This window comes from Paenibacillus sp. ALE2 (genome assembly GCF_054113385.1).
This window is the reverse complement of sequence record NZ_CM134213.1, coordinates 2,540,687-2,598,357: the sequence shown is the minus strand read 5'-3', so window position 1 is coordinate 2,598,357 and position 57,671 is coordinate 2,540,687. Positions and strand designations below refer to the sequence as shown.

The window sequence follows — 57,671 nt, the reverse complement described above, 5'->3', positions numbered from 1 at the left end:
CAAGCAGCATAGCTGCCCTAAAAATAACAATTCGCCTGTGGAAAACTGTTATTTTTAGGATAACAGACGAACTTTGTGTGGGTCTAGAGAAACAGTCTTTCCACTCTACATCGCTGTAGGAACAATGAAAAAGTATTGCCAGGCCCCATCCCTGTAGGTTACACAAAACAATTTTTCCTTCATGCAAAAAACAGACATTTCTCCTCTTACCTCACTCCAGCGATGTGTTATCATTGTTGCCCTTGTCCCTTCTTTTAAAAACGTATAAAATGAGGACACAGCCGCGTTTTTCTTCAATCCAGCATGATTGACATGAATCTGGCGGCAACAGGAGGAATTTATTCATGAGCGATGCTAAGGAACCACGTAAAATTAATCTCGCAGATGCCATTCGCGAAAAGCTGGCACAAAAAAAACAGCAGTCCGGCGCTTCACAGCAGGGCGGCTTTCAAGGCGGTTCCACCAAAACACTGAAAAGCCAAAATACGAAGAAGCCGAACAACCAACGCCGTCGTACAGGCGGATCATAAGCCACTCCATAGACTTTATAGGGTACCGAGATCAGGCGGGATCTATCTTGACTCACTCTCGGAACCAAGTAAGCTAAGGGTCATGGCACAAAACGAAAAAAGAGGAGTCTCCCGGCCAAGGCAATGGCCTGATGGAGCTCCTCTTTCGTTTATCTATTTGCTGAAATTAGCGGTTCGGATGTTAGCCGATTTCTACCGGATACATGCGTTCACGCAATTGAGCGATTTCTTCATTTTCCAAGTATTCATCATAGCTCATCGTACGGTCGATTACGCCGTTTGGTGTAATTTCCACGATGCGATTCGCGATGGTTTGAATGAACTGATGGTCATGAGAAGTGAACAAAATAGTCCCGTCAAAATCGATCAGACCATTGTTCAGCGCTGTGATAGATTCCAAGTCCAAGTGGTTGGTCGGTTCTTCCAGAAGCAGTACGTTAGCACCGTTCAGCATCATTTTTGCCAGCATACAGCGAACCTTTTCTCCCCCGGACAGCACACTTGCTTTCTTAAGCGCTTCTTCGCCTGAGAAAAGCATACGTCCCAAGAAGCCGCGCAGGAACGTTTCATCCTGATCCTTGGAATATTGACGCAACCAGTCCACCAGATTCAGATCCACACCTTCAAAATAAGTGGAGTTATCTTTCGGGAAATACGCTTGGCTCGTTGTAATCCCCCAGGAAAATTCACCATTATCCGCTTCCAGTTCGTTCATCAAGATCTGGAAGAGCGTTGTTTTAGGGAGACCGTTCGGACCTACAAACGCAATTTTATCGCCTTTGTTCACGACCAGACTGAACTCGTTCAGCACTTGCTCGCCTTCCACGGTTTTACTGAGGCTATCTACAGTCAGCAATTGTTTGCCCGCTTCACGCTCAGGCTTGAAGTTAATGAACGGATATTTACGGTTCGATGGACGGATGTCGTCCAGCGTAATTTTATCCAGTTGCTTTTTACGCGAAGTTGCTTGTTTGGACTTGGAAGCATTCGCAGAAAAGCGCTGAATAAAGGCTTGCAGTTCTTTGATTTTTTCTTCCTTTTTCTTGTTCGCATCACGAGCCAGTGTAAGTGCAAGCTGGCTGGACTCGTACCAGAAGTCATAGTTGCCGACATACATCTGGATTTTACCAAAATCAATATCCGCAATATGCGTACATACCTTGTTCAAGAAGTGACGGTCATGGGATACAACGATGACGGTGCCTTCATAGTCCATCAGGAAGTTCTCCAGCCACTGAATGGATTCGAGGTCTAAATGGTTGGTAGGCTCATCAAGCAGCAAATTGTTCGGACGACCAAACAACGCTTGTGCCAACAGAACGCGCACTTTGTCATTGCCGCTCATTTCAGCCATTTTTTTGTCATGCAGATCACGCGGAATCCCCAGACCGATCAACAATGCAGCCGCATCCGGCTCGGCATCCCAACCGTTCAGCTCTGCAAATTCGCCTTCCAATTCACCAGCACGTAAACCGTCTGCTTCGGAAAACTCCGCTTTGGCGTACAGTGCATCCTTTTCCTTCATGATTTCATACAGACGCGTATGACCCATAATAACGGTTTCCAGAACCGGAAATTCATCGTATTCATAATGGTTCTGCTTGAGGACAGCCATCCGTTCGCCCGGTGTCATGTGAACCTCACCTGAATTGGCTTCAATTTCACCGGAAAGAATTTTCAAAAAGGTGGATTTACCCGCGCCATTCGCCCCAATCAGGCCATAGCAGTTCCCAGGAGTAAATTTGATATTTACGTCTTCAAAAAGTGGGCGTTTACCATAACGAAGCGTTACGCCGCTTGTACTGATCATATAAGCATACCATCCTTATCATTAGTAAAGTGCTAAACACAAAATTACCGACGGCAATAGTATAACACACAAAAGATCGGATTCGAACCGTAGTCTAAGCAGAACTGCCCCTGAATCTCATCCAATATCTAATAAATAAAATAAAAAAATGCTTCTGTCCTCACGATTGTCACCTGACAAACACCTGGATCAGAACCATTTTTATGTTTTAAATTCAATGAGATAACTCAAGGACAGATACCTTACCCTCTCTCTGTGCGTGTAAATGTTCGGAATCTCCGACGCCTATCGGAATAAGATACATGCCCGCCTCCTCGTCCTGTCTTATGACTACCTTCACACCATAGACTGCCTGAATCAGTTCGGATGTAACGACCTCTATAGGCGAACCATTCGCTATTATGCGTCCTTCTTTCATAGCGATCATCACATCACTATACCGAATAGCCTGATTAATATCATGCAGCACCATCACGATGGTCAGTCCGTGCTCCTGATTGAGCTGCCGAATAAGCTCCAAAATCTCAAGCTGGTAATACATATCCAGATAGGTGGTCGGCTCATCCAAAAATAAAATCGGCGTTCGCTGTGCCAAGGCCATTGCAATCCACACGCGCTGCCGTTCTCCTCCTGAGAGCTGATCCAGTGTATGTGTCCTGCGTTCTTCCAGATTGGTGCAGGCTATAGCCCATTCGACTGCTTCCTCGTCCTCGTCCCGGCTGGATGTGAACATGCTCTTATGAGGCAGTCTTCCGAAGCTGACAAGTTTTTCTACTGTCAGGTCAGAGGGCGCTTCGTTCTGCTGATGAACTACCGCCAATTGACGGGCCAGTTCCTTGGGCTTGTAGTGGGCTATCTCCTTGCCATTCAGAACCACCTGGCCCTTGCGAGGAACGGCATTGTTGGACATCACACTGAGCAGTGTCGATTTGCCGCATCCATTGGGCCCAATAATCGTAGTAATTCGTCCCCGTTCAATAACAGCATTGATCGCATGTAGACGATCTGTTTTCCGATCATAGGAGAAGGTTATATTTTTAATGTCCATAGGTGCGATCCGCCTTTCTGATCAGGAATATCAGGAATGGTCCGCCAATGACTGCCATAATAATAGAGGCCGGAATTTCATTGGGAGCAAGCACCGTTCGCCCCAGCGTATCCGCAAGCAACAGCAGCAAACCGCCGCATAAGGCAGAAAACGGAATCAGCCACTTATGATCCGAGCCAACCAGATAGCGGGCACAATGCGGAACGAGCAGGCCGATAAAAGCAATTACTCCTGCTATAGCTGTAGCCGTTGCTGCAAGCAGCACTGCTATCACAGAAATTAAAAGTCGTGCACGTGTCACGTTAAGGCCCAAATTTTTAGCCGTTTTATCTTGAAGGGACAAGAAATTACACCAAGAGAAGACGAGCATGGCCAAAATTAAACCAATTCCGCCATAAGTCACAATCACCTCGACATCTACCCATTTTTTCATAGACAAGGTTGAGGTGGTGACCTGGTTAATGCTGGTGACCGCATAACTGCCCCGATAGTTAAACGACTGACCTAGGCCGGAAAAGATGGCGTTTACTGCCACCCCAATCAGAATAAGTCGAATGGGATGCAAGCCAGATTTCCATGAAAATCCGTAGACCATTAGGCAGGCCAACGCACCGCCGATAAATGAAAAGAACGGCATCCAGAAATAAAGCGCCGGAAAGAGGGTCACCGCGATCAGCGAGACCAAGGCCGCTCCCGAAGAAATGCCGATCACCCCGGAATCTGCCAGCGGGTTTTTCATGACGGCTTGCAGCAAAACACCCGCCACTGCAAGGGCTGCACCCGCCATCACAGCTACGATAATTCTCGGTAGTCTAAGATCCTTGACCACATTCACCTGATCATCTGTGCCTGTCCACAATCCGGCCACCAACTGACTCAAATTCACCTTGAGGCTGCCTGTCATCGCTGAGTACAGCATGACACCGACGAGTAAGACAATTACAACAATAAGGCTCCATAATTTTTTGGACATGTCATCAGCTTCCTTTAATTCGAAGGATACAGCATTTTCATCAGCTCATCCAGCGCAGAGCTTGCCGCTAAGTTCCCTGTGGTGCCAAACAACGGTTCAGGCAAATCATAAACATGCCCTTTTTTCACAGCGTTGAAATGCTTCCAGATATCGTTAGTTTTGAACTCTTCATCGAACATTTTTACGACCTCATCCGGCATCCCGTGTGCAGCGCGCAAAATGATATCGGGATTGGATTGCTGCAAGGCTTCGGTATTATGGGCTATGAACTCCACCTTTTCACCCTGAACCACATTGGTTCCGCCTGCAATTTTAACCAAATCCCCAATATAGGAATGTTCGGTAGCCACCAGATAGCTTCCCGGAACACCCAGTAGAATTAGTACTTTAGGAGACTTCTTGCCTTTAATTTTTTGCTGAATCTCAGTAACTTTGGCATCCAAGGCCCCATTAATCTCTTTCGCCTTTTCAGCTTTATCAAATCGGTCTCCCAGCTTTTGAATTTCCTTTTGCATATTCGCAAGGCTTTCAAAATTCAAAAACTCAGCATTAATGTTTAGGTCCTTAAACTTAGGCTCCAAATCATATTTGAGTGTGGTCACCGAAAGCACATCTGTAGGTTTCAAGGACATTACTTTTTCCATATCAGGACTCATCGGATTTCCCACATCAGGGACATCCTTGTAACGATCAGGCAATACTTTGGTGCTTGTCGGCTTGCCAGCCAAATCCAAGCCCAGCGCATCCGTAATTTCAGAAATGGCTACTGTAGTCGCCACTATACGTGGAGTTGCTGTTTTATCATCAGACGACTTTCCGCTTGCATCTGATGCCGCCGTTGAAGTCGAACCATCGCTATGGTCCTGTCCAGCCTGTGCTCCCCCGGAGCATCCGGCCAGCAATAAGATCATGATGCCGATTAACATATAGAAACCAAACGCTTTCCTTTGAGCCAAAGCTGCATACTGTTTCATGAAAATCCAATCACCTCAATTCAAAATATAGAGCAACAGCGTGAGTCCCAATTTTTTCGGGTGGATTTTTGCAAATTCCTCGGGTATGTAAATGCTGACAAGTCTTGATGCCGGGGCACCAAGACTTGCTCGCATACAAACTTTGCTGTTATTTAGGCTTCATTGATGTCATAACCTGAGATTATTTCACCTTTAGGCTTGCTTCATCAAATTGGAACTGAACCGTATACCAGTGATCATACGGTACTCCGCCAAGGACCAAACCAGGCACAATAACGTGTGTGTAAGCACTGATTTTCTGAGACAAGTCCCCTACCTCAAATTGAACGATACGTGTATCACCGGATGTCGAGATCACTTCCACATCTTTTAGGGTACCGTTTTGCTCTACTTGTAGAGTCGGCATCCAAGAGCTGTTTTTCAAAGTGATTTGGATATAGCGCTTGTCTCCCTTTTCAATCAATGTGGCTGGCTTATCGAGATAACCATCCATAACGGACGCTTCATTCGTTTTGTCTTTAAATACGTTGTAATTGATCGTGTATTGCTTCTCGGAAGCAGGTTGAACTGGTTGCTCAACTGCTGGTTTTGCTTCAGCTACCGAGGTGGTCGTTTCTGTTGCTTTGTCCGTAGAAGCTGCTGCCGATTCAGTAGCGGTTGCGGTTGCAGTTGTAGCTGCATTAACTCCTTCACCTTTGAGCGATGCACGGTCAAATTGAATCTGTCCGCCGAATTTCTCATTAAAAATGTATTTCTCAGGCAGATATACCTGTGTGTACACACTCAGCTTTTTATCCAGATCGGGTACTTCGAAGGCAATTGTGTGTGTATCACCTTTTGTGTCGGTACCCACAATCGTCGGATTCGCGTAGCGGCCCTCAAAGTCCGTTTGGAATAATTTCAAAGCCTGATTGTCTGTTACGGTTACATGAGCCTGAACCTTACCATTTTTCACAATCAACTTGGCCAGACTCTGTACAAATGGAGCCACCAAAGAATCCTTGTCCGTTCCGTTTGCAAGCACACGGAAGTTCGCAGTGTACTCTCCATCGGCTAAGTTATTTTTCCCCTGTTCTACTTCGTCTGCTTTGGTTTCGTTGTGATAAGATACATTACTGGTATCGAATTTAAATTCAAAATCATATACCTTTTCTACTCGATCCTCCGCCTTGAAAACCATCGGAGCGCTACTTGCCACTTTTGGAGCTTCGTAGACAACCAGTTGACCTTTTACGTTGTTCTTAAAGTCACTTACACTGAAACGAACGTCCTTCGTATTACTTGCTGCATCTTCCCGGGTCACTTCTGCATCCTGATAACCTCCACTTGCGTTATCCCAAATGCGCAGCGCCTTAACTTCATTGCTGTTTTGCAGCTTCAGACCTACAAACCGTTTGTCGCCTTCCACGACCAATTGCGCTGGTTCATTAGTGATGAAGCGTTGAGCCGGAGATTCAGATCCTGTGATGCCATCTGGCAGCACAATGGTGAATTTCAATGCATATTTCCCATTGGCAAGCTTGTCAAAATCCAATTTAACGATAGGATCAGCCGCACCTGAAGAGGTAGGCTCAACAAAGCTACGAATGGTAGCAGGCTCGAATTGGAACTGCACATCATATACGTGGTCATAAGGGATGCCACCCAAATCTAATCCAGGTACGATGACATGCGTGTTCACTGTAACTTTATCTGACAGATTAGGTACTTCAAATTGTACTGTTCTTGTGTCTGCAGAGGTGGATTGTTCAACCACCTGAGCTTCAGAACCATTTACTTTAAACGTTTTAATCCAACTGCTCTTGTCCATTTTAATTTGAATGATATTTTTACCAGACTGTTTTAACAGTGTGGCTGGCTTTTGCATATATCCATCCATCACAGATATTTCATTGCTTCCGTTTTTGAGTACGGAGAAATCAATGCTGTATCTGCCATTTTCCACTGGAGTTGTGGTTCCGTTATCCGGTCCTTTAGCTGTAATGCTGCTGCGATCAAATTGAAGACGAAGCTTATGATCCATCTCATAAACCCCACCTGGATAGGTCGTGCTCACATGCACCTGTGCATTCAGAATAGCGTCCAAATCGGCCACCTTGAATTTCACAACACGTGTATTCGCATTCTTATCCTCACTAACGATATCTGCATCTGTCAACGTCCCGTTTTGTTCTGTTTTGAACTCTGTCACGGTGGTGCTGTCTTTAATCGTAAAGGAGGCTTCATACTTGCCCTTCGATACCGTCAGCGTAGCCGGAGACAATAAATATTGCGCCATGGCCGATTTTTGATCTTTGGTTGCATGCAACGCATCGAAATTGATCGAATACGTTCCATCTGCTAAATTTTTTCCGGGCGTGCCTGGTGTGCCTGGCGTCTCAGGATCAACCGGGGTTGGAGCATTCGTAATGCTGTTTTTGTCAAATTGAAGTCGAAGCTTATGATCCATCTCATAAACCCCACCTGGGTAGGTCGTGCTTACATGGACCTGTGCATTCAAAATCGCGTCCAAATCGGCTACTTTGAATTTCACAACACGTGTATTGGCTGTCTTGTCCTCGCTTACAATATCTGCATCCGTTAATGTCCCGTTTTGTTCTGTCTTGAACTCTGTTACGGTAGTGCTGTCTTTAATGGTAAAGGAAACCTCTTTTTGTCCTTTTGCTACCGTTAAAGTCGCTGGAGATAACAGATATTGCGCCATTGCGGATGGCTGATCTTTGGTTGCATGCAGGGTATTAAAGTTAATAGCATACGTTCCATCTGCCAAGCTAGGTGATGTAGGTGCAGAAGCCAATTGAAGATCTACATTATAGGTATGCACGTAGCCCAGTTCAGGCCAGTTGATACTTACCCATGCGCTTAACTTAGCAGGTATTTCTTTAACCTCGAATTCGATAACTCGTGTATTCGCAGTTTTGTCTTCACTTACTGTAGCAACATTAGTTAATACTCCGTTTTGTTCTACCTTAAAACCATCAATCTGCTCACTCTTTTTCAAGGTAAAACGAACATACTTCTTGCCATTACGTTCAATCAAGGTGCCTGGTTTCCCCGTATACCCATCCATCATAGAAACTTCATTCGTTCCATCCTTCAAAAGAGTGAAGTCCAGATTGGATGTCGTTTCTGGAGAGCTTCCATTTTTTGTGATACTATTTTTATCGAACTGAAGACGAAGTTTATGGTCCATCTCATAAACCCCACCTGGATAAGTCGTGCTCACATGGACCTGTGCATTCAAAATTGCGTCCAAATCAGCAACCTTGAATTTCACAACACGCGTGTTGGCTGTCTTGTCCTCGCTTACAATGTCTGCATCCGTTAATGTCCCGTTTTGTTCTGTCTTGAACTCTGTTACGGTAGTGCTGTCTTTAATGGTGAAGGAAACTTCCTTTTGTCCTTTTGCTACCGTTAAAGTCGCTGGAGACAACAGATATTGCGCCATGGTTGATGGCTGATCTTTGGTTGCATGCAAGGTATTAAAGTTGATAGCATACGTTCCATCTGCCAAGGTCGGTGGTGTACTAGGGTCAGGTGTAATACTTGTGTCAAACTTGATTTGAACATGATACCAATGATCGTAAGGTACTCCTCCCAGTTCCAAACCAGGCACAATCACGTGAGTGTAAGCATTTAAGCTATTGGACAAGTTATTTACTTCAAACTCAACTGTACGCTGATTAGCGTCACTTACCTCCGAAATAGTTGCCGCTTCTACAAATTTACCGTTTTGCTCTGTTTGAAATGAAGGAATCCAGCTACTGTAATTAAACGTTAGTTGGATATACCATTTATCTCCTTTTTGAACGAGCTTTGCAGGTTTTAAAGCGTAACCATCCATCACAGAAACTTCTTCCGATTTGTCCTTCAGTATTGTGAAATTAAGGACACCCGGCTTTAAGGGAACTTCCGGCTCAGGTGAAGGGGTAGGAGGAGTTACAGATCCCTCTTTTACAGCTATAGTTGATGGGTCGAATTCAATCCAATTTTGTCTAAGTCTGTTATTATAAATGTAGTTCACATCAATTTTCTGATCCAAATTATACACATCAAATGTTACTGTTCGTGGTTCATACGTCTTGTCCCCTTTGACTAAATCTGAAATATGGGCAGGGACGTTTTCTCCGTTTTGTTTAAATTCGATATCGGTAAAGGGTGTATTAGGATTGTCGAGAATTAAAGAAACATGATAAGTATCCTGTTCAACTGTAAACGTAGCCGGTTTAAGGAACATATCATTATACGGGGAAATACCTACTCCCGATGCTTTACTTTCGTTTTTCACCACGTAGTTAATAGAATATACATTAGAATCTTGCATAATGCTGGAACTCGGTGTCTCAACAGCTGCTACTGTGTAAGTACTTGCTACATCTTCTGTTGGAATCACTTCTACTGGGCTCGGCTCTACCGAATATACATCTTGAGTCACTGAGGACTCGGAAACACTGGATTCAATTGATGGGTTTGTCTCATCAGACGCAGATGCAGTCGGAGCAAATGGGAAAACAACTGAAAGTAGCATAATAATAGCCACAAACGTCATCAAGTATTTTTTAAATTGCCTTTTCAAGTGTATTAATCCCCCTACTTAAAATATACTCATTTGGAACTCTAGGGAATCCCAAATGAGTATAAGATCAATGTATAATTACTCCATTATTAAATGGAATCTTCGTCAAACAAAAATTGAACAGTGTAGTCGTGGTCATATGGAATGCCGCCAGTGTATTCTTTTGGTACACTTACATGCAACTTAACGTTCAATTTTTGAGCAAAATTACTTACAGGAAACTCTACTATTCTTGTATCACCCGATGTACTTACCACAGTCGCGTTCACATACTGGCCGTTTTGTTGAGTTTTGAATTCAGTGACCCAAGCACTTTTAGTAATAGCTACTCTAACTTTGTATTGACCATTAGTAGCGATTAACGTAGCTGGTTTGGCGACATAACCGTTCGAGTCCATATAGGAGGTTTCATTGGTACCATCCTTGTACACTGTATAGTCAATGTTGTACGTTCCATTAGGCAAAGCCGCGTTCGCTTGATTAGCTGAGAATGGGGCTAGTACCACAAAAACAAGCGCAGCCATCAATACAGTAAGCATTACTTTTTTTAGAGACAATTTCTCCATACGATTCATAATCATGTTCATGTTTTAATCTCCTTTTACGTTTTATTTTGGATTAGATTTCGTCGAATTGCAGTTGTACATCGTACTTGCCTGTGTAGCCAATCACTGGGATGGTAATTTCAGCGTAAGCATTTACTTTGGCATTCAGGTCAGCCACTTCGAATTCCACGACACGAGTGTTGTTCGCCGTATTTGTGCTTACTACAGTCGCATCTTGCAATACGCCATTTTGCTCTACTTTGAACGCCGTAATCAGATTGCTGCTTTTCACAGTCAGACGAACAACATTTTTGCCATTAGCTACCGTAACCTGAGCAGGCTTCGTCAGATAGCTGTCCAATCGAGAAGTTTCATTGGTTTGATCCTTCAGAACGGTATAATCTACGTTATACGTGCCGTCGGCTGCTGCTGCTTTAGCAGAAAGTGGAGCCATCAGTGCAAAAACAAGTGCTGTCATGATCAGTGCTACGAATGCCCTCTTGAAAGAAAATTGCTCAAAGCGATTCATTACCATATTCATATCTACACACACTCCTCAATTTTTTATGCTTGAATTTATGTTGATTTTATGAACGATAAAGATGGCTTCAATTTACTTTTTGGAAGATTTGGCTGATTTCGCTGACTGGACGGCTGCAACTTTTTTGATGCTTTTGGAATCAAAAGCGAAGCGGATCGTATAGTCATGATCGTAATTGTAAGCAGGAACAGTAACATGGATTTTAGAGATCAACGGACTGTTGACACTCGCAATGGGAAATTGCACGGTGCGAGTATCGGCTTTGGCATCCTTTTGGATGACCTTGGTATCGATGATTTTACCTTTGTAATCCACTTTAAACCCGGTTGTCCATTCGCTATGATTCAGCTTAATTTGCATGGTCATTTGACCTTTTTTTACATACAACTTAGCTGGTTTTTCAAAATAATCATTAGCCATGGACACCGAATCATTTTCTGCCTTGAGAATATTGTATTTGAGCGTGTATGTACCATCCGCCAATTTTGGAGAAGCCGCAGCGGCTCCTACAGATGACGAAGTTGGCCAAAAGCTCAGCACACTCACCAGCAGAAACACAGCAATAATTGCAGAATACCCCTTCTTCATTTTGACAGCAGTCCCTCCCCACGAGAATAAACTAATTGATTATCATTCTCAATTGATAATTTAAAAAAAATAGCTCTTTTCGAGCTTGTCTCCCCACCTCTCTATTCCATAATTTCGCAAAATCAAGTAAACCCATCACCAATATATCTTACACTTTTCGAAAATGTCAATATGTATTTGTGTGTACGTAATCCCTTGATATATGCTATTTTTTAATAAAAATTTGTAGTTCTTTCTTCTATAATTCGAATGACTCTCTTTTGTTTTTAGTTCAAAATTTATTTAAAAAATTGCTTTTTTTCAATTGACAATACTCAGTGATATTCATTATCATTCTCTTATACATAAATGAAAATGATTATCATTATTGTTTAACTTGAAAATTGCAGGAGGAATAACATGAAATCTTATGTGTTGTGGTCGTCCGCAGCGCTTTTATTGGCAGTTACCGGATGTAGTAATGGTACCTCCGCAGATCACAAACCAGCCAGCGCTTCCGTATCTACCGCTTCAAGCACGACAAGCGGCGCGACGATTCAAGTTACTGATTTTTCAAAACGGACGTTGGCGTTTCAAAAGGTCCCTCAACATATCGTTGCGCTCAGCAATGGCGATCTGGATATTATTTACGCATTAGGCGGGACAGCCGTGGGCAGACCCAACTCCAATGGACCTTCCGTCGTACCTGCTGCTGAAAACGTTCAGCAAATAGGCTCCACCCATGAAGTGGATCTGGAGAAAATCACGATGCTCAAACCGGATGTCGTGCTAGGCAATTATCCTATGAATGAAAAAGACATTCCAGCTATTGAAGGAGTCGGTTCACAACTACTGCTGACTGGGGCCAATTCAGTTCAGGATATCCAGTCACAAATTACCCTGTTCGGACAATTACTGCAAAAGCAGGCCGGGGCCGTAAAGCTGAACCAACAAATTGACCAACAGGTAGTCAAGCTGCAAAAAGAAACAGCCTCTACCTCCAAACCGAAGGTGTTGCTGGTTTACGGAGCCCCGGCCACGTACATGGCGGCGCTGCCGAATTCTCTAGGCGGAAATATTTTGGAAGTTGCAGGTGGCTCCAATATCGCCGCTGATTTTCCGGGCCTGCAAAATTTCCCGCAATATGCACAGTTGAACACAGAACGCATCGTACAAGCTGACCCCGATTACATTTTCATCATGACCCATGGTAATACGGAAGAGGTTAAAGCCGCATTTATAAAGGAAATGCAGGAAAATGCAGCTTGGAACGGAATCAGGGCAGTCCAAAACAATCAGGTCGAAGTTTTACCTTCAGATTTGTTCGGGACGAATCCGGGGACACGGGTCACTAAAGCGCTGGATTTGATGCACCAAAAGCTGTATCCGGCGAAATAGGCGATGACGATGAACAAACTACAGCGCACCAGAAGACGCACCATCGCCTGGATTACCCTTCCGATCTTACTGCTAGCTGTCTCTGTGTACGGTCTGGCCTACGGTTCGGTGTCGATTCCACTTCAAGAAATCAATCAGGTTTTGCTACATAATGATGAATCCACATATCGCACGATCCTAATGGATCTCCGACTACCCAGAGTGTTGGTGGGTTTACTGGTAGGCGCTTGTCTCGCAGCTTCAGGAGCACTTCTTCAAGGCGTCATGAAAAATCCATTGGCTGACCCAGGCATTATTGGTGTATCGGCTGGAGGTGGGCTTGCAGCCGTCATTACGATGGTGATGCTTCCACAGCTTAGTTACCTTCTTCCGGTAACCGCCTTTTTGGGAGCCTTTCTGAGTGCGATCGTCATTTACCTGCTGGCTTGGGACCGAGGGGCTTCCCCTGTCAAAATTGTACTGGCTGGTGTTGCAATCAACGCGTTGCTGGGCGCGCTCACCAACGGAGTAATGGTCATGTACAGCGACCGCGTACAGGCTGTACTTCCTTGGCTATCCGGCGGGTTAAATGGACGAAGCTGGCATCATCTGGAGTTCATGGCTCCTTACGCTATCATTGGCTTAATCGCCTCTTTGTTTGCCATTAAGCCTGCGAATTTGTTGCTATTGGGTGATGATTCAGCACAGTTGCTGGGCCAGCGGGTAGAGCTTCAACGGATGCTCATTATTTTGCTCTCTGCCCTGCTCGCTGGCACGGCAGTCAGTGTAGCCGGGCTGATCGGGTTCGTAGGACTGGTCGTCCCCCATGTTATAAGGCTGCTCATCGGGGAAGATTATCGTTTTCTCCTCCCCCTTTCCATTGTGGGCGGCGGAACACTGGTTGTCCTGGCGGATACAGTGGCACGCTCTTGGTTTGACCCAATTGAGCTGCCTGTCGGTATTTTGCTGGCCGTCATTGGGGCACCGTTCTTCTTAATCCTGCTCAAGAAACGGGGGAATTTCGGATGACAGCCATTCAGGGTGAGCATCTTTCCTTACAACGCGGATATTTCCAGTTGGACGATGTGAACATTACCTTGCCCGCCGGACAACTCACTGCCATTGTCGGTCCCAATGGCTCAGGCAAGTCTACGCTTTTGCGGATTTTGACCCGGCTGCTCAAGCAGGATCAGGGCAAGGTTTCCGTACTGGGAAGGCCCGTAGAGGAATACAAACGGCGTGATTTTGCCCAGACGATTACCATGCTGCCGCAAATGAAGGACATGCTGCCGTTATTAACAGTCCGTGAGCTGGTCGCTTACGGAAGATCCCCTCATACCAAGGGTTTGAGGACAAGTCCTACCAGACAAGACCAGCATATTATCGACCATGTCATGGGAATCACAGGCATCAAGCCCTATGCAGATCGGATGTTCCATACTCTATCGGGAGGTGAACAACAAAAAGCGCGAATTGCAATGGCCTTGGCCCAACAAACGGGTATTCTTTTACTCGATGAACCAACCACTTTTCTGGATATCGCCCATCAATTTGAAGTTATGGATATGCTGCGGCGTATCAATCACGAGTCCGGCTTGACGATTGTTATGGTACTGCATGATTTGCAGCAAGCTGCGGCCTATTGTCATCATATGATTGCGCTTAAAAAGGGACGAATCGCCGTCGCTGGCGAACCCCGTCAGATTTTGACGTCTGCTTTTCTTCGTGACATTTATGAAATGAACGCTACCATCAAATTTGAGGATGGCTATCCGGTTATTATACCGACCATACCACATCATTCAGGAGGAATTTAATATGGTTATCGTTACAAATACATCTAAAATTACACCGGGCAATGCCCCCCTGCTCATCGAAAGATTTAACAAAGAAGGACAGGTTGAAAAAATGGAAGGCTTCCTCGGTCTGGAAGTGCTGCTGACGGAAAACACGAAGGATTATGAGGAAGTAACGATTAGCACACGCTGGCAGGAAAAAGAGAACTTCCAAGGCTGGACGAAAAGTGAAGCGTTCCGCGAATCCCACAACCACCGTCAAATTCCAGACTATATTATTGAAAACAAAATCACATTTTATGAGGTTAAAATCGTTCGTCATCCCATCTCGAACAATGATTCCTCTTTGGCGAGTGATATCGAAGCCGTTTAATTCTGGACGGTAGCCTAAAACTAAAAAAAGCGGCTCGGCAGGCAAATTCATTGTCCACCGAGTCGCTTATTTTATATACGTTACTGAACCCTTCAGATTCTAGTTGAGCAACGGCGCCCAATTTTCAGCGTCTCTCCGTGCCCCAGTACATGGATGCGTTCCTTTGCAATCCCCAAGCGCTCTCGCTCCACTTCAAGACGATCCAGCGCCTCTCTCGGCGTATCATCTGCCAGCTTAAAGGCTCCATAGTGCATCGGGATCATCTGATCTGCGCCGCAATCCACAAAGCCCTGCAACGCCTCCTCCGGTGTCACATGCTGTGAGGTCATGAACCATTCCGGTTCATACGCACCAATCGGCATAAAGGTCAGATCAATAGCAAAGCGCTCGCCAATCTCCTTAAACCCACGGAAATATCCGGTGTCTCCCACAAAATACAACGTAGGTGCCTCCGCTGAGTCTGATTCTGCGTGAGCATCTGAGCCTGCAACAGACGTGGCAGAACCGATCACCTGCTGCTCACTTTGCAGAACGTATCCACCCCAATGTGAAGTATTGGTATCAAACGGCGTACGCCGTGTCCAGTGCTGTGCCGGAACAAATGTAATCCGCACTCCACCTACCGTAAAATGCTCCCACCATTGCAGCTCATGGCAGTTGCGAAAGCCTTTGCGGATCATTTTCGACTTTAACCCCGAGGGGACGAGCATCAATGTATCTGCACGATATAACTTCCGCAACGATGCCAAATGTAAATGATCATAATGCGAATGTGACAGCAGAATGATATCTAGCGGTGGCACATCCTGAATACGAATACCGGGCGGAGCCAATCTTTTATCAAAAGCCATACGCTCTGCCCACACCGGATCGGTGACCATATTCAGCCCAAGGTACTGAATGAAAAAGGTGGAATGGCCCACCCAGGTCGCCGTCGCCATTTCCCGATTACTATGCAGAAACTCCAGCTCCGGGAGATGGTTGGGCACAACGAACGTGTAATCCTTTATTTTGCTGCGTCGCTCCTGCCGCCATTGTCTGAATTGCTTAATGGTTTTATCGGTATTTACATGATCCATATTGTTAAAACGCACTTTAGGCATGATGCAGCCCCCTCCCTGACAGACCCGTTCTCCAAAAAACACAACGGTTCAATTTAACTATATATTGTCACTCAAATGTGATCATGAAATGATGCAACATCCTGAACTATGTAAAGTATAATTCAATCACATCTGTAAAGGAAATTCTGCGATAATACAGCAAAAACAGACCTCCCGGATCTATCAGAAGGCCTGCTCCACATGTTATTGTCAGTCCTGTGGATTTTTAAAGCGTGCCGAATAAATAAACAAAAACACAATCGCCACCACGATAATGATCGGCGACTCATACATGATCGTAAAATGCTCGAAAGCAACCACTCTAACTCACCCCTTCTTTCCCGCTTGTCCTCGTACATACTTTGCATCGAACAGAAACAATCTCAATATCAGGATCAGCGAAGGAATCAGCACCAGCAGACCCGCAACAAACGCCGTAATCAATGCATACGCCATCGTAGAGTTCGTAAAGCTGTTATATACATTAATGTAGGGATACAGAACATACGGAAGATGTGAGCGGCCATAGCCATACCAGGCAAATGCAAATTGCAGCATCACCAGGATGAAGGAGATACCCAAATGCCGCCGCTGCCAGACCAGATACACTGCTCCCACAAAGCATATGAAGGATGCGACAAACATCCAGGCCATACTAAGCATATTGGCAAAATGGTCCGGATTTTGTTTGTTAATCTGGAAAAATGCGAACAAACTCGCCAAAATCGTAGGAGCACTCCAGAGTAACGCGTACCCTCGTACGATTTCAAAAGCGACCTTGTCCCCTGCCCTTTTGGCATAAAAGGACAAAAACATCGCCGATATATACAATACACTCACCAGCGCCAGAATAATAACTGCCCACGTGTAAGGGTTGCTTAATAGCTGGCCCCATTGCAGATGAACACCTGTGCTGTTCTCTATAATAATGCCGCCTTCTGAAATAGCGAGGACCGTCGACAGTGCTGCGGGAATCAGCAGCCCAGTCGCACCGTACAATGCCATGTAGACGATATTATTTTTACCCGAATGCCCATAGGTATTGTAAGCATAATATACTCCCCGGATCGCGAGCAGCACAATCGCAATACTGCCGGGAACGAGTAACGCCGTACCATAGTAATAAGCCGCATCCGGGAAGAACCCGTTTAATCCCACCACAAAAAAGATGAGAAATACGTTCGTTACCTCCCATACCGGAGACAGATATCGTTGAATGATATTGTGGATTTTATTCTGGTGGCCTGTCAGCACGCTGTAAAAGCTGAAAAAGCCTGCACCAAAATCAATGGACGCCACAAGCAAATATCCAAACAGGAAGGTCCACAATATAGCGATACCTACAATTTCATAGCTCACTTGCCTTCAGCCCCTTCCAGGCCCAGCTGTCTTATCTCTTCCACGGCATCCTTATTACGGAATAGCTTGCTGAGTACCTTGATGGCCGAGAAGCACAACACCAGATACAAAATAACAAACAACACTAGCATCCACCCAACACTTGTAGAAGTGGTTGCTGCTTCGGACACCTTCATATATCCGCGTAAAATCCACGGCTGTCTGCCGACCTCTGCAAACATCCAGCCCAGCTCAATAGCTACCATCGCCATCGGTCCGACCAGAATGAGCGCTAGCAGCAGCCATTTGGGGTAGGGTTTGCGACCTGGCAAACGCTTACGGATCAGATACAGCAGTGGGATGACGAGAATCAGCACTCCTGTGGTGATCTTGAGGTCAAACATATAATGAATAGACAGCGGCGGACGCTCCTCCACCGGATAGTCATTTAACCCCTTAACCTCCGTACTAGGCAAATTACCTGCCAGGATACTAAGTGCATAAGGCACTTTCAGGGCATATTTGATTTCACCGTTTTCGTCCATAAAGCCGCCATATACAAAGGGGGCGTGCGTCATCGTATCAAAATGCCATTCGGCGGCAGCCAGCTTCTCCGGCTGATATTTGGCCAGAAATTTGCCGGATGCGTCTCCAATCAGCACTGTGCTGATGGCAAATACAATGGTACAGGTGGCCGTCAGCTTCAGCGCCTTTTTAAAATAAGGGTGATTACGCCCCCGCAGCATGCTGTAAGCAGCCAGCCCCATCAGCACCCCTGCGCTCAATGTATACGAGGAGGCCAGTACATGGGACACTTTGGTCGGCGTGGCCGGGTTTAGCATAGCCTCGATGGGATGAATATTGGTCATGACTCCATTTTTGAGTGTAAAGCCTTGAGGTTGGTTCATGAACGAGTTCACAGTCGTAATAAAAACCGCTGAGGCAGACGAGGCAATCGCCACCGGGATGAGCAGCATCAAGTGAAAATATTTACTTTTAAACCGATCCCAGGTATACAAATAGATGCCTAGGAATATTGCTTCGATAAAGAAAGCAAACGTCTCTAAAAACAGGGGCAGCGCAATCGCTTGTCCGGCCACCCGCATAAAGGTAGGCCACAGCAAACTGAGCTGTAGACCAATGGAGGTGCCTGTCACGACGCCCACGGCGACAGTAATGACAAACCCCCGAGCCCACCGCCGTGCCAGCAGTGTATAATGCGGATCACCAGTTCGCAGCCCGCGCCATTCTGCAAGTGCAATCATTAAGGGTACGCCAACGCCGATGGATGCAAATACGATATGAACAAACAGGGTAATTCCGGTCAGCATCCGGCTTAGCAATACAGGGTCCAGTGAAGACAAATGGGTTTCACTCCTTCATTTCACATTTTTAATAGGGAAAACTTCGAATTCACTCTTGATTACCAACTAGGGAGTCAAGCGAGCTATGCTTTTAATTACGGCATATAGCATAATGGCCGCAATTACTATACATACAATAATGAGCGTTCTTTCCTGCTTGCGGAACATAGGAACGCCTCCTTCACTTATCTTTTGGCGCATTTTGGTAACCTATTTACAGTTTGGTTCATTCAGCTGATTTTTAACCCTGCTTCTGTATTGAATGTAGCAGTATTTCTTTCTAGATATTGTTTTATTCATGACAATACGTTATATTGATATATAGTTAGATAACCTAATTATATGAAAAGAGGGAACTTATGCCGCCAAAACAAAGTAAGCGGGACTCCATCCAGCAATCTCTTCCTCGTCTGGGACCAGAACCTTATCTAGAGTTAATGGATCAAACTGCCCTTGCAGAAACAGACCGGCGACTTGCTCGTATTGGTCTCTTCTTGCTATGGACAGGTGATAATGTGCTCGACGCGGTAGATTTGGATCTAGCTGCTTACGGCCTGACAGAGAGTAAGCTAGATTTATTGTTGCTATTGAGATTGCACCAATCCCAGTCTCAGATGAGCCCCTCTATGATTGCCGACCGTCTAGGCATCCGACGTGCATCTGTAACATCCCTCCTGGATTGGACAGAGCAACGAGGCTGGATTATCAGAGAACATAGTTCTACAGATCGGCGCAAAATTCATGTACGCATTACAGAAGCGGGTTCTCACCTTGTACAGCAAGTGCTCCCTGTATTTTGGTCTTCCTGTGCTTCCCTAGCGAGTATTTTGGAGCCCGAGGAACAGATCATTTTTTCACGGATTATAGAAAAAATTCATCATCATATGGAAAACAAACTGGGGGTGGGCAGGTAATTTTTTTTGAACATATAATTAGGTTATCTAATATATTCAATTGTTTGTATTTCAAATTACTTATTTGATGATGAAGGAGTGTTCTATTGATGAGTAAACTACGAACAAAAGATACCGTTATCCAGAAGGAAAATGTTGCTCTCCCTTATGCATGGATGACTGTAATCCTATGCTGGTCAGCGGTTGTCGTCATGTCCAGCCTGTATGTGACGATCCCTTTGGTCCCTCTCTTTGCTAAAGTATTTGGAAAAACGCTAGCTGAAGCAGCTCTGCCGGGAAGTATCTTTTCCTTAGGCTTTGCAGCGGGATGTCTTATTTATGGAGGATTGTCTGATCGCTTTGGACGCAAGCAGATTATCGTCGCTGGATTGCTCGCATTGACGATCCTTTCGTTATCCCTCAGCTTAACCAGTCAGTATTCTGTATTAGTTGCACTGCGCATGCTTCAGGGCTTGGCGGCAGCCACCTTTTCCCCCGTTGCTCTCGCATACGCCGTAGACATGTTTCCAACCGAAAAACGGGTAACGGCCATCGGCTTTATCAGCACCGGTTTTCTAGTGGCAGGTATTGCCGGACAGGTATTTAGTATTATCATCAGCGAACAAATCGGATGGAATATGGTATTTCGAATGCTAGGTGTTTTGTACGCAATCACCTTCCTGATCGTTCTTTTTTTCCTGCCTAAAGCTCCCTCCCCGCAACGAGGGGTTCGCATTTGGACAGCCTTCGGTCAGTTGGGGACCGTTCTGCGTTCGTATCCTTTATGGTTAAGCTACACGATTGCTTTTGTTCTTCTGATGTCATTTGTGAGCATGTATACGGTTTTGGGAAGCTACCTTGGCAATCCCGAATTCGGCCTCAATAGTAGACAGATGCTATATGTCAGATCCACTGGCATCATCGGCATGCTTCTCTCACCATTCGCCGGAAAATTGGCCCTGAAATTTGATGTGCACCTTGTATTACGTACAGCTCTTCTTCTTTCCATCCTTAGCTTGGCACTGATGGGAATGACACATTCTCTAATAGCTATCGTGGTATTAAGTGTATGTTTTGTCAGCGGCATTGCCCTGAGTGTCCCTTCACTCATTACAATAGTTGGTCAGCTCGGCGGGGCAGCAAGGGCCATAGCGGTCTCACTATATACCTTCATCCTGTTTGCCGGTACGAGTATAGCTCCTATGCTTTCCATTCGTTTGATGGGGAATGGCGGCAATCAGATGACTACATTTATGCTGCTGGCGGCTGTTCTGTCTGTGGGACTTATCGCCTCCCTGCTCATTCGCCGCCGTCAAAACAATCCACTGAAGCGGGATGCATAATACAACATCAGACTAAAACCGAACTTAAAAGTTACCTATAGCGCCACTGCGCAATCGGATGGTACTTCCCATCGCCACCGCCCCCGGATTTCTAGAATAAAACCTATGAAATACTCCTATTTAACAGGTATACTCATCTAAATCATGTGATATATGTCATTGTGTTTTCTCTATAAACGAAAACTCTCTCTTTGGAGACCTACGCAGAATGAGGTACAATACAGATAAGCTATATATGATATATGGAGAACTTTTGAACAGGAGGCTGTACCGAGCTATGAAGATAACATCTATCGAGCCAACTCCCAGTCCGAACACCATGATGCTGCATCTGGATGAGCGGCTGGAAGCGGGTATCCGCAGAACATATACACGGGACAATGAGCGTTCGGCTCCCCCATTTATCCGGCGTATGCTGGCCATTGAAGGGGTCAAAAGCGTGTTTCACACGACTGATTTTGTAGCCCTTGACCGTAAAGGAAATGCCGATTGGTCTACTATTCTGGGTCAGGTCCGGGATCAGCTAGGCGAGGAAGGTGCTGACGCTAATTGGGATTTACCAGAGGAAACCTCTGGGGAAGCGTTTGGTGAAGCACAGGTTTTTGTACAATTTTTTCGCGGCCTTCCCATGCAAATTCGAGTTAAAGCGGGTCAGCAGGAGGAACGAATTTCCTTGTCCGACCGCTTCGTGCAAGCCGTTACCCGTGTAGCAAGTGCAACGCTGATCAAAGAACGTAAGCTGAGTGATTACGGCGTCCGCTACGGTGAACTGCCGGATATTGCTCGCGAGGTTGAGCAGGAATTGGAGGCAGCCTTTCCGCAGGATCGGCTGGAACAAATTATCCAGCAGGCGATTGCCCACGGCGCGGACAACAGCGAATTCGTGGAGGAACGCCGCGAGTGGAGCGATGCCGAGCTGAAGCAGGCCCTGCAACACGAGGACTGGCGCACACGCTACGCTGCACTGGATCGGCTGGAGCCGACGCCCGAGCATTTGCCGCTGATCCGGCAAGCGCTGCATGACGACAAAATGCAGCTGCGGCGGCTGGGAGTCGTCTATCTGGGCGATATTCGTACACCGGAGGCGATGGAACTGCTGTTCGAGGCGCTGCGCGATCCTTCAGCGGCAGTACGCCGCACTGCCGGCGACACGTTGTCGGACATTGGCGATCCCGTCGCTACCAGTGCTATGATCGGAGCCCTATCGGACAGCAGCAAGCTGGTTCGCTGGCGTGCAGCCCGTTTTCTATACGAGGTTGGAACCGAGGATGCGCGTGATGCGCTGGAGAAGGCCGTCGAAGACCCCGAATTCGAGGTCAGTCTACAAGCTAAAATGGCGCTGGAGCGCATCGAATCAGGCGAGCAAGCCGCAGGTACGGTTTGGCAGCAGATGGCCAAGCGGAACTCCTGATTTAAGAATCGATAAGTGGATTTTCAAAAAATTGTCGATTGTCAGAAGGTGTACAGGTACGATATACTGTAGTTCGCTATACAATATAATATCATGTCATACACCTCATCAACCTGTTTTATGATGAGGTAGAGGTCGCGGATGTAATCAGTACACTGGAGGAGACGCCAAGAGCCGTCTGAGATTCCAGTAGAAAGGTACACCCGCCGAAGTATGCGGAGCTGACTCTTTGTAAATACTCCGTATGCTGGGGCTGCTAACCGAAAGGAGCAGAACTGTCACGCGATGTCCTAACACAGACACGTGTGTTGAGCTATCTTGTTATAGAAGAAGGTATGGTGCGGAATGCATAGACAAGACCGCAGGCGTATTCCCTGCGGTCTTTTGATTTATATACTCCCCCTCCTTCTGGCTCTTGCCCTGACATGAAATACAATTTCATGAAGGAGTGTTTGAACGTGCAACACAAAGCAACACCTGACGCAACCTTGCGTAAAAGTCTTAAAGCCCGTCATATGACGATGATCGCCCTCGGCGGCTCGATCGGAACAGGGCTATTCCTCGCCAGTGGAGGCGCGGTCGCCGAAGCTGGACCTGGCGGTGCCCTGCTGGCTTATGCAGCAGTTGGCCTTATGGTCTACTTCTTAATGACCAGCCTCGGTGAGTTGGCTACGTTTATGCCTGAATCCGGCTCTTTTAATACCTATGCAGGTCGCTTCGTCGATCCGGCTTTTGGTTTTGCCATGGGTTGGAACTTCTGGTACAACTGGGCAGTAACGATTGCTGCCGAATTGGCAGCAGCGACCGTGCTCATCAAATACTGGTTTCCAGAAAGTCACTCTGCCTGGTGGAGTCTGTTATTCTTGGCCATAATCTTCTTGCTGAACGCGTTGACGGTCAAAGGCTACGGTGAGTCCGAATACTGGTTCGCGATGATTAAAATTGTGACTGTAATCATCTTTTTGGCCGTAGGGGTGCTGATGATTTTCGGCATCATGGGTGGTCCTGCGGTAGGATTTGCCAACTTCACAGTAGGAGATGCCCCGTTCCATGGTGGATTCTTCGCTGTATTGGGCGTATTTATGGCTGCGGGCTTTTCCTTTCAGGGAACCGAGCTGATTGGGGTAGCCGCTGGCGAAAGCGAAAATCCGCGTGACAATGTGCCACGTGCCATCCGTCAAATCTTCTGGCGTATCTTGTTCTTTTATATTCTCGCGATTCTGGTTATTGGTTTGATCATTCCGTATACGAATCCGAATCTGTTGCGAGGAGATATCAGTGATATCGGAGTCAGTCCGTTCACGCTCGTATTTGAAAAAGCGGGGCTTGCCATTGCTGCCTCAGTCATGAACGCCGTTATTTTGACTTCCGTATTGTCGGCAGGCAACTCGGGTATGTATGCAGCGACTCGGGTACTGTACGCTTTGGCGCGGGAAGGTAAAGCCCCCCGTTTCCTTGGGCGTATCAATCGACGCGGCATTCCTATGAATGCACTTCTGATTACGACTGCTGTTGGTATGCTGGCTTTTCTCGCCTCCCTGTATGGAGACGGTGTAGTCTATAACTGGCTGCTCAATGCCTCTGGAATGTGCGGATTCATTACGTGGGTTGGGATTGCAGTCAGCCACTATCGTTTCCGCCGTGCCTTTACTGCACAGGGTCACAGTCTGAGTGAACTTCCCTACAAAGCCCGCTGGTTCCCGTTTGGACCGTTGTTCGCCTTTGCTCTATGTATCATTGTCATTATTGGGCAAGGGACGGATGCTTTCACCGGACAGGAGATTGACTGGAAAACGATGATCGCTACGTATATGAGTGTGCCGCTGTTCCTTCTGCTGTGGCTTGGCTACAAATGGATTAAACGTACTAAAATCGTTCCATTAAAAGAATGTGATTTGAGTTCAAATCCGCCTTCGGATAAATAATAGAATACCGTGTGTGATAAAAAGCCCGTCTCCACATATCAGGGAAACACGCTGATACACCTGGTCCCAAGACCGTTATCCGCATGTTCCCCTGTATATGCCCGGAGACGGGCTTTTTCTGTTTATTTGGAAGAAGCAACTACTTCAGCTGATAAAGACATAGATAAGGCACGACGACTAAAAATACCGTATATGACAGCAATCAGCGTCAAGACTGCTGAAAACAAGTACAAATTAACGATACCCAGATGATCTGCAATCCAGCCCATTAAAAGCAGCGAAATACAAAACGTCAGGCTTGTCAGCGTAGCCTGGGCGGACAGCACCTTAGGCAAATCATGTACCGACACACTCATTTGCATCATCGTGCGGCGGGAGACGACCGACATTTCCGCAGGTAGCCCCATCAACAGCACGATAAGCAGCGTTAGTGGCGGTAATGTGTTCAGTGCATACCAAGCTGTCAGCAGTCCATAGCCTGCCATTCCTGCCAGCATGGCGGGCAGCAGTCTGCGCTGCAACAGCTTGACGCAAGCAAGGACTACGATGCCGCCACCAATCGCCCCTGCAAAATACGCGGCATTGATGTATCCCCACCATGCCTCGCTCTTGTGCAAGACCTGCTGAGCGAAGGCAAGCGTGAACGCGCCTACCCAAACCGATCCCCCCAGCAGGTCAATCATATCCATAAAAATAAGAGCCTTCAGTCTGCGACTGGCTCCGATGAGACTCCAACCTTCTCGCAGTATTTCCTTTTTACGTTTAGGAGGCACCGACGGGCTCTCTGATTCCGGACCATACAGCTTATCTTCCAACTGGGCGGGAGGCAAGTCATGGTGCCCTTGTCCCGGCTCGGTTACAGCCTCATAAGCTGAGACATCTCCATTTTGCACCCTTGTTCCAGGCTGAAGCAAATAATGGGCTTTGCCTTCTAGGGGATCTCGAATCAAGCTGGTGAAGATCAGCGCTATCATATACAGACCGCCAGCCACCAGCAATGTTTTTTCCGAGCCCAGCATAGCTACGAGAACACCACTAAGCCCCCACCCCGCTAATTGCACCGTCTGATCGCTGACCGATACCAGACTGTTTGCCCGCATGAGCCCTTCCCCGGAAGCAAGGCGGGGAATCAGCGCGTTGCGCGCAGGTGTAGTCCAGCCGTCCAGAAAGGACATGGCTGTCACCAACGCAAACACAATCACCCATACGGGCTCCGTGCCCGCTGACCACAAGTGGCCCAGCAGTACAGCGAAGAAGGCCAGTTGTCCGAACTGGGAAACGAATAAAATAAATGGAAGCTGGAACCGGGCCAAAATGAGCGGTGCCAAAAAGCCGCTGATCATCTGTGCACCCATTCGCAGCAACGGAACGAGCACCGAAGAGAAGATCGAATCCGTTTCATGAAAAACCAGAGACACAAGTGCCATAATATAAAGAATGTCGGCCGCATTGGACATCGTCTGCGTGCCAAGCAAATAGGTAAAGGAACGCTTGTGCATATAAATTATAATACTCCTTTGTTAATGTAGCTTTTTACAACAAAATCATCAGGTCCATTTTAGGGTTACACGAAGATTTCCGGTACTTCCAAGATCCGTAATCTGATAGGAAATGGACTTCAAGCCAAGTTGATATAAGGATTGCAAATCCTCCTTGAGACTTCGTTCCGTCCCCTGATAGCCGAAGGTAAGTGACGTTCCTCCCTTATTTATCACCTTATGAACCTGCTCCTTGATATCGGCGGATGATTTGACCAGCCCCTTGCCGTCTTGCAATGTATATTCCAGGTTATTGTACAGTTTTTGATACACGGTAGCCTTTGATCCTCCAGTAGCTATCAATGCCGATAAGGTTTCCCGATACGATGTATTCGCCTGAGGGTATTGTTTCACCCATGAGTGATCCCGCCGCATTTCTGAATCCGTCAGCAGATAATATGAAGTGCTTACCTCGTTCGCGCGATCGGGGGTCGGGTCATCCCATGTCGTATCCATGTGATACCATCGGCCATCTAATAAAACAAGATTCCATGCATGCAGCTGTCCCCCTGCTCTACCCTCCACAATCCGATTCGTAATCCCTGCTCGTTCGAGCATTTTATAGGCCAACAGCGAATAACCCTGACACACTGTGCTGCCCGTTTTCAGGCCATCGTAGGCTGTGTACTTTTGCTGTGCTTCATCATACTTCAGGCGAACGACGATCCAATCATGAATGGCCTTCACCTTTTCGTGATCCGTCATTCCCTTCGTAATGATATCCCCCAACACAGCTTGAACTGTGCTATCCACATATGCCGTCTGTTCCTTCGTCTCCCGGTAGCTTAAACGAATCGTAACCTGGGCGGAGGTGGTTGTGCCTGTATAGCTGAATGCGTAGCTTTTGATCGTATAATTCACATACGGATCGCTCTCCATCGCCTGTTGGATGGCTGTCTGTAGCTGCTGCTTGAGACCGTTCACTCGCCCTTGATATGTAAAGGTCAGCGTTTCACTCCGCGTAGCCATTGCCTGTAAAAGCTTGTTCTGAAGCTGCTGCGAGGATACGGAGGAAGTCGGCTTGACCGACGACGCATACACATTGCTGCCCCACTCTACAGCCTGCGGCAGCAACACAGCCAGCGCCGCACCTGCAACCAGACATTTTACAAGCCTAACCCCGATTTTTCTGTTCATACAGAGCGTTCCTGCCCTTCTTAGCATAGTTGTAAACAGCTCTATCTTACCATAAAAACAGTTGCCCCAAACGCTCTAGTTTTGTCGGTTACAGGCGAGTAAGAGTGCATTTAAAGGCAGGTTGTGACACCATGCTCTGCTATATAACAGTTGGGACCTTAGGTAAACATGTCGTTCGCAGAGAATTTTATCACAGCAATCTAGTACTCCTCATGATATGGTACTGGCATCGGAAGTAAATGATATTGATTCTCATTCTAGATAAGAAAGGCTGAGCACCATGCCAGAATGTATTTCACTCCTTCGTACGCCACTAGGTCAGACTGTGCGATTGCAATCTCTTGCCCCTCTTCATCCCTCATTGCGCCGTCGCTTAACAGACATGGGCATCAACGAAGGCTCCATCATACGCTTAAAAAAGATCAGTCTATTGGGCGGTCCTATTGTTATTGAATGCAACGGACAGCTGGTCGGTCTCCGTCAAAATCAAGTGAAACAACTGGAGGTTGTTCCGACATGGACATGATCGCTCTTTTTGGCAATCCCAATACAGGTAAAACCTCATTATTCAACAAGCTGACTCGTACGTATGCAGAAGTAGGCAACTGGTCCGGCGTCACTGTGGAAAAGAAAACAGGAATTCTGCGTGATAAGTCTGCCGTATTGGTGGATTTGCCAGGTGCCTACTCTTTACTCCCTCTGTCGCTGGATGAAGGCGTCGCTACTCGTTATTTGCTGGAGGAGCCGCCTGCGGCGCTGATTAACATCGTGGATGCCTCCCAGCTCCAGCGCAATCTTTATCTGACTGTACAGCTATTGGAATACGGTCGTCCGCTTGTACTCGGCTTAAACATGACTGATGTAGCCGATGCCACCGGTCTTCGGGTAAACAAGGAACTGTTGGCTGATCAATTGAACGTTCCCATTATTCCTATGGTGGCACGTACAGGTAGCGGAAGTAAGCAAATGCTTGCTTCCCTTCGAGAGGTCAGACATACATCCAATGCTTTTCAACTAGATTACGGCCCTACCGTCGAAGCTGCTATTAAGGATATTTGCAACTTGCTGCCGAATACATCTGTGCCTCAGCTCCGGTGGGCCGCATTACAATGCCTGGAAAACAATCCGGTCGTCATGCAATGGATGACGAATGAGACACAGCGTGAACAAGTAATGGCACGCATCCAGCGTTGCGAACAAGAGCTTCTCAGGGAAGGGTATGCCATCCCCCCTGCTCAGCATATTCGTTCTGTACGAACAGCATGGATTGCTGATCTGTGCAGCAAGGCAATTGATACATCCAAACTCAGACCTCACAGTCTGACTGATAAGCTGGATGCACTGCTAACTCATCGGTACTTGGGGATACCGATCTTTTTACTGCTGATGTACGCTACTTTCAAGTTTACCTTCGATTGGGCGGGTACAATTCTTTCAGATATGCTAGATGAATTTTTTTCAGGGACACTCAGCAGCTGGATTTCTGAATTACTCGTTCACCTGAACGCGTCCGCTTTTACGCAAAGTCTAGTCGTGGACGGCATCGTGGCTGGAGTCGGGGGTGTGCTAGTTTTTCTGCCTCAAATTGCTATTTTATTTCTGATTATCTCGGTGATTGAAGACTCTGGGTATATGGCACGGGTCACGATACTCATGGATCGCTTGATGCAGGCTGTTGGCTTGAACGGGAAAAGCTTCATTCCCTTCATTATTGGATTTGGTTGTAATGTTCCGGCCATTATGGCGGCACGCACCATCGAACAACCAAGAGAACGCCTCATTACAACGTTGCTGGTACCCTTTATGTCATGCTCGGCCCGCTTGCCAGTCTATGCGTTGTTTGCAGGTGTGTTTTTCCCGTCACATGCGGCAAGCATTATCATGCTGATGTATGTGTTAGGGATCACCGTATCGCTTGTACTTGCCAAAATTTTTTCCAAAGTATCTATTTTATCAGGTGAGCCTTCCCTCTTCATCGTGGAGCTCCCTCCCTATCGGGTACCGCAGGCTCTTACCTTATTTCGCAGCACATGGGAAAAGGTCAAAGGCTTCGTCCGTAAAGCCGGAACGATTATTCTTGCAGGCTCCGTTGGCATCTGGCTCTTGTCCAATTTCGGTCCGCAGGGCTTCGGGGTAGAAATGGATGACAGCCTGCTCGCTACAATTGGAGGATGGTTTGCACCTCTATTGGCCCCTCTTGGTTTTGGTACCTGGCAAGCAGGCGCGTCCCTGCTCACAGGTTTTATGGCCAAGGAGGTAGTCGTATCGACTATGAATATCATTTACCACGTTCCCGATATGCAGGGATTGGAACTGCAAGTCAGTCATGCTTTTACACCGCTTGCCTCATTTAGCTTTATGGTGTTCATTCTGTTGTATGTGCCGTGTCTGGCCACGGTAGCGGTTATTCGCAAAGAGACACTCTCTTGGCGATGGACTGCATTTTCTGTGATCTATCCTTTGGCCGTTGCATATATCATCGCCGTCTTGATCTATCAGTGTGGCAGATTATTAGGTTGGGGTTAATTCAGGCCCTACAGTATATAGAAGGAAGTGGATTCCATGATCAATGTAATTATTTTATTGGCGATCCTCGGTTATAGTGCGTGGGTGTTGGTACGATTTTTGCGAAAAAGCCGCCAAGGCGCCTGTGCCGGCTGTTCATCAAGCAAGTCATGTCCGGGCTGTGCCGTGAGCTCAGTGAATGAAGATCATGCGAAAATGAAGAAAAGTATTTAATTCATAACATCATTACATGTAAAAAGCGGCTTCGGGGATTTCTACACCCGAAGCCGCTTCTCATTTACGCACAATATCTCATCGTATTACCGGTAAACCGCCAAATGCTCACTTAGCTCCCGTGTGTGTAGATACACTTCACGGTATAGCTCGTATAAGCCTTCATATTGTGCCACACGTTCTGGGTTCGGCGAATATCTTGCTGCTTCACGCAGAAAAGCTTCAGCGCACGCTTGCAGCGATTCAAACCACCCGCTACCATAGGCAGCCAGCATAGCTGCTCCCAAGGCAGGTCCCTGCTCACTTTCCAGCTTGACGATATCCGCGTTAAAAATATCGGCCTGCATTTGCAGCCATGCCTCATTACGCGCTCCGCCGCCGATGGAAATCACTTCATTCACCGTTTTTCCCGTGCCTCTAAGAATATCAATGGATTCCTTGAGCGAAAACGTAATTCCCTCCAGTACCGCTCGTGTAAAATGCGCAAGCTTATGCCCTGTATCCATCCCGATAAAGCTGCCTCGAATAGTTGCATCCGGATGAGGCGTACGTTCGCCTACGATATAAGGCGTGAACAGCAGCCCTCGGCTGCCCGGCTCGACCGAGTTCACATCTTCCAACAATGCGTCAAAGGAATGTTCTGGCGCAAAGGTATCCTTAAACCAGGACAAGCTGTATCCAGCCGCGAGTGTAACTCCCATGATATAATAAGCATCCTGCTCACTATGATTAAAAAAATGGGCTCGCCCCTGAACGTCGATATCCTTGCGTTCCTCATAGGAAAGCACAACTCCTGAGGTGCCGATGCTGCACAAGGTGCGGCCTTCGCTCAAAATGCCAGCGCCAATCGCGCCACATGCGTTGTCTGCTCCACCTGCATAGACCTTGGTCTCAGGCGAAAGCCCGCTCTGCTCCGCAATCTCCGGCAATAGTGTACCCGTCTGGTCAAAGGATTCCACCAGTGGCGGGAACAGCGACAACGGCAGATCAAACGCAGCAGCGATCTCTTCGCTCCATTGCTTGTTCGCGATATCCAGCAGTAATGTGCCCGCCGCATCCGAATACTCCATCGCCAGTTCTCCTGTGAGACAGTAGCGCACATAATCTTTAGGCAGCATAAAATGGGCCGCACGAGCCAGCACGTCTGGCTCATGCTCCTGCACCCACAGCAGCTTGGGCAGCGTGAAGCCTTCCAGCGCGCGGTTGCGCGCGATACTTAGCAGCGCTGGCCCGAGCTGTTCTTCAATACGGCGGCATTGTGCCGTTGTGCGCGTGTCATTCCAAAGAATAGCCGGACGAAGCACTTGGCCTTCCTTGTCAGTCAGCACAAGCCCGTGCATCTGCCCCGAAAAGCTAATGCCGTCCACAGCATCTGTTCCGGCGATTCCGGCCTTCTCCACAAGCTGTTTCAGTGATGCTAACGTGCCACTGACCCAGTCCTCAGGATGCTGTTCGCTATACCCTGCTTTCGGCTGATGGAGAGGATAGGACTGTGAGGTTTCATAAGCCACTTGCCCCTTGCGGTTAACCAGCACCGTTTTAACTGCGCTGGTACCCAAATCCACGCCGATGACATAACGCTCCTGCTCCTGATTTAGCTTCTCCTGCATTGGAGTTCCTCCTTCCCTTTATCGTGAAATCCTTATTTCATATATAAGCTCTGGCATTAATCAGCCAAAATGTATTGATTTAATGTTGCTTTCAGATATTCCTGACGACCGGACACGTTTTTGCGTGGTGCTTCGTTCGCCAGAGCATACTCAGCCAGGGAAGCAAGCGTTGCTTTTCCAGATACGATATCTGCTCCAATGCCTTCCTTAAAGCTGCTGTACCGCTTCTCAATAAAGTCCTCAAACACACGATCCTCGATCAGTTTGGCGGCTACCTTTAGCCCTTTCGCATACGTATCCATACCTGCGATGTGAGCGAGGAACAAGTCTTCTGGCTCAAACGATGCTCTGCGCACCTTGGCATCAAAGTTGATACCGCCACGGCCCAGACCTTCATTTTGCAACACTTCATACATGGTTAGTGTGGCATCATACAGATCAACCGGGAATTCATCCGTATCCCAGCCCAGCAGTAAATCGCCTTGGTTGGCATCTAGGGAACCCAACATGCCGTTAACCCGTGCTACACGTACTTCATGATCAAAAGTATGACCCGCCAAGGTTGCGTGGTTAGCTTCCAGATTCAGCTTGAAATGCTGATCCAGATCATATTTTTGCAGGAAGGCAATCGTCGTCGCCGCATCAAAATCATACTGATGCTTGGTTGGCTCCTTCGGTTTTGGCTCAATCAGGAATTGAGCGTCAAAGCCGATTTCACGCGCGTAGTCCACGGCCATATGGAACATCCGTCCCAGATTGTCCTGTTCCAACTTCAAATCTGTATTCAGCAGTGTTTCATAGCCTTCACGGCCTCCCCAGAATACGTAGTTATCTGCGCCCAGACGTTTGCCCACTTCCAGTCCTTTTTTAATTTGAGCAGCTGCGTGTGCGTATACATCTGCATTGCAAGTCGTCGCAGCTCCATGCAAATAACGTGGATGGCTAAACATGTTCGCCGTGTTCCACAGCAGCTTTTTCCCCGTAGCCTTCATGTGCTCCTCAATCAGATCCACGATGGTATCCAGATTGCTGTAAAATTCCTTCAGTGACGCGCCTTCAGGAGCAATATCCACATCGTGGAAGGCGAAATAAGGTAAATTCAGTTTATCCAGCAGCTCAAAGGCAGCTTCCACACGTGCCTTCGCCAAATCAAGTCCGGTAAACTTGGACCATGGGCGTTCCGCAGTCTCTACTCCAAAAGGATCAGAGCCGCCTGCAACCAGCGTATGCCAATAGGCCATACTAAAACGCAAATGCTCCTCCATCGTTTTTCCCGCTACTATTTCCTGAGGATTATAAAATTTGAACGCAAAAGGATTATCGGATTGCTTGCCCTCAAAGTTAATTTTGGATACTTGTTCGAAATAAGCCATTATAAGTTCCTCCTTTGTAGTAAACGTTTACAAAAACGATTCTAGCACAGCCAAGAAACTTTGTCTATTGCTTAAACTAAGTTTATTTTTATGATATAATAACGGGAATTACATCAACAGGAAGTGAAATAACCATGAATGTTACTGGCGATCAGGCGCTTGTCAAAAAGCTGAATAAATCCATTGTATTGGAGCGCATCCGCTTTCATGCCCCTCTATCCCGGGCACAGTTATCCAGTCAAACCGGATTAAACAAGGCCACCGTGTCCAACCTGGTTGCAGAGCTTATCACCGATGGACTGGTGTATGAGACAGGATTAGGAGAATCCAGCGGTGGGCGCAAACCTTTAATGCTGCTGTTCAACAGCCGTGCAGGCTTTATACTTGGTATTGAGGTTAGTGTACAGTACATCAAGGGCGCTCTGACCGATCTGGCAGGTACCATTGAAACAGAGCTTACCCTTTCTCTAACCCAGCATGATCCTGACTTTGTCATCGAACAAATCCGTAAGCTCGTTCAGAAGCTCATGCAGGTCACCCCTCCCTCCCCTCACGGTATTGTCGGCATTGGGTTGGGGGTGCCAGGGATGGTGGATGAAAACGGAAGCGTTTTATTCGCACCCAATCTGGGCTGGGAAGAGGTTCCGCTGCGGCAGCAGCTGGAGACAGAGCTGGGTCTTCCCATAGTGGTGGATAATGAGGCCAACGTCGGTGCACAAGGCGAATTGTACTTTGGTATGGACGCCGATCATCGGCAACTGGTGCGGGATCTGGTCTACATCAGTGCAGGCTCCGGGATCGGGGCCGGAATTATCATTGATGGCAAGCCGTATCAAGGGGCTTGGGGATACGCGGGCGAGAGCGGACATATGTCCATTGACTGGAATGGGCGCCTCTGCTCCTGCGGCAGCCGAGGCTGCTGGGAGCTGTATGCTTCGGAGAAGGCGTATGTAGCATCCACATTGAAGCTGCCCGCACATAATACAGCGGGATTATTACCGTTTGCCCAGCAAGGTGATGTGAGTACATTAAGCGTCCTTGGTGAAATCGGGCGATATTTGGGTGTGGGTATTACCAACATTGTGAACAGCCTCAACCCTGGCATGCTTATCATTGGCGGTCCACTCGCGGAAGCCAGACCTTGGTTGGAGCAAAGTATGCGTGAAGTGATTGACGAACGTGCCCTGCCCTATCACCGTCGGCAATTACAGATTCGTTTCTCCACGCTTGGCAGCCGTTCGACGATGCTAGGTGCTGCCTATGCGGCAACGGCTCCTTTTCTCGGGCGTGTACGTGTATCTTTGTAAAAGACCAAAAAACAGGCCCCCGTCGCAGTATGCAACTGCGGCGAGGGCCTTGTTTAAACCATATGAAAATCACATGCTGTTAGGCTGGATTAAGCGTTCAACACTTTTTCAAACTTGGTTTTGTTCATACCGGAAATACGTTCTTCCCCAATCAGAGTCAATGGAACGGCACGAATGCCCATATCCCAAACCTCTTGCGCAAAAGCTTCATTGGTTTCAATGTTGCGTTCTTCGTATTCGACGCCTTTTTCAGCCAGGTAGCTTTTTACTTGACGACAATGCGGGCAGTTTGTAGATGTGTAAACTATTGCTTTTTCCATGAATATCACCTCATCATTTATTTTGTTACATCATATTTATACACACTTGCAAGTATTACAGGGCCAGTGCACTGTGCTCCAGACTTTCAATGTATTTCTCGCTGTCCATAGCAGCCATACAACCACTACCTGCTGCGGTAATCGCTTGTCTGTAGCGTGTATCCTGTACGTCGCCACAAGCGAATACGCCAGGCACGTTTGTTTCGGAAGTACCCGGATTAACGACGATATAACCGTTCGCATCCGTTGTAATTTGTCCCGCAAGGAAGCCTGTATTCGGATGATGTCCAATCGCCACGAATACGCCGCTCACTGTAATGATTTCCTCTTCACCTGTTGCATTGTTCAGCACTTTCAAGCCAGTTACTCCGTTTTCGTCTGCAACTACTTCTACAGGAGTACGATTGAGCGCCCATTCAATTTTGCTGTTCGCACGAGCACGATCCTGCATAATTTTAGAAGCTCTCAATTCTTCACGACGATGTACCAACGTTACTTTGGAGGCAAAACGAGTCAGGAAATTAGCTTCTTCCAGTGCAGAGTCCCCACCACCGATAACAACGATTTCTTTGCCACGGAAGAAGAACCCGTCACAGGTAGCGCAAGTGCTCACGCCGCGTCCGATGTTATCCTGTTCACCGGGAATCCCCAGGTATTTGGCAGTCGCCCCTGTGGAAATAATCAGCGTATCGGTAACCAGTTCACCCAAACCTTCTACATCCAGTGTAAATGGACGAGCAGCTGTGTCTACCTTGTTCACCCAGCCTGTGCGGAATTCAGCGCCAAAACGCTCCGCTTGCTTACGCATATTATCCATCAAATCGGGTCCCATGATTCCTTCAGGAAAGCCTGGAAAATTCTCAACTTCTGTAGTCGTGGTTAATTGTCCGCCTGGCTGCCGTCCTTCGATCACCAGCGGGTTCATATTAGCACGTGCCAGGTAAATAGCGGCGGTCAAACCGGCAGGGCCGGTACCTATAATAATGGACTTGTACATATCTTGGTTCCTCCTAAAATATCATAAGTATTATATAGCGAGTTTTCGGTACCGGGCGCTGGGCTGCTGCATATACTCTAAAAGTACTGCTGGCAGAAGCTCATCCCAAAAAGTGGACACCCGGATGTTGTAAAAACGAATCACTTGTTTTATAGCCTTTTATGACTTAGACTGATTCTAAATCCTAATTTCATTATGCGGAAAGAGCTGTAAACAGTCAAATGAAGTTTTCATGAAGCGAAGCTTAAAGATAAATGAGGTATGGAGGGATTATCCCGATTATGAATGACGTTTTCGTAGGTAGCTTAATTTCTGCCTTGTCCACTGGACTTGGCGCCGTGCCTATTCTGTTTATGCGTAATATCACGCACCGGCTTCGTGATGTTCTGCTGGCTTATGCCGCAGGAATTATGACCTCTGCATCGGTGTATAACCTGATTCCAGAAGCGATACAGCATTCCAATTGGTTCGTGCTGACTGCGGGGATTTTGCTCGGTTGCCTCGTATTACTGGTGATGGAAATGTATATCCCCCATGCCGATTTGGAGGACCCGGATTCCAAAACTTTTCAATTGGAGTCCAAATCTTTTCTCATCATCGCAGCTATTACGTTGCACAACTTGCCGGAAGGGCTCTCTGTTGGGGTCAGCTACGCGAGTGAGACTCAGAATCTAGGCAATCTCATTGCCTTCTCTATCGGTCTGCAAAATGCCCCGGAAGGCTTTATTGTAGCGTTATTCCTGGTGAATCAAAACATTGGGCGTTTCAAGGCATTGGGCATTGCTACCCTAACCGGGGCTGTGGAAATCATCACTAGTCTGATCGGCTTTTACTTGAGCAGCTGGGTGAACGGACTGGTGCCGTACGGTCTTGCTTTTGCTGCCGGGGCTATGATGTTTATCGTCTACAAGGAACTGATTCCCGAAAGTCACGGGGATGGTAACCAGCGAATCGCCACATTCTCCTTTATTCTCGGCTTGATTACGATGATCGGGCTAACCGAATGGCTATAGCCGTGCAACACAAAAAGGCTGTCTTCTGCCTGTATTCCAGACAGTAAAGCAGCCTTTTTGTCATGTTCAAATGAAGGGATCTCATTTTTTACGGTTCATGGAACGCAGTGCTTCACGATACTGCTCGTCCTCACTTTTGGAATTCTCCTTCTCTCCATTAGAGAGTCGGGAATGTCCATCCTTTTCTTCGTTCTTTCCAGCAAAACCACGCAAAGCCGCACGATAATCCTGGTCCCCGTAGGCACCTTCTGTATTCTCGCGATCTTTCTCCACCTTTATATCCGTTTGGATATCAGGCAATTTGTGCTGCTCCTCTGCACGATGTTCTTCAACGCCGGAATCCTTAGTCTGGATCTCTCCCGTATGCTCCGTCAATTCATTCGCCTTGGGTTCCACCTGCACAGGATAAGGACGTTTGCTTCTTTGCCGGGATTCCTCTTGGTTGGGGCGATTCTTGGCCGAGGACTTGCGCGTCATCTTCGTATTAAATACCAGCAAAAAGATAAAGGCAACCACAGCTACTACAATAAAAGCAATGGTCATCGGCGGCCTCCTATTCTCTTTCGGCGTTACGGTACCGTCCCGCCATCTCAGCGACCCGTTTGCCCAAAGAGCGACCTAACGCAAGATCATCCCCCGTTGGAAGGTTGGGCGGCCCATCGGGGTCTGTCTCCACCGGACATGTTACCCCTACGCCGTAATAGGAGCCGTAGAGCGCATTCTCTGTGATGCTAGCGGGCAGGCCTACAATAATCATACCTTGATGAAGCATAGGAGTAATCAAATTCAACAGCGTTGATTCTAATCCACCATGAACGGTAGCGGTTGTGCAAAACACAGCCCCGATTTTGTCCACTAGCTTGCCCTGCGCCCACAGATACCCCAGCCTATCAATCCAACTCTTCAGACCGCTACTGATGGTACCAAAATGACCCGGGCACCCCCATATGATCGCATCTACGCTTACAAGCTCATTCACATCGGCCTCATTTACATGTTTCAACAGTACTTCTGTTTGATCCAGGCGTGCCCCTTCTGCGATCGAGCGAGCGAGACGTTCCGTATGTCCATTTTCACTGTCATATACAATCATGATTCTGGTCGTCATTATGCGCATCATCCTTTGTCAGCAAGATCTTCCTTTTGGCATACGCTCTTAACCTTTCCCAAAACCCATCTGAATATTATGAATCTTTTGACGCATACTTTGAACATCCAAAAATACTAGGGAGGCATGCACAATATGAATTCGCGCGCCATATTAGTTAACCTGCTGGTAATCATCATTATTCTGGCAGGAGGTGGAGCCGCCGCCTATTACTACAATCAGTCCGCCAACTACATAAAAACCGATAATGCCCAAGTGAGCGGACAAGCGGTTACCGTTGCCTCTCCAAGCGCGGGCAAGCTCACAGGTTGGAATGCTGAAGTTGGTAAGACGTACACCGCTGGCAGCACGCTGGGCAGTGTTGAAGGAGGCGGAAGCCGAATTAGCGTTACGATTCCAACTGATGGTACCGTTGTGCAGCAAACGGCTGTCAACAACTCGATAGTCGGGGCGGGTACACCTTTAGCGAAAGCCTTTGATCTGAACAATCTTTGGATTACTGCCAATATAGACGAAACGGCCGTGCAGGATCTCCAGGTAGGTCAGACCGTAGACGTGTATATTGATGCTTACCCAGATACGTCCCTGAGCGGTAAGCTCGAAAAGATCGGTTTGGCGACCGCCTCCACCTTTTCACTGCTGCCTACTTCCAATACCACTGCCAACTATACCAAGGTGACGCAGGTCGTGCCTGTTACCATTTCCATTCAAGGTTACAAGGGGCTGGGAATTATCCCGGGAATGAGTGCGACGATCAGAGTTCACAAGTAGGAGGCTGTCATGGATCAAAAAATGTCCGTCGGACGTATTCTGTCCGTGCTGCTGCTAGGCGCCTTCATTTCGATTTTGAATCAAACGTTGCTGAACGTGGCGATTCCGCACTTGATGAATGACTTCAATGTGTCTGCCACAACCGTTCAATGGCTATCCACCGGATATATGCTGACCAACGGGATTTTGATTCCAATCACCGCTTTTCTCATTGAGTCATTCGGGACACGTGCCCTGTTCATATCCGCGATGGGGTTATTTACTGCCGGGTCTGTCGTCTGCGCTGCCAGCACCGGCTTCGCGCCTATGCTGGTTGGACGCGTGATTCAAGCCAGCGGTGCGGGCATCATCATGCCTGTGGTGATGAACGTGTTCCTGACTGTATTTCCTCCCGAAAAACGGGGGGCTGCTATGGGAACCATGGGGATCGCCATGATGTTTGCTCCGGCGGTAGGACCCACTTTATCTGGCTGGATTGTGGAGCACTACAGTTGGCGGCTGCTATTTTTGTTAGTAATTCCGCTGGCGATCATTGATATTCTGTTTGCTGTGCGCTGGCTCAAAAATGTGTCCAAGCTGACAAAACCGCATTTTGACCTGCTGGGAACCATTTTTTCCACCCTTGGTTTTGGCCTTCTGTTGTATGGCTTTAGTTCAGCTGGAGACAAGGGCTGGAGCAGCAATACAGTTATACTCTCGCTCGCTTTCGGGATCGTGTTTATTGTGTTTTTTGTCGTGCGTGAGCTGAACATGTTGGAGCCTATGCTGGAATTCCGTGTATTTAAATATGATATTTTTACGGTATCTACGCTGGTTGGGGCTACGGTCAATATGACCATGTTCGGCGGGATGCTGCTACTGCCGATCTATTTGCAAAATATACGCGCCTTTACACCGCTGCAATCCGGTCTGCTGCTGTTGCCGGGTGCACTGCTGATGGGTGTGATGTCACCGATATCAGGGGCAGTATTCGATCGTATTGGCGCGAGACCGTTGGCGATCATCGGGCTAATCATTACGGCAGTCACGACATGGGAATTCAGTCTGCTGACCGATGCCACCACCTATGGACATATTATGATCATCTATACGATTCGCAGCTTCGGGATGTCACTGCTGATGATGTCCGTCCAGACGGAAGGGCTCAACCAGTTGCCTCCACATCTCGGCAGCCATGGTACTGCCATGTCCAATACAGTACGGCAAATCGCCGGATCTATCGGTACCGCTTGGCTCATTACTGTAATGAGCAGCCGGACTACGGTTCATATGGCAGATTATGCGAATGTAGCTACCACAGCCAATGTCTCTGTAACGGAAGGCGTATCACAACTGGGACAAACTCTCGCACAAACAGCGGGTATTTCTGCGGAAAGCGGCTCTGCACTCGCGATACAACAGGTATACGGAAGGGCTGTTACAGAATCGACGATCCATGGTATTAATGATGCCTTCATCATTGCAACCGGAATTGCACTGGCGGGATTACTGTTTTCCCTGTTCTTGCGGCGGTCTACACCGCGTCGTAGATAGGCGTACAGCAGTCGCGATTAGAAGTATGAGATAAACTTTGCCTTGCATACAAAATAGACTAACACTACCAAAGAAAGAAGGAGCATTCATCCCCCTTGGATGTAAGAGGGTTGAATGCTCCTGACTGTTTGTAATCTTGTGATTTGTGAATTGGTTTATAGTCTTATGACCGCAATAAGCGCAGGCCGTTCAAAATGACAAGCAGTGTACTACCTTCATGCCCAATGACCCCAAATGGCAGGGCTATATTTTGCACAAAATTACTGATCACCAGCAACACAATGACACTTACCGCGAAGATCATATTTTGTTTGACCACTCGCTGCGCCTTACGCGCCAGTGATATCGTCGGAGCAATCTCCTCAATTCCGTCGTTCATTAGCACCACGTCTGCAACCTCTAGCGCTGCTCCACTGCCATGCATCCCCATGCCCAGCCCTACGGTTGCTGCAGTCAAAGCCGGAGCGTCGTTCACACCGTCGCCGACCATAACGACATGCCCATATTGCTCTCGCAGCATGCGAATATGACTCACTTTGTCCTCCGGCATTAAGCCGGCATATACTTCGTCTACTCCAGACTCTGCCGCGATCGCGGCAGCCGTTTCCGGGCGGTCTCCAGTCAGCATGACGACCCGAATCCCCTGCGCTTGCAGGCGTTTCACAGATTCTCGTGCCTGTGGACGCAGCTCGTCACGTAGCGCCAGCATCCCGGCAATCCGATCATTCGCGAGAATGATGGATACGGTTTTGCCCTCGGCTTCCAGTCGTGCTCGACTTTCTACCCACTCTGGCTCTACTAGAAGACCAGGTTCATCCAGCACGTTCGTGCGACCGATTTTCCATTTTACCCCGCCTATGATGCCTTCCATTCCCCATCCGGTAAGGGCCTGCACTTGCTCGGCTGTGAGCAGCTCTCTCTGTCCCAATTCAGCTTCGGCTTTGGCTACAATCGCTCGCGCCAGCGGATGTAAGGAATAGCTCTCGATTGTTGCGACAATGTGCAATAGCTCATCAGCATCGTAATCTGGGGCGATAATCCAATCCGTGACCACAGGTGAGCCCTTCGTTAACGTGCCCGTTTTGTCAAAAGCAACAACCGAAGTTAATGCCATATTTTCCACATGCGCGCCACCTTTGAACAGGATGCCCCGCCGGGCACGATTGGAAATGGCCGATAACATCACCGGCATAATGGATGACACGAGCGCACAAGGTGAGGCCACGACAAGGAACACCATCGCCTTGTAAAAAGCCGCTGCCCACGTCCAGCCTAATGCTAGGGGTGCACCCACAATGACGATCAGCGTGACGGCAACAACAATTCGGGCGTATACCGATTCGAATGTTTTAATAAACCGCTGGGAATCGGGAACCTCGGTCCGTGCCTCTTCTACCATACGAATGATTTTTGAAAATAAAGTATCTTCCGAGGACTGGCTGACCTCTACATATAGCACGCCTTCTCCATTAATGGTGCCTGCATATACTTCGTCACCTGCCTCTTTGTTTACCGGAACAGATTCCCCGGTAATGGATGCCTGATTCACCGCCGACACCCCCTTGGAGATTCGGCCGTCCGCCGGAATTAGTTCGCCGGGCTTAACCAGCAGCAGGTCGCCTGGTAACAGCTGCTCAATGTCAACCGTTTCTGTTCCGTCGTGAGACAAGCGCAAAGCCGTTTCCGGTTTCAACGCCATGAGCTCGGAAATATCCTTACTGCTGCGCTCGGTGGTATAGCTCTCCAGCGCACCGCTGAGTGCAAAAATAAAGATCAGCATGGCTCCTTCATTCCAGTAGCCAATGGCCGCAGCTCCTAAAGACGCAGCGATCATAAGTAAATTAACATCCAGATCATGTTCTCGGATCAGGGTTTCAATCCCTTCTCTGGCTTTGGACCAGCCTCCAAGGGCATAAGACACTACATAGAGAATGATGGATAGCCATTGCCACCAATGTGAGACTCCCCATGCCATCAGCATTAGCATTCCACTGCCTAGAGCAGCCTGCATCTCCTTATTTTTCAGCATGCTTTTGAGCTGAAATTGCGGTTTGCGATTGGGACCGGGTCGTCCGCTGCCACTGTTTTTTGAAAGTGCTCGGTTAGAGGGAGACAATGTATCTTGTAATCGTTGAACTGCTTGCATCTTGTCACGTTCCTTTCCATTTTTTGTTCCTTGTACTTGCATCTCATTGAGAATGATATCCATTGTTAAGTGCCCTAAAATAGCACATGCTGCTTCGGGAAGCCCGAAGCAGCATGTTTGGCAATGAGAATGATAATCATTTTTGCATCTATACAATTATTTTGCTTTAGAGAAACTTTTGTTTTATTATATACCCTTTCTTTTCCGCTTGTAAACTGCTAATAGCCTAAATAAAAAAAGATACCCGCGCAAACAACGCAGGTATCCTCTATATTTCAAAGCGTTCTATTCAGGATTTGCAAAATTCGATTCCAGTCGCTCCAAAGTGCAATATATAGACGAACTAGACCATTTCGATCTATATATTGTTCATTGAAAGTCGCTTACTGAATCTTTGCAAAATCCTCTATCACATGAATTCAGGTTATCTTCAGGCTATAGTGGAAACTTCCACGCATGAGGGTGTGCAGTTTCTGAAGTGTGTTGACGATTGGCTTGCTGTTGCAGTCTCCAACGCGCAGCCGCAAGACGTACAGCAGGAACTGTTGAATCCGAGCAAATGACCCCCGTCAGTTCGTTCTCCCAGATCCAATTCCCATCCAGGGACTGGTGAATTTCATCTATCGCCACCCATATAGGAAGCTCGGGCTTTACACGCCGAACAGCTTCCATTATGCGTTTTATCGTATCATTAGCATTCTCATGACCGTCAACAACGGATGGAATCAGCGAACCCCCAGCTCTGTTGTCATCAGATGGAACTGGTATGACTTCTAAAATGACCGTATCGGCAAAGCGTGCCAAATCTGCGGCTTGAGCCGCCTGCTTGGTCTGTCGTGCGCTCACTTCGAACATGCTATCAGCATTGGCCGACTTTTCCGACTGTACGGATTGCTCACTCCATGTATGGCCTGCATTAGGCACCAAACTTGCATCAACCGTCAAAAGTACACCTACCCGATATGGAACGCATCGCAGACGCCCACACAACGTTTGCTCGGCAACGCCGTCGATCCAGTCCCGGATGGTCTGGAACTGGTTGAGGTCAGTCGGATTGCGCACCATAATCTCCAGCCGTGGTTCTCCCCCCTGGCGCATGCTCCGCAACGCTGCACGCAGTAATGCCTCCAGCTGCATATCCTGCAGACTTCCGATGCCCACTGCATTGTTTTGCTCAGTCAAAGCTATAGTCAGCGGCAATCCGTCCAGCAACTCAAACAAGCCCTCGTACTCTGTTTCCAGCAGGCCAATGATTCGTCGGGACAGATGTTCACACAATCCAGGCAAACCAGATGCTTTATTAAATGATGTGTACGTATCGGATGCACGGGAACCAGGAACAAGGATGGGATCGGGCTCCCCGTCAGGGGCATGAATCTTTTGTCCAGACTCTGCCGCTTCCAAATAGGCATAGCATAATTCCCTCACGCGGCCGGATTCCAGTGACAATGGACCATGCAGCAGACTATAACCGTCAAGACTACCTATTCCTGATGCTTCCTCTGTACTTTTACGACTCATACTTGCAGGAGCATCCGCATAAAGCCGTATGGAGGTGTCGCTGTATTCATCGCTCCATTTTAGTAGTGTGTCCATGGCTTGCACTGTATCATTGCCGTTATTCAGCATCGGCTCTCCAAGTAATTCCGGGTTTGCAGCCAGCAATGCCTCCGCTCGACTGATTGCACCCTGCTCGGCTAAACTAACCAGCCAGCCCAATGGATCTTCCTCCTGTGCAGCAGATACTTGATGGCTTCCTGCTCTTAGCGTCTCCATAGCCAATCTCCGTGTAGTAGACTCCATACCTGACTCTGGAACGTTGCAATCCCGGCTGTTTATGCCACCCAACAGCTCTGCGAATACATGCATCAGTTTAGCCTCCATGCTAGTAATCCATCCTTTCTTTCGTCAGCAAGTTGGCACACACGAATTCGAGTACCCCTCCAAATAAAGAAAACGCTTACTTATTACTGACCAACCGAATGTTACATGGGTCTTACTTATAAAGTCCCTACCTTAAACGTATTAGACCCTCCCCACATTTATACATCTCTGTGCAACTACGATATATGAGAAAAATAGGGCCCTATACTGCTGAAAGCACATGTCTACACAAAAAAGGCTGCTATAAAAACACCCCCTGTTTTCATAGGATGTCTACATCCAATGTTAACGGGGGTGTTCCCTTTTTATTCGTCAGAACCAATCTTCAGCACACGCATCACATTTAATACGGCTAGCAGTGTTACACCTACGTCGGAGAATACAGCCTCCCACATAGTAGCAATACCAAATGCGCCCAATGTGAGAAATACTGCTTTGACACCTAGCGCAAATATAATGTTTTGCCATACGATACGGCGTGTGCGTTGGGCAATATGAATCGCCGTCACCAGCCTTGAAGGCTCGTCGTTCATGATTACGATATCTGCTGCTTCAATCGCAGCGTCCGAACCCAAACCGCCCATCGCTACACCAACATCTGCCAAAGCTAGTACAGGTGTATCATTAATTCCATCGCCTACAAACAAGATTTTATCGCTCGGTTTTTTACTTGCAGACAACTGCTCAATGGCTTCGGCTTTATGCTGAGGCAACAGTTCTGCCCGTACTTCATCCAGACCTAACTGACGTCCTACAGCCTCGGCAACTGTCCGATTGTCACCTGTTAGCATGATGGTTTTGACCACCCCCAGCTTTTTCAGCGAAGCAATCGTTTTGGCCGCATCCTCCCTAACCTCATCCGATATCAGAATGCAGCCAGCATACGTTCCGTCTACAGCCACATGTACGACCGTTCCTTCATCCATTGGCCCTGCTTGCTGCGCCACATTAAAAGCAATACGCTCCCGCTCCATCAGCTTAACGTTTCCGGCCAATACCTTGTGCCCATCGATCTGGGCCTGAATCCCTTGGCCGGATATTTCGCTATATTGCTGCACTCGCTCCGTTAGAAGTTCATTGCCATAAGCTTCACGCAAGGAAGCTGCGATAGGATGCGTGGAGTGCATCTCGGCCAATGCAGCAGTCTCCAGCAGACTTTCCTTCGTAAAAGCTTCGGCAGGATAAATCCCGGTCACGTGGAACACACCTTTGGTGAGCGTACCTGTTTTATCAAAAACAGCGTACTTTACATGATTCAGGGCTTCAAGATAATTACCGCCCTTGATCAGCACACCTGAACGGGAGGCTGCCCCGATTCCGCCAAAGAAGCCCAGTGGAATGGACACCACCAGCGCACACGGACAAGAAATAACGAGGAAGACAAGCGCACGATATAACCAATCTGCAAACTGTGCGCCCGGCACAACAAGCGGAGGAACAACTGCCAACAACAACGCTACAATAACCACTACAGGAGTATAATATCTGGAAAATTTCGTGATAAACTTTTCAGTCGGCGCTTTTTTGGCACTCGCATTTTGCACCAGTTCCAAAATTTTAGAGACAGCAGATTCACTAAATTCCTTGCTGACCTCTACCGTCAGAAGTCCATTCGTGTTCACAAATCCACTCATCACACTGCTTCCCGGCTCAACGGTACGAGGCACAGATTCACCGGTCAACGCCGAGGTATCGACATGCGATTTACCTTCTACAACCTTACCATCCAGCGGGATCTTCTCACCCGGCTTGATTACGATCAAATCTCCAACGCGAATCTCTTCTGGAGACACCCTCCGTACGGACTCAGCGGTCTTCAGGTTGGCATAGTCTGGCCTAATATCCATCAGATCACTGATGGACTTGCGTGAACGGTTAACTGCAATGCCTTGGAATAGCTCTCCGATTTGATAAAAGAACATGACAGCTACGCCTTCGGGGTATTCCCCAATAGCAAATGCACCCACCGTAGCCAGCGTCATCAGGAAATACTCGTCAAAGGCCATTCCACGCACCAAGCTACGTGCAGCCTGCAAGACAACATCACCGCCAACGATGATATATGCCACTAAAAATAGAGCCAGCTTGCCCACACCTTCAACAGGTAACCACCAGGCAACAGCTGCAATAACCGCTCCTATGGACAGACGCGCAATCATACGGCGCATACCGTCCGTACCATGATCATGCGTATGCCCGGCATGGCTATCATCATCATGCGAGTGCGAATGTGAGTGAGCATGGGTAGCTTCACCATGATCGTGCACTGCATGGTGATTGTGATGTACGTGTGTATGATTACCGTGGTCGTGCCCATCGTGCGCGCCATGCGCTTCATGGCTGTGGCCACCATGACTGTGAGCACCATGCTGTCCATCATTGTGATTATGTCCTTCACCATCATGCTCATGACCACATGCGCAATCCTCTGTGCAGCTTGCCTGTGCGGCACCAACGCTGCTTCGGCTGTCTTCGCGCAGGCGTCCACCGGCACTTTTGGCAACCATCCGAACATGAGGCTCAAGTCTATGAACCTTCCGTTCCGTTTGGCGAAAAACCTCTTCTTTTTGATCCGAAGTTGTGGTCATCGTCAACGTTTTTGTTACAAAATTGACCGAGCAATCCAAGACCCCTTCTATTTTACTGACTCCATTTTCAATTTTGAGAGCACAGTTGGCGCAATCCAAACCTTCCAAAATCCATTCATGCCGTTCATTTCTTTTTAGAGCATCCATAATAATTGGCCTCCAATTAGCTATATATGAGCAACTGTTCATATATTATTTGTTAAGGTCATTATATTCAGGTTTAGGGGTAAAAGTCAATGATCATAGCCCTTATTAACAAAAAAAATCAACTTCAATGGACAAGCACCAAAAGAGCGCCAATTGCTTGGCGCCCTGCTGTTGGTTTGTCAAAAATCATTGATGTGATATGTGCTGATGGGTTTGCAAAAAAATCTGCTCCACATGATTATCATCCAGTGAATAAAACACTGTCTTGCCTTCCTTGCGTCGTTTGACAATACGCAGGTTGCGCAAATAACGAAGCTGGTGGGATACCGCAGATTGGCCCATGTTCAACACCTGTGTTAAATCATGAACACACAGTTCCTTTTGGGCCAGGGCATAAATCAGCTTAATCCGTGTCGGGTCACCCAGCGCCTTAAACAGCTCCGACATTTTGTATGCGATGGAATCCTCAACAAGGGAAGATTTTATGCGCTCAATTTCCTGATCTGAACCGTGACAAGCCGGCTCGCAATCCAAAGCTTCCGTTTCAGAATTCATCCTTTTTCACCCCGTGTATTTCGACTTGATGCTCCTATTATAGCAAATTCGTAGAATTTACGAATAGCTTATATTACAGCTTGCCCTGTAACGGAAATTTTCTTATTTCAACGTTTTTAATACTTCATCACGGTAAGGAATTATTTCTTTTATCTGTTGATCACGCAATTTTACTGCAAATGCCGGATCAACCAGCAATGCACGTCCAACTGCAACCAAATCAAATTCCTCTCGTTCTAGTAACTCCACGAGCTGCTCTAGTCTGGCCTCTACATTACTGGATTGCTCAGTCTGACGATTATCATTTTTCTCCAAATCACTTAAAAAGGCCTTCTCCAAACCAACAGATCCCACTGTAATCACTGGCTTGCCTGTTATCTTTTTCGTCCAAGCTGCCAGATTTAGATCTGAGCCTTCAAATTCCGGTTCCCAGAAACGGCGACTTGAACAATGGAATACATCCACTCCGGCCTTCACTAATGGAGCAAGAAACTGTTCAAGTTCCTGTGGTGTCTGTGCCAGCTTTTCTCCATAATGGTACATCTTCCACTGGGAGAATCGCAGTACAATTGGAAAATCCGGACCCACTGCACGGCGACAAGCTTCAATAACCTCGACCGCAAACCGGGTCCGCTGAACCAAATCGCCTCCATATTGATCGGTACGCTTATTGGTTTTATCCCAAAAAAATTGATCTATTAAATAGCCATGCGCTCCATGAAGTTCAATGCCGTCAAACCCCACCTGCTTGGCATCGGTAGCGGCCTGAGCAAAGGCTGCGATGATATCCGCAATTTCCGCCTCCGTCAATGGCTCAACTACCTTTTCTCCGGCGGGAGAAATACCCGAAGGACCGACAGGCAATGCCTCGGGATTCGGTTGGTTATCCGCACCTATTTTCCGGGCCGTACCCACATGCCAAAGCTGCGGTATAATTTTGCCACCTGCCGCATGGACCTCCTCTACTACCTTGGCCCACCCCTTTAACCCTTCACCATAAAAGTTAGGGATGCCTGTGTGCTCCACAGCTGCGGGATGATTGATAGCCGTTCCCTCCGTAATAATCAATCCAACAGCATTTTCCGCACGACGACGATAATACGCAGCAACCTCAGGTCCTGGAACACCTTGGGGAGAAAAATTTCGTGTCATGGGAGCCATAACGATCCGATTGGGAAGCGATAAGTTACCTATCTTAAAAGGTTTAAACAATATTTCGGTGTTCATGACGTTTTCCTCACTCTCCATTAGTATTATCTTTTTCACTCTTCTGTTATACAATTCCATTTTACACACATGCAAACTTGAGTTCAAGAAGCCACAGTTTAATTTCAGCAGGCCCTTTACAAAAAAAGAAGAAGCGGCATAGAGCCGCTTCCTCTTTGTGTTATTTATTAGTGTGCTACCATGTTGTATTCCATAATCCATACAGAACCGCCAACGACGGTCAACAGGATCACTATACCAAAGATTAAAGTCATCACATTCCAACGTGGTCCATTGCTTTCACGAATGTGCATGAAGAAGAATAGCTGAACCAGAAATTGCAGCACTGCCGCGGCTAAAATAACAACCATCGTCGAAGTGCGGCTCAACATATGATTCATAACCACGCCGAGAGGAATGATGGTCAGTACGATGGACAGAATAAATCCGATAACATAGGATTTCACTGAACCGTGAGAATCATCATGACCATGCGAACCTGCTCCTGATTGATGCTGTGCCATCTACATCACCCCCATCAAATAGACAACTGTCAGCAAGAAGATCCAGACAGCGTCCAAAAAGTGCCAGTACAAGCTCAATGCCGAAACTTTGCCCTTCGTCTCTGGAGTAAGTCCGCGTTTTTTCAACTGGAACATAAGTCCAATCATCCAAACCAGACCTAACGAAACGTGAAGTCCGTGTGTTCCGACCAAGGTGAAGAATGCCGACAAGAACGCACTGGTTCCAAAATTAGCACCTTCATGTACGATTTCAACAAACTCGTAAACTTCAAAACCGATAAAACCAAGACCCAGGATTGCCGTCACGATTAACCAGTTGATTAATCCCTTCATGCTTCCTTTGTTCATAGCCAACACAGCCAGACCACTTGTGAAGCTGCTTGTGAGCAAGAGGAACGTTTCAATAATAACGCCCGTCATGTTAAACAGCTCTGCGCCACCTGGTCCTCCGGCTGTGTTGTTCCGAAGGACAACGAAGGTTGCGAACAAGGTACTGAACAGGATTACGTCCGTTACGAGGAAGATCCAAAAACCAAGCATCTTCAATTCTTGCGGATCGTGATGCCCGTGGTCATGATCATGGCTGTGATGTGCTGCTGCTTGTGCCATTATACAGACCCCCTTATTGCCGCTTCCGTGCGTTTTACTTCATCCGCAGGGATATAGTAGTCGCCATCATAAGAGAAGAACGAACGGCAAATCATACAAATTGCTACGCCGATCAGCCCTGGAATATAGAAGAACGACCATCCAAATACGAAACCGAAACCTGCAATGAAAAAGAATACCGACATAATGAATGGAATCGCCGAGTTTTTCGGCATATGAATCGCTTCAATTGGCGGTTGCTTTCTGAAGATACCTTTTGCACGTTTATCTTTTTCTGCCCACCAGTCATCGCGTTCTTCTACTTGCGGAATGGTAGCAAAATTGTATTCCGGTGCAGGTGAAGGAATTGACCATTCCAACGTGTGACCACCCCAAGGGTCGCCAGTTGTATCCTTCAGCTTGCGGTAATTTTTGATACCCAGAAGAATTTGAAGAACCTGGAACAAGAAACCAATCCCCATCAGGAATGCCCCAACGGTTGACACCATGTTAAGCGGCTGCCAGCCAGTATCCCAGCCGTAAGTGCTCAGACGACGTGTCATACCCATCAGACCGAGGGAATATTGCGGAATGAAACATACATAGAACCCGATATTCCAGAACCAGAAAGCCCATTTACCAGGCGTTTCAGGCAATGTGAAACCGAACATTTTTGGCCACCAGTAGTACAGACCTGCCAGGTAACCGAACACTACCCCACCAATCAGAGCAGAGTGAAAGTGAGCGATCAGGAAGTAACTGTTATGGAACTGGAAGTCCGCAGGCGCTACAGATAACATGACGCCCGTCAAACCTGCAATCAGGAAGTTCGGAATAAATGCAATAGACCACATCATCGGAGTTTTAAATTCGAGTTTACCCCGGTACATCGTGAACAGCCAGTTAAATACTTTAACCCCTGTCGGTATTGCGATAACCATCGTCGAAATCGCAAAGAATGCATTAACATCTGCGCCTGATCCCATTGTGAAGAAGTGATGCGCCCACGTGAAGAAGGACAGGATCGCAATAATGAACATGGCGTAAACCATGGATTTGTAACCAAACAATTTCTTTTTAGAGAATACGCTGATAACCTCGGAATAAATACCGAAGGCTGGCAATACTACAATGTATACCTCAGGGTGACCCCACATCCAGATCAAGTTGATATACATCATCGGGTTACCGCCGAAATCAAGGGTAAAGAAGTGTCCTCCTCCAAAGCGGTCAAGGAATAGCAAAGCTAAAGTAACCGTCAGAATCGGGAACGCGAAAATGATAATAACACATGATGAAAATACGGACCACGTAAAGACAGGCATTTTCATCCAAGTCATACCAGGTGCGCGCATTTTAATGATGGTAACAATAAAGTTGATCCCTGTAGCCAATGAACCTATACCGGAAATCTGAATACCCCAGATATAGAAGTTCTGACCGACGCCAGGACTAAATTGCAGTTCTGAGAGCGGTGGATAACTCAACCAGCCTGCATCTGGCGAACCGCCAATAACGAAGGACAAGTTGAACAACATCGCACCCATAAAGAAAAGCCAGAAGCTCAATGCGTTCAGGAAAGGAAACGCAACGTCGCGCGCACCAATTTGAAGGGGTACGGCGATGTTAAACAAACCAAACATCAACGGCATCGCCATAAACAAGATCATGATTGTGCCGTGAGTTGTAAAAATTTGGTTGTAATGCTCAGGATGTAAGAGTGTCACATCAGGTGTAGCAAGTTGAATACGCATCAATAATGCATCCACGCCTCCGCGGAATAACATCAAGATGGCCGCAAGAATATACATAATACCGACTTTTTTATGGTCAACCGTAGTCAACCAGTTTTTCCAAAGCCAGCCCCATTTTTTGAAATAAGTGAGCACAAACACGATCCCGATCGTTGCTAGTGCGATGGAAACGTCCGCTCCATAGATCATCGGGTCTCCAGTAACGAAGAAAGTGGATGCAAACTCTTTTATTTTGTCAAGCATTGGGGGCCTCCTTCCCTATAATCATTTTAATTGTGTCCGCTCATATTCATATGACTCATATCCATTTCGGCATGCTCTTCTGTGCCGGTCTTGGATGAATCTTCTGTGGATGTAGCTTCACCATGTCCAGCATGGGGGTTAGAAGAGCCTTCCACTACATACTTGTTGACAATCTCTTTGAACAAGCCGTCTGGAATCGAAGAATACTCATCAGGCTGGGACAAACCTGGTTTTGCAAGCGCCAAATAGCCGTCTTTCGTCAGCGGCTTAGACTGCTTCTTGATGTCAGCGACCCAGTTTTTATACTCTTCATCCGACTGGACTTCTACATCAAAACGCATTTGTCCAAAATGCTCACCGCTAAAGTTTGCACCCGAGCCAAAGTAAGTTCCTTCGTGATCGGCCTGCAAATGCAGTTTCATGGCCATGCCTGACATGGTGTAGATTTGACCGCCCAATTGCGGAATCCAGAACGAGTTCATCGGAGCGTCAGCAGTCAGTTCAAAACGGACTGGAACACCTTTGGGAATGTGAACTTGGTTAACTGTAGCTATACCTTCCTCTGGGTACATAAAGAGCCATTTCCAGTCCAATGAGGTTACTTGAATCGTTACTGGCTTTTGCGTGCTTGCAATCGGCTTGGAAGGCTCCAGCATGTAGGTATATCTCGCAGTGATGACCGCAATAATACAGATAACGATAATCGGAATAGCCCACCATGTGGTTTCCAGCTTTTTGCTGTCATCCCAATGGGGTTGATACTTCACCTTGTTTGTTGGGGTATCGCGATACCGCCAAACGATGAAGAAGGTCAAAATCATAACCGGTACAATTATAAGCGCAGACAATGCAGTTGTAAGAATGATCAGCTCTTTTTGTGCTTGCCCAATTGGTCCTTTCGGATCGAAAACAACGTATTTTCCGCCAGCATAAAAACACGTCCAGATGAGCAATGCTACCGTGAGCACGGTCAAAACCAACGCAATAATCGCTTTTGGTTTTTTGTTCATGTTGTTCCCCTCTCCTTAAAATAGTAAATTACTCAAAACTAACGAACTCCTGTAATGTTGCCCTTATATAAGATAGCAGAAAAGCGGCCACTTTTTTTATTGTTAACAGAATTGTCGATTATTTGTCCGTTTTTTGTGAAAAACCTCTCTAAAAATAAAATTTCTCTTGCAAATTCAAAATTTCTTTTTAATTCAAAAATGACATATAAAAACGTTAATTATGCATCTTGAAGTATCTTAAAAAAGCTATACTAAAGCAAAAATCGGGACTCCTTACAGTTATCATCCTACACTGCTCGAAGCCCCGCGCTGTTGTTTTCGTTATCAGTTTTACATCATCTTTTCAATTGTATTAACGATGTCCGTTCTCTTGGTCTTCCTTCTTGCGGGCAATGACAAATGATTTCCCGATTAGAAAAATGAAAATTCCGGCAGCAAAGGCGCCAATGCCTGTCATTAGATAGATATTACGATCGGTTAAATTCCCTATATCAAGCAAAATAAGAATAATACCTACAATGCAAGCGATCAAAGAAATAACAGATACCGTGCGGCTCATTTGGTTATCCCTTGATCCTGATTTTCTAAAATTCGAAGCCATACCCTCCACTCCCTCTAGTTTAAAATGGTTAAAAAGTGCCCTCGTCAGGTATTTTTTTCAGTATGCACATTTTTTATTTTTTTATTCCTGCCGGTCTCTATATACTAGAACCATCTGTAATTCATCTTGGCTATTATTACCCCAGAGGACCTCCTATTTAAACAAACGGGAGCGGAGGCAGACCTAAATTTGCTTTATATTCAGATCATTTCTCTTTGTTTAGCGTCTAGTCTCCAACCAGTTATTACTTACTACATTTCGATACCAATAGTAACTTTCCTTGGGGGTGCGGACCTGTGTGCGAAAATCGACATGAATCATGCCAAATCTCATATTATACCCCTCTGCCCACTCAAAATTGTCCAAAAGTGACCATGCCATATAGCCTTTAACATGAAGACCATCATGAATTGCCCGGTGCACCTGCACCAAATGCTGCTGCATGTAGGAAATTCGACGATCATCTTGCACCTTTCCGTTTACGACCTCATCATTGATACAAGCCCCGTTCTCTGTGATGTAAATATCGATGTTACCGTATTTTTGCAAATAATGTAGTACCTCATACAGCCCACGTGACTCCACCGGCCAGCCGATATCTGTTACAGGTAGTCCCATATTGATTTCTTCAGATTGAAGAAATCCCGCCTCCGGATTAAATCGATTAACCGACATACTATAATAATTGATACCAATCATATCAATTGGCTCACCGATAATGTCCATATCTCCATCTTGTATAGGTACGGTAGCTCCCTGCTCCGCAAACCAGTCTACCAAAAACTGAGGATACGAGCCTTGATAAATAGGCTGGAGAAACCAGTCACTGTGCAGGGAAATCGTGCGTGCACAAGCCGCTTTATCTTCCTCAGAAGTGCTGTAAGGAACAGCCCAGGAGACATTGGGAGCGATACCGATCTGGCCGCTGGTGCCAAGCTCGCGGAATCGGCGTACAGATAAACCATGTGCAACCAGCAGATGATGTCCTACATCAATCGCAGTCTGAAGATTCGTCAGACCCGGGGCATGAACTCCCAGCATATTGGATAAAAAGGCGATACACCACGGTTCATTGAATGTCAGCCAATGCTGTATTTTACCGTGAAACTCACGGAACATCGTTTCCGCAAACTGGACAAATGCCTGAATTGTGCAACGATTTCCCCACCCTCCGGCATCCTGTAGCGCCTGAGGCAGGTCCCAGTGATACAGTGTACAAAACGGTTCAATTCCGTTGTCATTCAACAAATCAACTACACGATGATAATAGTCCAATCCCTCTTGATTGACTTCACCATCACCATTAGGGAATATACGTGACCAGGACACCGAGAAACGATATGTACGAATGCCCAGTTCCTTCATGAGACGGATATCTTCTTCGTAACGATGATAGCTGTCACAAGCTACATTGCCGTTATCACCGTTGAACACTTTGCCAGGCGTATGGGCAAAGGTATCCCAGATCGACAACCCTCTTCCATCCTCCTGGTAAGCCCCCTCGATTTGGTAGGCGGCCGTTGCGGTACCCCACATAAAGTCCTGCGGAAATTGAAAAATAGTCATTGTGTCTCTTCCTCTCCCTCAATTATAATCGTATATTCATTCGTTGTTTCCTGCTTTTTGGTAAAAGTCCATGACAAAATAAATCCTCCGTGCTTGGGATCAGGCTGAGCCCGACGATCATCAACGCTAAACGGATGTGCACTGCGAATCGTACAGCTTCCCGTCTGGACCGATGTGGTAAGCTCCGCACGGACGAGCCGCGAACCGGACCATTCCATGCTGACCGTAATTCCGCCACGCCCTTTCAAGCCGCTGACCCGTCCCTCCGGCCATGCCGATGGCAGGGCAGGCAATAGCGTCAGCTCGCCCGGGCGGCTTTGCAGCAGCATTTCTGCGATGCCTGCCGTCGCACCAAAGTTACCGTCGATCTGAAAAGGCGGGTGAGCGTCGAATAAATTAGGGTAGATCGACCGCGACAGCAACGTGCGAACATACCGATGCGCAGTGTCGCCATCTTCCAGCCGGGCGTACAGGTTAATCAACCAGGCACAGCTCCACCCGGTATGACCGCCACCATGATCGAGCCGGCGGCGTAGCGATATGCGAGCCGCCTCAGCCAGCTCTGGAGTATAGCGGATATGGATCTGTCGGCCGGGGTAAAGCCCGAAAAGATGCGAAACATGTCGATGCCCAGGCTCCGCTTCCTCAAAATCGACCATCCATTCCTGTAACTGACCGTGACGGCCGATTTGATAGGGTATTAATCGTTCCCGTGTCTCTTCGCAGCGTCTACGGAACTCATCGTCTAACTCCAACAGTTCCGCGGCCTGAATACAGTTGCTCAATAGCTCCCGAATCAGCGTCATGTCCATCGTAGAGCCCATGGATATGCTGCAATCCTCGCCTTCGGGCGTGATGAATTTATTTTCAGGCGAAGTGGAGGGGGACGTTACAAGCCGACCATCCGGGCCCTCCACAAGCCAGTCTAAGCAAAAGGCCGCCGCCCCCTTCATAAGCGGATAAGCCTGTTCTGCCAAATAGGTTGTATCCAAGGTGAACAGATAACGCTCCCATAGGTGAGCGGTTAGCCATACACCCCCAAGCGGCCAAAATGCCCAACTGGCATGGCCACCTGACGGTCCGGCGTTTCGCCACACATCAATATTGTGGTGAGCTGTCCATCCTTGAGCCCCATAATTGATGGAAGCGACCCTGCGTCCCGTACGACCGACTTCTCCAATCATGTGCAGCAATGGCTCATGGCACTCGGCAAGATTACACACCTCTGCGGGCCAATAGTTCATCTGTGTATTAATATTGGTTGTATAGTTACTGTTCCACGGCGGCTGTACCCGGTCATTCCAGATGCCCTGAAGATTGGCGGGCTGACTGCCCGGACGTGAACTGCCCATTAGCAAATAACGGCCATATTGGAATAACAGCACTTCCAGCCCCCGGTCTGCCTGACCTTTCTGATAGCGTTCTAATCGCAGATCCGTCGGGAGAACGAACTCGTCAGTTAGCGTGTCACTTCCCAGTTCTAATGCAACACGGTCAAACAGCTTCCGGTGATCCTGCTCATGGCGTTGCCGCACCTGCTCACTTCCTAGCGAAATCGCTCCGTCTAGAATGACTTTGCATGCTTCTGCCGACTCTGTTGCATCACTATTCGGCATAGCCTGAAATCCCCGAAATCCGGTAGCCGCTGCCAAATACACCGTGATTTTATCCGCGTCCGAGATGATTAACGCTCCGTCATCCCTCGTCGTCAAGGTTCCTCCCTCGGGAATAACCCTCGCCTGAACTGCAAAAGCCATCCCCAAATCATTTTCGTAAACGACAGACTGTGGATGATCACCGTGATAATTAGATTCCACATGACTGGGCGCTCGTCCAGTCAACGTAATGAAGTCCCTGGTCGGTTCCTCGGATGGATCGTTATCGTTGGCTCCTTTGCAGGAATCACCAAGCGCATCCTCTCCAACTTCATCCTCACAAGGATGGGGGGTAGTCATACGCACAGATGCATGGATTTTTCCGACCTTATTCGCAGTCAGTGACACCATAATGACTCCATCAGGTGCACTGGCGATAACTTCGCGAGTATAGTGGACTCCATCACTCTGAAAAGTGACCACTGCCGTTCCGGTCTGCATATCCAGTTCCCGTTCATAATGCGCAATCTCCCCTAGGTTCTCCTGTGTAATCCACAAATCTCCTAAAGGCTGGTAGGCTTCTGTATCTCGACCCAGCATGTTCGAATTAATCAGTTGCTCTGCTTCCTTGTATTTTCCATCTGCAATCAGCTTTCTGGCAGGCTCTAAATATCGCAATGCATCATACTGAACGCCATCTCTGGGAAATCCGGACCAGAGCGTATCCTCGTTTAATTGCAAATGCTCCTCTCTGATCCCGCCAAATACCATAGCTCCCAGCCGTCCATTGCCGACTGGCAATGCTTCCTCCCATACCTCAGCAGGCTGGCGATACCATAACCGTAGGGACTGTGGTCTTTCGCCTTTCGTCAACTCAAACCCTCCCTCATCAAGGTCAGACAAAGCGCTGAACCCATATTGCCCATGGCGCATGCGCTCTGTCACTCCGAGATTTCAAAGTTTGGAAAATATGGACTCGTTATTTAGCAGCCTTCCCACTCCATAACTCCACTCTGTCCTTCACCAGTTGCGTGTATTGCTGTTCCATTTGGACAGCTCCGGCGGCATCCAGTTCTTTAATCATGTTGTCGTATACCGTATCAAAATTGGAAACTGGTGTTAAAATGGCTTCCGGTATACGTTTGCGGATTATGTCTGTCGTCTTTTTAAATGTAACGTTATAGTTGGATTCATTGTCTGTCGTCAGGTTATAGGCTGCGCCCCAAGGCTTCACATCAAATTCTTCTTTTCCTGGAAACAGTTCCTTCCACGTTTTTACGCCATACGCTTTCAGTGATTCTTTCTCCGGCTTCGAATAAGCCGCGATAATT

Annotated in this window: 49 protein-coding genes and 1 riboswitch (1 of these 50 cut by a window edge); of the genes, 16 read left to right on the top strand and 33 right to left on the bottom strand. The window is 47.4% G+C overall.

What is annotated here, in order from left to right:
- Window positions 1-344: 344 nt before the first annotated feature.
- Complete coding sequence (locus ACXHJ1_RS11145; protein WP_016820288.1) at window positions 345-530, top strand: hypothetical protein; 186 nt, start codon at window positions 345-347, stop codon at window positions 528-530.
- Window positions 531-711: 181 nt separating this feature from the next.
- On the opposite strand, the gene ACXHJ1_RS11140 is transcribed toward ACXHJ1_RS11145, so the two are convergent.
- The 8 genes from ACXHJ1_RS11140 to isdC all read right to left on the bottom strand — a co-directional run bounded on the left by ACXHJ1_RS11140 (window position 712) and on the right by isdC (window position 11,585).
- Window positions 712-2,340, bottom strand: a complete 1,629-nt coding sequence (locus ACXHJ1_RS11140; protein ID WP_016820289.1) for an ABC-F family ATP-binding cassette domain-containing protein — start codon at window positions 2,338-2,340, stop codon at window positions 712-714.
- Window positions 2,341-2,554: 214 nt separating this feature from the next.
- On the bottom strand, window positions 2,555-3,388 hold the full coding sequence (locus ACXHJ1_RS11135; protein WP_457906069.1) for an ABC transporter ATP-binding protein: 834 nt from the start codon (window positions 3,386-3,388) through the stop codon (window positions 2,555-2,557).
- On the bottom strand, window positions 3,378-4,361 hold the full coding sequence (locus tag ACXHJ1_RS11130; protein WP_016820291.1) for a FecCD family ABC transporter permease: 984 nt from the start codon (window positions 4,359-4,361) through the stop codon (window positions 3,378-3,380). The genes ACXHJ1_RS11135 and ACXHJ1_RS11130 overlap by 11 nt, the downstream gene beginning before the upstream one ends.
- Before the next feature lie 14 nt (window positions 4,362-4,375).
- Window positions 4,376-5,335, bottom strand: a complete 960-nt coding sequence (gene isdE / locus ACXHJ1_RS11125) for a heme ABC transporter substrate-binding protein IsdE (RefSeq protein ID WP_257126289.1) — start codon at window positions 5,333-5,335, stop codon at window positions 4,376-4,378.
- A gap of 181 nt (window positions 5,336-5,516) precedes the next feature.
- Window positions 5,517-9,911, bottom strand: a complete 4,395-nt coding sequence (locus ACXHJ1_RS11120; protein WP_457906068.1) for an NEAT domain-containing protein — start codon at window positions 9,909-9,911, stop codon at window positions 5,517-5,519.
- Window positions 9,912-10,000: 89 nt separating this feature from the next.
- A complete protein-coding gene (locus ACXHJ1_RS11115) occupies window positions 10,001-10,498 on the bottom strand; it encodes an NEAT domain-containing protein (protein WP_107734556.1) in 498 nt (165 codons plus the stop codon).
- Window positions 10,499-10,529: 31 nt separating this feature from the next.
- Window positions 10,530-10,997: an NEAT domain-containing protein gene (locus ACXHJ1_RS11110; RefSeq protein WP_019688605.1), complete on the bottom strand. Its 468-nt coding sequence runs from the start codon at window positions 10,995-10,997 to the stop codon at window positions 10,530-10,532.
- A gap of 72 nt (window positions 10,998-11,069) precedes the next feature.
- Window positions 11,070-11,585: a heme uptake protein IsdC gene (gene isdC, locus ACXHJ1_RS11105; RefSeq protein ID WP_017425961.1), complete on the bottom strand. Its 516-nt coding sequence runs from the start codon at window positions 11,583-11,585 to the stop codon at window positions 11,070-11,072.
- A 399-nt stretch (window positions 11,586-11,984) separates the two neighbouring features.
- Here isdC and ACXHJ1_RS11100 point away from each other — a divergent pair, with 399 nt between their 5' ends.
- From ACXHJ1_RS11100 to isdG, 4 genes are read left to right on the top strand one after another with little or no spacing between them, the layout of a single operon-like run.
- Entirely contained in the window at window positions 11,985-12,962 is a 978-nt protein-coding gene (locus ACXHJ1_RS11100; protein WP_019688606.1) for an ABC transporter substrate-binding protein, read from the top strand.
- A 9-nt stretch (window positions 12,963-12,971) separates the two neighbouring features.
- Window positions 12,972-13,970, top strand: a complete 999-nt coding sequence (locus ACXHJ1_RS11095) for a FecCD family ABC transporter permease (RefSeq protein WP_025365838.1) — start codon at window positions 12,972-12,974, stop codon at window positions 13,968-13,970.
- Complete coding sequence (locus ACXHJ1_RS11090; protein ID WP_017425964.1) at window positions 13,967-14,758, top strand: ABC transporter ATP-binding protein; 792 nt, start codon at window positions 13,967-13,969, stop codon at window positions 14,756-14,758. The genes ACXHJ1_RS11095 and ACXHJ1_RS11090 overlap by 4 nt, the downstream gene beginning before the upstream one ends.
- A 1-nt stretch (window position 14,759) precedes the next feature.
- Complete coding sequence (gene isdG, locus ACXHJ1_RS11085; protein ID WP_457906067.1) at window positions 14,760-15,110, top strand: heme oxygenase; 351 nt, start codon at window positions 14,760-14,762, stop codon at window positions 15,108-15,110.
- 92 nt (window positions 15,111-15,202) lie between these two features.
- Here isdG and ACXHJ1_RS11080 read toward each other — a convergent pair whose 3' ends face one another.
- The 4 genes from ACXHJ1_RS11080 to ACXHJ1_RS11065 all read right to left on the bottom strand — a co-directional run bounded on the left by ACXHJ1_RS11080 (window position 15,203) and on the right by ACXHJ1_RS11065 (window position 18,915).
- Window positions 15,203-16,213 (bottom strand): MBL fold metallo-hydrolase, encoded by a 1,011-nt coding sequence (locus ACXHJ1_RS11080; protein ID WP_193190216.1) that lies wholly within the window; start codon window positions 16,211-16,213, stop codon window positions 15,203-15,205.
- A gap of 210 nt (window positions 16,214-16,423) precedes the next feature.
- Window positions 16,424-16,534, bottom strand: a complete 111-nt coding sequence (gene cydS / locus ACXHJ1_RS11075) for a cytochrome bd oxidase small subunit CydS (protein WP_014278118.1) — start codon at window positions 16,532-16,534, stop codon at window positions 16,424-16,426.
- A 6-nt stretch (window positions 16,535-16,540) separates the two neighbouring features.
- The gene (locus ACXHJ1_RS11070) at window positions 16,541-17,572 is read right to left on the bottom strand and encodes a cytochrome d ubiquinol oxidase subunit II (protein WP_017425966.1); all 1,032 of its coding nucleotides are present in this window, start codon (window positions 17,570-17,572) and stop codon (window positions 16,541-16,543) included.
- Window positions 17,569-18,915, bottom strand: a complete 1,347-nt coding sequence (locus ACXHJ1_RS11065) for a cytochrome ubiquinol oxidase subunit I (RefSeq protein WP_016820302.1) — start codon at window positions 18,913-18,915, stop codon at window positions 17,569-17,571. Before ACXHJ1_RS11065 ends, ACXHJ1_RS11070 begins: the two co-directional genes overlap by 4 nt.
- A 359-nt stretch (window positions 18,916-19,274) precedes the next feature.
- Between ACXHJ1_RS11065 and ACXHJ1_RS11060 the strand changes: the two genes are divergently transcribed.
- From ACXHJ1_RS11060 to ACXHJ1_RS11045, 4 genes are all read left to right on the top strand, one after another.
- Window positions 19,275-19,829 carry a MarR family winged helix-turn-helix transcriptional regulator gene (locus tag ACXHJ1_RS11060; protein WP_457906066.1) on the top strand — a complete coding sequence of 185 codons (555 nt, stop codon included), beginning with the start codon at window positions 19,275-19,277 and terminating at the stop codon, window positions 19,827-19,829.
- 89 nt (window positions 19,830-19,918) lie between these two features.
- Window positions 19,919-21,151 carry an MFS transporter gene (locus ACXHJ1_RS11055; RefSeq protein WP_457906065.1) on the top strand — a complete coding sequence of 411 codons (1,233 nt, stop codon included), beginning with the start codon at window positions 19,919-19,921 and terminating at the stop codon, window positions 21,149-21,151.
- 277 nt (window positions 21,152-21,428) lie between these two features.
- Window positions 21,429-22,562 (top strand): virulence factor, encoded by a 1,134-nt coding sequence (locus tag ACXHJ1_RS11050; protein ID WP_045245018.1) that lies wholly within the window; start codon window positions 21,429-21,431, stop codon window positions 22,560-22,562.
- Between the two features lie 121 nt (window positions 22,563-22,683).
- Window positions 22,684-22,886, top strand: a riboswitch (Lysine riboswitch).
- A 134-nt stretch (window positions 22,887-23,020) separates the two neighbouring features.
- On the top strand, window positions 23,021-24,487 hold the full coding sequence (locus ACXHJ1_RS11045) for an amino acid permease (protein WP_016820306.1): 1,467 nt from the start codon (window positions 23,021-23,023) through the stop codon (window positions 24,485-24,487).
- 122 nt (window positions 24,488-24,609) lie between these two features.
- On the opposite strand, the gene ACXHJ1_RS11040 is transcribed toward ACXHJ1_RS11045, so the two are convergent.
- Both ACXHJ1_RS11040 and ACXHJ1_RS11035 read right to left on the bottom strand, forming a co-directional pair.
- Window positions 24,610-25,986, bottom strand: a complete 1,377-nt coding sequence (locus ACXHJ1_RS11040) for an MFS transporter (protein ID WP_457906064.1) — start codon at window positions 25,984-25,986, stop codon at window positions 24,610-24,612.
- A 48-nt stretch (window positions 25,987-26,034) separates the two neighbouring features.
- Window positions 26,035-27,162 carry a transglutaminase domain-containing protein gene (locus tag ACXHJ1_RS11035; RefSeq protein ID WP_290410266.1) on the bottom strand — a complete coding sequence of 376 codons (1,128 nt, stop codon included), beginning with the start codon at window positions 27,160-27,162 and terminating at the stop codon, window positions 26,035-26,037.
- A 280-nt stretch (window positions 27,163-27,442) separates the two neighbouring features.
- Here ACXHJ1_RS11035 and ACXHJ1_RS11030 point away from each other — a divergent pair, with 280 nt between their 5' ends.
- From ACXHJ1_RS11030 to ACXHJ1_RS11020, 3 genes are read left to right on the top strand one after another with little or no spacing between them, the layout of a single operon-like run.
- Window positions 27,443-27,688, top strand: coding sequence for a FeoA family protein (locus ACXHJ1_RS11030; protein ID WP_016820309.1), 246 nt, complete (start codon window positions 27,443-27,445; stop codon window positions 27,686-27,688).
- A complete protein-coding gene (gene feoB / locus ACXHJ1_RS11025; RefSeq protein WP_457906063.1) occupies window positions 27,679-29,688 on the top strand; it encodes a ferrous iron transport protein B in 2,010 nt (669 codons plus the stop codon). The genes ACXHJ1_RS11030 and feoB overlap by 10 nt, the downstream gene beginning before the upstream one ends.
- A gap of 36 nt (window positions 29,689-29,724) precedes the next feature.
- Complete coding sequence (locus ACXHJ1_RS11020; RefSeq protein WP_016820311.1) at window positions 29,725-29,901, top strand: FeoB-associated Cys-rich membrane protein; 177 nt, start codon at window positions 29,725-29,727, stop codon at window positions 29,899-29,901.
- Window positions 29,902-29,987: 86 nt separating this feature from the next.
- Here the strand turns inward: ACXHJ1_RS11020 and xylB are convergent, their stop codons facing one another.
- Both xylB and xylA read right to left on the bottom strand, forming a co-directional pair.
- Window positions 29,988-31,511: a xylulokinase gene (gene xylB / locus ACXHJ1_RS11015; protein ID WP_457906062.1), complete on the bottom strand. Its 1,524-nt coding sequence runs from the start codon at window positions 31,509-31,511 to the stop codon at window positions 29,988-29,990.
- A gap of 56 nt (window positions 31,512-31,567) precedes the next feature.
- Window positions 31,568-32,884 (bottom strand): xylose isomerase, encoded by a 1,317-nt coding sequence (xylA, locus tag ACXHJ1_RS11010; protein ID WP_013373089.1) that lies wholly within the window; start codon window positions 32,882-32,884, stop codon window positions 31,568-31,570.
- 134 nt (window positions 32,885-33,018) lie between these two features.
- Between xylA and ACXHJ1_RS11005 the strand changes: the two genes are divergently transcribed.
- Window positions 33,019-34,191 (top strand): ROK family protein, encoded by a 1,173-nt coding sequence (locus ACXHJ1_RS11005; protein WP_457906061.1) that lies wholly within the window; start codon window positions 33,019-33,021, stop codon window positions 34,189-34,191.
- Window positions 34,192-34,280: 89 nt separating this feature from the next.
- Here the strand turns inward: ACXHJ1_RS11005 and ACXHJ1_RS11000 are convergent, their stop codons facing one another.
- Together ACXHJ1_RS11000 and trxB are read right to left on the bottom strand one after the other, a co-directional pair.
- Window positions 34,281-34,511 (bottom strand): glutaredoxin family protein, encoded by a 231-nt coding sequence (locus tag ACXHJ1_RS11000; RefSeq protein WP_013373091.1) that lies wholly within the window; start codon window positions 34,509-34,511, stop codon window positions 34,281-34,283.
- 55 nt (window positions 34,512-34,566) lie between these two features.
- Window positions 34,567-35,508: a thioredoxin-disulfide reductase gene (trxB, locus tag ACXHJ1_RS10995; protein ID WP_457906060.1), complete on the bottom strand. Its 942-nt coding sequence runs from the start codon at window positions 35,506-35,508 to the stop codon at window positions 34,567-34,569.
- A gap of 281 nt (window positions 35,509-35,789) precedes the next feature.
- Between trxB and ACXHJ1_RS10990 the strand changes: the two genes are divergently transcribed.
- A complete protein-coding gene (locus ACXHJ1_RS10990) occupies window positions 35,790-36,521 on the top strand; it encodes a ZIP family metal transporter (RefSeq protein WP_013373094.1) in 732 nt (243 codons plus the stop codon).
- An 81-nt stretch (window positions 36,522-36,602) separates the two neighbouring features.
- On the opposite strand, the gene ACXHJ1_RS10985 is transcribed toward ACXHJ1_RS10990, so the two are convergent.
- Together ACXHJ1_RS10985 and ACXHJ1_RS10980 are read right to left on the bottom strand one after the other, a co-directional pair.
- Complete coding sequence (locus ACXHJ1_RS10985) at window positions 36,603-37,064, bottom strand: hypothetical protein (protein ID WP_107734548.1); 462 nt, start codon at window positions 37,062-37,064, stop codon at window positions 36,603-36,605.
- A gap of 10 nt (window positions 37,065-37,074) precedes the next feature.
- Window positions 37,075-37,629 carry an NAD(P)H-dependent oxidoreductase gene (locus tag ACXHJ1_RS10980; RefSeq protein ID WP_107734547.1) on the bottom strand — a complete coding sequence of 185 codons (555 nt, stop codon included), beginning with the start codon at window positions 37,627-37,629 and terminating at the stop codon, window positions 37,075-37,077.
- Between the two features lie 135 nt (window positions 37,630-37,764).
- Here ACXHJ1_RS10980 and ACXHJ1_RS10975 point away from each other — a divergent pair, with 135 nt between their 5' ends.
- Together ACXHJ1_RS10975 and ACXHJ1_RS10970 are read left to right on the top strand one after the other, a co-directional pair.
- Window positions 37,765-38,400, top strand: coding sequence for an HlyD family secretion protein (locus tag ACXHJ1_RS10975; RefSeq protein WP_016820318.1), 636 nt, complete (start codon window positions 37,765-37,767; stop codon window positions 38,398-38,400).
- Between the two features lie 9 nt (window positions 38,401-38,409).
- Window positions 38,410-39,933 carry a DHA2 family efflux MFS transporter permease subunit gene (locus ACXHJ1_RS10970; RefSeq protein ID WP_017425977.1) on the top strand — a complete coding sequence of 508 codons (1,524 nt, stop codon included), beginning with the start codon at window positions 38,410-38,412 and terminating at the stop codon, window positions 39,931-39,933.
- Window positions 39,934-40,096: 163 nt separating this feature from the next.
- On the opposite strand, the gene ACXHJ1_RS10965 is transcribed toward ACXHJ1_RS10970, so the two are convergent.
- The 13 genes from ACXHJ1_RS10965 to ACXHJ1_RS10905 all read right to left on the bottom strand — a co-directional run.
- Window positions 40,097-42,079 (bottom strand): heavy metal translocating P-type ATPase, encoded by a 1,983-nt coding sequence (locus tag ACXHJ1_RS10965; protein WP_308810694.1) that lies wholly within the window; start codon window positions 42,077-42,079, stop codon window positions 40,097-40,099.
- Window positions 42,080-42,514: 435 nt separating this feature from the next.
- A complete protein-coding gene (locus ACXHJ1_RS10960; protein ID WP_107734545.1) occupies window positions 42,515-43,963 on the bottom strand; it encodes a PEP-utilizing protein in 1,449 nt (482 codons plus the stop codon).
- A gap of 305 nt (window positions 43,964-44,268) precedes the next feature.
- Window positions 44,269-46,698, bottom strand: a complete 2,430-nt coding sequence (locus tag ACXHJ1_RS10955; RefSeq protein ID WP_457906059.1) for a heavy metal translocating P-type ATPase — start codon at window positions 46,696-46,698, stop codon at window positions 44,269-44,271.
- Window positions 46,699-46,884: 186 nt separating this feature from the next.
- On the bottom strand, window positions 46,885-47,253 hold the full coding sequence (locus tag ACXHJ1_RS10950; RefSeq protein ID WP_007432172.1) for an ArsR/SmtB family transcription factor: 369 nt from the start codon (window positions 47,251-47,253) through the stop codon (window positions 46,885-46,887).
- 102 nt (window positions 47,254-47,355) lie between these two features.
- Complete coding sequence (locus ACXHJ1_RS10945; RefSeq protein ID WP_174821108.1) at window positions 47,356-48,480, bottom strand: NADH:flavin oxidoreductase; 1,125 nt, start codon at window positions 48,478-48,480, stop codon at window positions 47,356-47,358.
- A gap of 167 nt (window positions 48,481-48,647) precedes the next feature.
- On the bottom strand, window positions 48,648-48,983 hold the full coding sequence (gene cyoD / locus ACXHJ1_RS10940) for a cytochrome o ubiquinol oxidase subunit IV (RefSeq protein WP_016820324.1): 336 nt from the start codon (window positions 48,981-48,983) through the stop codon (window positions 48,648-48,650).
- On the bottom strand, window positions 48,984-49,592 hold the full coding sequence (gene cyoC, locus ACXHJ1_RS10935; RefSeq protein ID WP_016820325.1) for a cytochrome o ubiquinol oxidase subunit III: 609 nt from the start codon (window positions 49,590-49,592) through the stop codon (window positions 48,984-48,986).
- The gene (locus ACXHJ1_RS10930) at window positions 49,592-51,568 is read right to left on the bottom strand and encodes a cbb3-type cytochrome c oxidase subunit I (protein ID WP_013373105.1); all 1,977 of its coding nucleotides are present in this window, start codon (window positions 51,566-51,568) and stop codon (window positions 49,592-49,594) included. The genes cyoC and ACXHJ1_RS10930 overlap by 1 nt, the downstream gene beginning before the upstream one ends.
- 26 nt (window positions 51,569-51,594) lie before the next feature.
- Window positions 51,595-52,578, bottom strand: a complete 984-nt coding sequence (gene cyoA / locus ACXHJ1_RS10925) for a ubiquinol oxidase subunit II (RefSeq protein WP_016820326.1) — start codon at window positions 52,576-52,578, stop codon at window positions 51,595-51,597.
- Between the two features lie 352 nt (window positions 52,579-52,930).
- On the bottom strand, window positions 52,931-53,179 hold the full coding sequence (locus tag ACXHJ1_RS10920) for a hypothetical protein (protein ID WP_016820327.1): 249 nt from the start codon (window positions 53,177-53,179) through the stop codon (window positions 52,931-52,933).
- Between the two features lie 219 nt (window positions 53,180-53,398).
- Complete coding sequence (locus ACXHJ1_RS10915; protein ID WP_457906058.1) at window positions 53,399-54,745, bottom strand: GH1 family beta-glucosidase; 1,347 nt, start codon at window positions 54,743-54,745, stop codon at window positions 53,399-53,401.
- Window positions 54,742-57,213 carry a glycoside hydrolase family 95 protein gene (locus ACXHJ1_RS10910; RefSeq protein ID WP_107734567.1) on the bottom strand — a complete coding sequence of 824 codons (2,472 nt, stop codon included), beginning with the start codon at window positions 57,211-57,213 and terminating at the stop codon, window positions 54,742-54,744. Before ACXHJ1_RS10910 ends, ACXHJ1_RS10915 begins: the two co-directional genes overlap by 4 nt.
- Window positions 57,214-57,319: 106 nt before the next feature.
- Window positions 57,320-57,671 carry the end of an ABC transporter substrate-binding protein gene (locus ACXHJ1_RS10905; RefSeq protein ID WP_031462250.1) on the bottom strand. It continues 1,343 nt past the right edge of the window, so only the last 352 of its 1,695 coding nucleotides appear in the window; its start codon lies off the right edge, out of view — the gene reads right to left on this strand; the stop codon is at window positions 57,320-57,322.

Excerpts from the sequence above, each read along its gene's own strand:
- ACXHJ1_RS11145 (WP_016820288.1), top strand. The coding sequence starts at position 345 with ATGAGCGATGCTAAGGAACCACGTAAAATTAATCTCGCAGATGCCATT.
- ACXHJ1_RS11140 (WP_016820289.1), bottom strand. The coding sequence starts at position 2,340 with ATGATCAGTACAAGCGGCGTAACGCTTCGTTATGGTAAACGCCCACTT.
- ACXHJ1_RS11135 (WP_457906069.1), bottom strand. The coding sequence starts at position 3,388 with ATGGACATTAAAAATATAACCTTCTCCTATGATCGGAAAACAGATCGT.
- ACXHJ1_RS11130 (WP_016820291.1), bottom strand. The coding sequence starts at position 4,361 with ATGTCCAAAAAATTATGGAGCCTTATTGTTGTAATTGTCTTACTCGTC.
- isdE (WP_257126289.1), bottom strand. The coding sequence starts at position 5,335 with ATGAAACAGTATGCAGCTTTGGCTCAAAGGAAAGCGTTTGGTTTCTAT.
- ACXHJ1_RS11115 (WP_107734556.1), bottom strand. The coding sequence starts at position 10,498 with ATGAACATGATTATGAATCGTATGGAGAAATTGTCTCTAAAAAAAGTA.
- ACXHJ1_RS11110 (WP_019688605.1), bottom strand. The coding sequence starts at position 10,997 with ATGAATATGGTAATGAATCGCTTTGAGCAATTTTCTTTCAAGAGGGCA.
- isdC (WP_017425961.1), bottom strand. The coding sequence starts at position 11,585 with ATGAAGAAGGGGTATTCTGCAATTATTGCTGTGTTTCTGCTGGTGAGT.
- ACXHJ1_RS11100 (WP_019688606.1), top strand. The coding sequence starts at position 11,985 with ATGAAATCTTATGTGTTGTGGTCGTCCGCAGCGCTTTTATTGGCAGTT.
- ACXHJ1_RS11095 (WP_025365838.1), top strand. The coding sequence starts at position 12,972 with ATGAACAAACTACAGCGCACCAGAAGACGCACCATCGCCTGGATTACC.
- ACXHJ1_RS11090 (WP_017425964.1), top strand. The coding sequence starts at position 13,967 with ATGACAGCCATTCAGGGTGAGCATCTTTCCTTACAACGCGGATATTTC.
- isdG (WP_457906067.1), top strand. The coding sequence starts at position 14,760 with ATGGTTATCGTTACAAATACATCTAAAATTACACCGGGCAATGCCCCC.
- ACXHJ1_RS11080 (WP_193190216.1), bottom strand. The coding sequence starts at position 16,213 with ATGCCTAAAGTGCGTTTTAACAATATGGATCATGTAAATACCGATAAA.
- ACXHJ1_RS11060 (WP_457906066.1), top strand. The coding sequence starts at position 19,275 with ATGCCGCCAAAACAAAGTAAGCGGGACTCCATCCAGCAATCTCTTCCT.
- ACXHJ1_RS11055 (WP_457906065.1), top strand. The coding sequence starts at position 19,919 with ATGAGTAAACTACGAACAAAAGATACCGTTATCCAGAAGGAAAATGTT.
- ACXHJ1_RS11050 (WP_045245018.1), top strand. The coding sequence starts at position 21,429 with ATGAAGATAACATCTATCGAGCCAACTCCCAGTCCGAACACCATGATG.
- ACXHJ1_RS11040 (WP_457906064.1), bottom strand. The coding sequence starts at position 25,986 with ATGCACAAGCGTTCCTTTACCTATTTGCTTGGCACGCAGACGATGTCC.
- ACXHJ1_RS11035 (WP_290410266.1), bottom strand. The coding sequence starts at position 27,162 with ATGAACAGAAAAATCGGGGTTAGGCTTGTAAAATGTCTGGTTGCAGGT.
- ACXHJ1_RS11030 (WP_016820309.1), top strand. The coding sequence starts at position 27,443 with ATGCCAGAATGTATTTCACTCCTTCGTACGCCACTAGGTCAGACTGTG.
- feoB (WP_457906063.1), top strand. The coding sequence starts at position 27,679 with ATGGACATGATCGCTCTTTTTGGCAATCCCAATACAGGTAAAACCTCA.
- ACXHJ1_RS11020 (WP_016820311.1), top strand. The coding sequence starts at position 29,725 with ATGATCAATGTAATTATTTTATTGGCGATCCTCGGTTATAGTGCGTGG.
- xylB (WP_457906062.1), bottom strand. The coding sequence starts at position 31,511 with ATGCAGGAGAAGCTAAATCAGGAGCAGGAGCGTTATGTCATCGGCGTG.
- xylA (WP_013373089.1), bottom strand. The coding sequence starts at position 32,884 with ATGGCTTATTTCGAACAAGTATCCAAAATTAACTTTGAGGGCAAGCAA.
- ACXHJ1_RS11005 (WP_457906061.1), top strand. The coding sequence starts at position 33,019 with ATGAATGTTACTGGCGATCAGGCGCTTGTCAAAAAGCTGAATAAATCC.
- ACXHJ1_RS11000 (WP_013373091.1), bottom strand. The coding sequence starts at position 34,511 with ATGGAAAAAGCAATAGTTTACACATCTACAAACTGCCCGCATTGTCGT.
- trxB (WP_457906060.1), bottom strand. The coding sequence starts at position 35,508 with ATGTACAAGTCCATTATTATAGGTACCGGCCCTGCCGGTTTGACCGCC.
- ACXHJ1_RS10990 (WP_013373094.1), top strand. The coding sequence starts at position 35,790 with ATGAATGACGTTTTCGTAGGTAGCTTAATTTCTGCCTTGTCCACTGGA.
- ACXHJ1_RS10985 (WP_107734548.1), bottom strand. The coding sequence starts at position 37,064 with ATGACCATTGCTTTTATTGTAGTAGCTGTGGTTGCCTTTATCTTTTTG.
- ACXHJ1_RS10980 (WP_107734547.1), bottom strand. The coding sequence starts at position 37,629 with ATGACGACCAGAATCATGATTGTATATGACAGTGAAAATGGACATACG.
- ACXHJ1_RS10975 (WP_016820318.1), top strand. The coding sequence starts at position 37,765 with ATGAATTCGCGCGCCATATTAGTTAACCTGCTGGTAATCATCATTATT.
- ACXHJ1_RS10970 (WP_017425977.1), top strand. The coding sequence starts at position 38,410 with ATGGATCAAAAAATGTCCGTCGGACGTATTCTGTCCGTGCTGCTGCTA.
- ACXHJ1_RS10965 (WP_308810694.1), bottom strand. The coding sequence starts at position 42,079 with ATGCAAGCAGTTCAACGATTACAAGATACATTGTCTCCCTCTAACCGA.
- ACXHJ1_RS10960 (WP_107734545.1), bottom strand. The coding sequence starts at position 43,963 with ATGGAGGCTAAACTGATGCATGTATTCGCAGAGCTGTTGGGTGGCATA.
- ACXHJ1_RS10955 (WP_457906059.1), bottom strand. The coding sequence starts at position 46,698 with ATGGATGCTCTAAAAAGAAATGAACGGCATGAATGGATTTTGGAAGGT.
- ACXHJ1_RS10950 (WP_007432172.1), bottom strand. The coding sequence starts at position 47,253 with ATGAATTCTGAAACGGAAGCTTTGGATTGCGAGCCGGCTTGTCACGGT.
- ACXHJ1_RS10945 (WP_174821108.1), bottom strand. The coding sequence starts at position 48,480 with ATGAACACCGAAATATTGTTTAAACCTTTTAAGATAGGTAACTTATCG.
- cyoD (WP_016820324.1), bottom strand. The coding sequence starts at position 48,983 with ATGGCACAGCATCAATCAGGAGCAGGTTCGCATGGTCATGATGATTCT.
- cyoC (WP_016820325.1), bottom strand. The coding sequence starts at position 49,592 with ATGGCACAAGCAGCAGCACATCACAGCCATGATCATGACCACGGGCAT.
- ACXHJ1_RS10930 (WP_013373105.1), bottom strand. The coding sequence starts at position 51,568 with ATGCTTGACAAAATAAAAGAGTTTGCATCCACTTTCTTCGTTACTGGA.
- cyoA (WP_016820326.1), bottom strand. The coding sequence starts at position 52,578 with ATGAACAAAAAACCAAAAGCGATTATTGCGTTGGTTTTGACCGTGCTC.
- ACXHJ1_RS10920 (WP_016820327.1), bottom strand. The coding sequence starts at position 53,179 with ATGGCTTCGAATTTTAGAAAATCAGGATCAAGGGATAACCAAATGAGC.
- ACXHJ1_RS10915 (WP_457906058.1), bottom strand. The coding sequence starts at position 54,745 with ATGACTATTTTTCAATTTCCGCAGGACTTTATGTGGGGTACCGCAACG.